This window comes from Ruegeria sp. E1 (assembly GCF_056534225.1).
The window spans coordinates 1-57,671 of sequence record NZ_JBQFPE010000017.1 but is presented as its reverse complement, the minus strand read 5'-3'; the positions used below and the strand labels follow the sequence as shown (position 1 = coordinate 57,671).

Sequence of the window (57,671 nt, the reverse complement as noted above, 5' to 3'; positions counted from 1 at the left end):
TCAATGTCCAGCGCCAGCGCGTGAATGCGCGGAACCACATCGCCAAGTGCGGCATGAACCGCCCGATGACGCGCTATACGCGACTGGCCTTCAAACGCTGCCGATCTGATCCGCACGTTGAAATGGCTCTCTCCGCCTTCGCGAAACCCCGCATGTCCGCGATGGCTTTCGCTGTCGTCGATTACCTCCAACTCACGCGGGTCAAATTCCGCCTGCAGACGGGTCCGGATTTCATTGCTCATGGTCATTTTTTTTGCCCTGCGGCAAATTTTTTGCCGCTTCCCTCTTCTACTCTCAGGCCCTTACGTTAAACTGCTGCCTCCGAGTCGAAAAGACGCGTTCGCAGGAGCAGGCCGATGGTAAAATCAGACCCGTTTGGATTCGATATGTCCGTATCCAGCGCAAAGAAAAAGAAACCGCGCGGGCGCCGGGGCATGTCGGGCGCGTCCGAGACCTCGACCCGAATCTGTGACCATGAAGGGTGCGAAGAAGCGGGCAAATTCCGTGCCCCCAAAGCCCCTGACGTGCTGGATGATTTCTTCTGGTTCTGCCAGCAGCACGTGCGCGAATATAACCAGAAATGGAATTTCTTTGACGGCACCACCGAGGCCGAACTGAACGCGCAGCGATCCAAGGACAAGGTTTGGGAGCGTGAAACCAAACCTATGGGCGACCCCGAGGCACGTGCCTGGGCCCGCCTTGGCATCGAGGACCCGCATCAGGTGCTGGGCGAAAACGCCACCAAGAACCCCGGTCGCGCCAATTCCGGCGGCCGCCGCCTGCCCCCAACTGAACGCCGTGCGATCGAAATCCTCGAAGCGCAGGACAGCTGGTCCAAGGCCGAGATTCGCAAGGCCTACAAGAAGCTGATCAAGGTGCTGCACCCGGACATGAACGGCGGCGACCGGTCGCAGGAAGAGCAACTGCAAGAAGTCGTCTGGGCCTGGGATCAGATCAAGGACAGCCGGAGTTTTAAGTAGCGCTCGGCAAAAGGCGATGCATGCTGCGGACCATTGGCAGTTCCCGCACGAGCGCCGCATATTTGAATTTTGCTGCCAGTCTGGTTAGGCTGAACCGTTATGTTCAAGCTCAGATTTCTGACTCAGGATAGGTGCTCGTCTCTGCTGTACTCGTGCAGGACATTCCGCCGACGACTTGGCGTAGTTTTTCTATCTGCGCTTTTGGACCTTGTGCCCGTCGGCGCAGTCGCGAGTGAATGCCTGACACTGACGCTGGACAGCAATTTCGTGATTGGCGACATTCCCGGAGACGCACCAGCCGAAGGCTATGTCTGTTACGACGTTTTTGTCCCGCAAGGCCAGAATATGAGCATCGAAGTGGCCAGTGGCCGGAATGTAGCGGTCACAGTTCCAGGATATTACGACGCACGCAGTGACCGTATGTTCATTGGCGATTTGCCTGGCCATTTGGAAATCCGCGTCTTTCAGGTGCTGCGCGCCGTTCAGCCGCAACCGTTTAAGATCAGGTTAAGGTTTGAAGCGCCGGGCAATGGCTAATCGCGCAATATTGGGAATTCTCGCACCAGCTATTTAGATGAACCTCTTTCCCTTGCCCTTAGCCGCAATATGTTGCACCACACACGAGGTTCAAACCCGGTGAGCGGGCCAAAGGATAAGGACAAGGCGCATGGCTGACGGATCGATCGACATCAACGCGAAACCCACCGAAGAGATTTCTGTCCGCGAAGTTTTCGGCATTGACAGCGATATGGCGGTCAAGGGCTTTGCCGAGCGCAGCGACCGTGTGCCCGTGATCGACCCGACCTACAAGTTCGACCCTGAAACCACGCTCGCGATTCTAGCGGGCTTTACGCATAACCGACGTGTGATGATCCAGGGCTATCACGGTACGGGTAAGTCGACCCATATCGAACAGGTTGCCGCGCGTCTGAACTGGCCTGCGGTGCGGGTCAATCTGGACAGCCATATCAGCCGGATCGACCTGATCGGCAAGGACGCGATCAAGCTGCGCGACGGCAAGCAGGTGACCGAATTTCACGAAGGCATTCTGCCCTGGGCCCTGCGCAACCCTGTTGCCATCGTGTTCGACGAATATGACGCAGGCCGCGCGGACGTGATGTTCGTGATCCAGCGTGTTTTGGAACATGACGGCAAGCTGACCCTGCTGGACCAGAACGAGATCATCACGCCGAACCCGAATTTCCGCTTGTTCGCGACCGCAAACACTGTTGGCCTAGGCGACACGACCGGGCTCTACCATGGCACGCAACAGATCAACCAGGCTCAGATGGACCGCTGGTCGCTGGTATCGACGCTGAACTACCTCAGCCATGATGCGGAAACGATGATCGTTTTGTCCAAGGCTCCGCTCTACAACACTGCCGAGGGCCGCAAGACCGTCAGCCAGATGGTCACTGTTGCCGACCTGACCCGGACAGCTTTCATGAACGGTGATCTTTCGACCGTCATGAGCCCCCGGACCGTTATCAACTGGGCTCAGAATGCTGAGATCTTCCGTAATGTGGGCTATGCGTTCCGTCTATCCTTCCTGAATAAGTGCGACGAGCTGGAGCGTCAGACCGTCGCCGAGTTCTATCAGCGCTGTTTTGATGAGGAATTGCCCGAAAGCGCGGCGTCTGCGAGCTTGGGTTAAGGCGCTGAACTGCGCCTTTTCCGGGCGCAATGCCTCCGGCAGAGGTGTTTTGGGCCAGATGAAGGGGATCCGGTTTCGCTTTGACTGACCGGATTGCTGTACAACAAAGGGCGTTTGAACATGGTGCAGAAGAACGACAATCCTGCTGATCCGTTCAAGAAGGCCTTGGCCGAGGCCACCAAAGTGATGGCCGACGACCCTGAGTTGAACGTGACCTATACGGTTGATCCGTCGGGCATGACGGGTGAGTCGATGCGTCTGCCTCAGGTTTCGCGGCGGATGACGCGGGAAGAGGTGTTGCTGGCGCGCGGCACGGCAGATGCGTTGGCGCTGCAGCGCAAATACCATGACGACGCGACACATAATCGCTATGCTCCTCCGGGCGATATGGCCCGAGACCTTTATGAGGCCATGGAAGTTGCCCGGTGCGAGGCGATGGGCGCACGTGATATGCCCGGTACCGCATCGAATATCGACGTCAAGATCGGGCATGAGGCGATCCGGCGTGGCTATGATCAATGCAAGCAGCCTGCGGATGCGCCTTTGGCGGTGGCGGCCGGCTATCTGATCCGGCATCTGGCGACGGGTCGGGATATGCCCCCGGCGGCGGAAAACGTCATGAACCTGTGGCGTGGGTTTATCGAGGAACAGGCCGGTGGCGTTCTAGAGAACCTTGATGACGTACTCGCGGATCAGGCTGAGTTTGCCAAGTTCGCGCGGCAAATGATCAAGGATCTGGGCTATGGCGACCAGCTGGGGGACGACCCGGATGAGCTGGACGACGAGCAGGAAGATCAGGCCGAGGAAGACGCCGAGGAGCAGCCCGACCCCGACAGCACTGGACAGGATGATCAGGACGAACAAGACGCAGACGCCAATCCAGAACAGACTCAGGAAGAACAGCAAGATCAGTCTCAGGCCCAGGTCTCGATGGACGAGATGGCCGAGGACGAGATGGGCGATGAGGCAGAGATGCCCGAAGGGGAGGCTCCGCTGGAGCCACCTGCCCCACCGCCCGCGTCCGAGGCGGACCCAGATTATAAGGTCTATCTGAATACCTATGACGAAGAGATTGCCGCCGAGGATCTGGCGGAACCGGCTGAGTTGGAGCGGTTGCGGGCCTATCTGGATCAACAGCTAGAACCGCTGAAAGGCGCGGTGAGCCGACTGGCGAACAAGTTGCAACGCAGGTTGCAGGCACAGCAGAACCGGAGCTGGGAATTCGACCGCGAGGAAGGCATTCTGGATGCCGGTCGTCTGGCACGGGTTGTCGCCAACCCCACCACGCCGCTTAGCTTCAAGGTCGAGAAGGACACCGAGTTTCGCGACACGGTGGTGACGCTGTTGCTGGACAATTCAGGATCGATGCGCGGGCGTCCGATCAGCATTGCCGCGATTTGCGCCGACGTTCTGGCGCGCACGCTGGAGCGCTGCAATGTGAAGGTCGAGATTCTGGGCTTTACCACGCGGGCGTGGAAAGGCGGACAAGCGCGTGAGGCGTGGCTGAATGATGGCCGACCACAGCAACCCGGGCGTCTGAATGACCTGCGCCACATCATCTACAAAGGCGCCGATGCACCCTGGCGGAGGGCGCGTCCCAATCTGGGCCTGATGATGAAAGAAGGGCTGCTGAAGGAAAACATCGACGGTGAGGCGCTGGAATGGGCGCATCGCCGGATGCTCGCCCGGCGCGAGGCGCGCAAGATTCTGATGGTGATTTCCGATGGCGCTCCGGTCGATGATTCAACGCTCAGCGTGAACCCGGCGAATTATCTCGAAAAACACCTGCGCGACGTGATCGAGATGGTGGAAAAGCGCAAAGCAGTTGAACTGTTGGCAATTGGTATCGGCCACGATGTGACCAGATACTATGACCGTGCGGTAACGATTACGGATGTCGAACAGCTGGCCGGAGCAATGACGGAACAGCTTGCCGCCCTGTTCGACAGCGATCCTCGGGCCCGGGCACGGGTGATGGGGATGAAGCGGGCGAGTTAAACCCTCTGCATGGAACGCATAAGGACCTCCGTCAGAGCTTGGAGCATGTGCTTCAGGGGTTGGGGTCGATGTCGCCTATCTGGTTCAGTCGGCCTGTGCCGATCTGCCGGGTGGCGAAGCAAAGCAGTGTCAAAGGGCGGCATCATCGGGTTCTCCTGTCTGTTGCCATCAATGTGGCAACCGCACCGCCAGCGCGCTTGAAGATGATCCTGAGAATTGCCCGAGAAACCCTTGGGACAGCCATTGAACCTTGTGGCCTTGATCGAAACGGAGTGTATTCGGCCCATGCGCTATGAGTTTGCAGAATGTGTTCTGGACGTTGACCGCCACGTATTGTTGCGCGGCGGCGAGCATGTGCCGGTCGAGCCCCAAGTCTTTGACCTGTTGGAGCTGTTGGTAGAAAATCCCGGCAGACTGGTTGCGCGGGAAGAGATTATTGAGCGGGTCTGGAATGGCCGTTTCGTCTCGGACTCGACAATCAGCGCCCGGATTGCAGCCGCTCGTAAGGCGGTGGGGGACGACGGCAAGGCACAAAGGATCATCCGCACCATCGTTCGGCGCGGGTTGCAATTGGCGGCCGAGGTGAATCGCGACAACCCATCAACGATAGATGAAACTGGCCATACGCAGCAATTGCGGTATGCGCATGGCCCTGACGGACGGGCTGTACCCTATACGCTTACTGGCAAAGGCCAGCCGGTTCTCCGTATCGGCTCGGTCATCCACGATCTCGAGGCGGAATGGCGTCTGGCGTCGGAACATACCCGGCTTTCACATATGTCGGACCGTTTTCGACTGTTGCGGTATAACAAAGACCACAACATCAGTTCGAACCAAGATCATCAGGCCGCATTCGATCAGAGAATTACCGAAATTCTAACCGTCACTCAGGCCGCAGGTTTTGAACGTTTTTCCATCATAGGCGAGTTTGGCGGTGCCTTTCCCGCCATGCATTTTGCAGCCCGACACCCCGAAAAGGTCGACAAACTGGTGATAGCCGGTGGCTGGGCCGAAGGGCGCGACCACCGATCGGATGCCGAGCTGCCGGATTCGATCCGGACCCTGATTGCTGAAGGCTGGCAAACGCCGGGCGGCGGGTACGCGATCGGTTCAACCCTCAGCTATTTCCCGGACGGACCATTGGAGGATGTTCGCGACATGGTCGCCGAAATGCAAATGCTCTATTCGCGTGAGCAAAAACTGCAATACCGCGATATCGGTAACAGCATGACGGCTCTGCATCTTTTGCCCCGGATCAAATGCCCCACCCTGGTTCTGCATGGCCGAAACACGACGGTTCACCCGCTGTCCGAGGGTCGAAAACTGGCAGCTGGTATTCCCGATGCATCACTGGTGATACTCGAAACGGCAAACCAGATTCCCCTGCCCGGAAACGCCGCATATGCAACTTACATTCGGGCGATTGAGGACTTTCTGACGGCAAAAGAATAACATCCCGCGGCGCTGGACATTTTGCGCCACAGCCCCCAGATTTCGGCGCATCCTGATCAAAGTGAGGCCGCCATGTTCCAGTCATTCAAAGTTACCGCGCGCCCGGAACAAGGACCTCCGCGCCTTGCCGCGCTGCGACAGGAACTGGCGCGCGAGACGCTGGATGGATTTCTGATCCCACGCGCAGATGCCCATCAGGGTGAATACGTTGCCCCGCGCGACGAGCGTCTGGCATGGTTGACCGGCTTTACCGGTTCTGCGGGTTTTTGCGTCGCTCTGACGGATGTGGCGGGCGTTTTCATCGACGGGCGCTATCGCACGCAGGTCAAAGAGCAGGTGGCGGCGGACTTTACGCCGGTTCCGTGGCCCGACATCAGCCTGAGCGCCTGGTTGAAAGACCAGTTGCCGAATGGTGGTCGAGTGGGCTTTGATCCATGGCTCCATGCAGCTGATCAAATCTCAAGCACCCGGAAAGAGCTCAACGGCAGCGGTATCGAACTGGTTCAGTGTGACAATCTGATCGATCGTATCTGGCAGGATCAGCCTGCCGCGCCGATGAACCCGGTCAAGACGCACCCACTCGAATTTGCGGGCGAAAGCGCCGAATGCAAGATCGACAGGTTGGCCAAGACGCTGCAACAAGCCTCATGCTCAGCGGCCATCATCACGCTGCCAGACTCGATCATGTGGCTGTTGAACATCCGGGGGTCAGACATCGCATACAATCCGGTGGCGCACGGATTTGCTATTCTGCACGCAACCGGGCAGGTCGATCTATTCATGGCCTCAGAAAAGCTGAAAGACCTTGCAGAAGCCCTGCCCGGGAATGTGCGCCAGCACGAACCACAGGGGTTTCTGGACGCGGTCGATGCTCTGGACGGCGTTGTGCAGGTTGATCCATCGACCGTTCCACAAATCGTCGCCGACGCCTTGGGTGACCGGATGGTTGACGGGGGTGATCCCTGCGCCCTGCCCAAAGCCTGCAAGAACGCGGCCGAGATAGACGGAACCGTTCAGGCGCATCTGCGTGACGCCGCCGCCGTGGTCGAGTTGCTCTGCTGGCTGGATACGCAGGCGCCCGGCACCCTGACAGAAACGCAGGTTGTCACTCGGTTGGAAGAAAACCGCCGCCGCGACAATGCCCTGCAGGATATCTCGTTCGACACCATCGCCGGGACCGGTCCGAACGGTGCAATCATGCATTACCGCGTCACCGAGGAAACCGACAGTCGCCTGCTAGACGGTCATCTGCTGGTTCTGGACAGCGGCGGGCAATATCTGGACGGGACAACCGATATCACCCGGACAATCGCGATTGGCAATGTCGGGGACGAAGAACGCGCTTGTTTCACCCGCGTGCTGAAAGGCATGATCGCTATGTCGATGCTGCGTTGGCCTGTTGGTCTGGCCGGACGCGATATCGAATGTATCGCACGAATGCCACTGTGGCTGGCGGGGCAGGATTTCAACCATGGCGTCGGCCATGGGGTTGGCACCTATCTGAGTGTGCATGAGGGACCGCAACGCCTGTCACGGGTCAGTCATGTCCCGCTGAAGCCCGGCATGATCCTGTCCAACGAACCGGGATATTATCGCGAAGGTGCCTTTGGCATTCGGCTGGAAAATCTTGTGGTGGTCGAGGACGCCCCGGCTTTACCAGACGGCGACGATGAACGCGCAATGCTGTGCTGGCGCACCCTGACCTGGGTACCGATCGACCGCCGCTTGATTGTCGTGGATATGCTGTCGGCCGAGGAACGCGCTTGGCTGAACGCCTATCATCGCGATGTTGCGGAAAAAATCCGCCCAAGACTAGGCGAGGCCGCTCAACTGTGGTTGGATGCCGCAACCGCACCGCTCTGACACCAGAGCGTTACATATACCGGGCAAAGGAGAGGCCCTGAAACACCTTGGGGAAGGAGCAGCAATGACAGATCACATCACCATCCGCAAAGCACCCGGCAAATGGAGCGTCCGCTCGGGCGGTGCCATTCTGGGTGAAACCACAAGCGCATTGGAATTGGTGGAAGGTGATAAAGACCCTGTGATCTATTTCCCGCGTAGCGATGTCGCAATGGCGTTTCTGGACCAGACCGACAAAGTCACGCACTGCCCAGGCAAAGGTGACGCCACCCATTTCTCGATCGTTAACAAATCCTCAGTGACCGAGAACGCCGTCTGGAGCTACGAGGATCCGGTACCTGACGTCTCGGAGATCAAGAACTATCTTGCGTTTTATGCAAAAGATTCCGTCAAAGTCGAACAGCTTTGACAACCCCAGAGGCTTGGAAGCCCTTGTCATGGGCGTGCAAATATACCCTGACGCAATGCAAAACCACAAACCACAAATGAGGGGCGCATGAGGGTTGGGCTGTTCTCATCTGCCCAAACGAAGTTCCCTTTCTGTTGGAATGGGTCGTCTATCATTTACTGTCGGGCTTCACGGATATTGTCATCTACAGCAATGACTCGACTGATGGGACAACGGAATTGCTGGATGCGCTGGACGAAAGCGGTGTGATCTCGCATGCGTTGCAGGATCTGGTCTCTGGCCAGGTTCCACAGCACGAAGCGGCAGATTCAGGTTTTTACCATCCATCATTCGAACATGCTGACTGGCTGATGTGGCTGGATTCGGACGAATTCCTGTACTGCTCAAACGACGAAAACAATCTGATCGAACTCATCAGGAAAGTCGAGCCGCAGGCGGCTGGGGTTGCGATAAACTGGCTGAACTTCGGCGATGGTGGCCACAAAGAATGGGCCGAAGAATTCGTCACTCAGAAGTTCCTTTGTCGTGGCAATCCACAGAGCAGCAAGACTTTTCGCTTTTATAAAACGCTGTTCAAGAAATCAGACAAAATCCGAGGGTTCGGTCTTCATCGTCCTTTCTTCAAATGGGCTTATGAAGAAAAGGACGGCAAGTTCGTCAATGCATCGGGTGAAGGAATGCACGAACTGTACTATCGCGCTGGCGGGCGCAGAAGACACAGGTTAGGCGACGCACCGCCAGAACTGGTCGCGCATGAATGGGCATCGATTTTTCACTATGCCGTGAAAACTGAGGATAGCTTTGAACTCAAGAAACAACGCGGCCAAGGAACCAAATTCATCGGAGCCGAGAACCGCTCATCCAGATTTCGGAACAAGTATTGGGAAATCTTCAACCGAAATGAGGTTTATGATCCGCGCATGTTAAAATTCGCGGACCGCTTGCAAGAAAAAGTAGACGAGCTTTTGGCCGTTGAGGCCATTGCGAGAGCGCATCAAAACTGCATCGAACGCTACAAGGCTGCCTTGCAACAAGTGAAGGTAGAACGCGCTGAAACCGATACGCGCAGTGGTGATCAGCACACAGCCTGACAGATCAACCCGCTTCCTCGATCACTTTGCGCGCAACGCGAAAGCATTCCAGCGCCTGCGGTACACCGCAATAGATGCCGATGACATGAATGATGGCGCGGATTTCCTCGGTGGTGACACCGTTGTTGATCGCGCCACGGCAGTGGATCTCCCACTCGTGCATCTTGCCCAGCGCACCGATCATCGACAGGTTCATCATCGACCGCGTCTTGGCGTCGATCACGTCATCTCCCCAGCCGAAACCCCAACACCAGGCCGTCATCGCCTCTTGAAACGGGCGCGTGAAATCGTCGGCGGCGGCCAGGTTCTTTTCGACATATTCTGCGCCCAGCGTCGCCTTGCGCTGCTCCAGACCTTTCAGGAACAGGTCTTCGTCAAATGTGCTCATGATTTGGTTCCTTAAGGTTGTCCATCTACCGCTTCGCGCATCCATTTTTGCAGATGCATGACGGGGTGTTCCGAGTTTACGCCGCCCTTGGGATCAATCACCAGCGGTCCGGGACGATAGCCGCGCGAATGCAGGCCACGCTGTACGGATTCGACCAGCCGGATATCCTCTTCCACCGTCGTCGCCCGATCCTGCGCCGCCAGTTGCCGTATCTTGGGATCGTCCACGCCGCCCACCGAATACCAACCGCGCCAGACCACCACGTGATCAGCATCCACGGCGCGCCAATGGTAAGTGTTCAGCACATTCCCCGGATAGACCTGAAAGGAAAACATCGGCCAGAGGAACCAACTGGAGTATTCATCGAAATGCTTGAAACCCGACTGAATGTCGTAGGTCATATTCTCAAGGCTTTGGCATTCGGTCGTGTGCCGCAGGCACATGCCCTGAGGTTGAATATCATAGGTTTCCGGCTTCACCACTCCGTTCGCAAAGGTCGGGTGGTTGAGCGAGCAGTGGTAGCATTCCGAGTAGTTCTCGACCGAAACTTTCCAGTTGCACAGTTCCGGTATCTCGACCCATTCCAGCGGTTTCAGATCGGCCCAGTTGGGGACCCATTCCTCAAGCTCGGCGCGCGCGTTCGGGAACCAGTCGTCCATGGGTACGGCGTCGGGATCGAGGTTGACGAAGACAAAGCCCAGAAACTCTTCGCTGTGCACCTCGTTCAGGCAGACGGATGATTTGTCGAAGCCTTCAACCGCCTTGAGGTTCGGCCCCGCCCGCAGTTCTCCGGTCAGTTCGTAGGTCCAGGCGTGGTAGGGGCAGACGACGACGCGCGTCGTTCCTGTGCCCTCGACCAGTTGGTGCGCGCGGTGCTGACAGACATTGTAAAACACGCGGATCTTGTCATCGCGGCCCCGGATGGCGAACAAGTCCTGTCCCGCAACTTCAAACGCGACGTACGCGCCCGGTTCGGCCAGTTCCGAGGCGTGGCAGCCAAACTGCCATGTGCGCGCCAGCAGGCCATCTGTTTCCATGCGAAAGATGGCTGGGTCTGTGTAGTACCGGGCTGCAAGGGATTGGATGGGTGCTGTCACGTGTCCTCCGAATGGTAAAGGCCAAGCTGATGGCGGCGTTTGTGAAAGGTCTCGACCCGTTCGACGATCTCATCGCTGGCAACGGCGATCACGAAGGACAGCAATGTTTCCAATAGGGCAACCGTACTAACCGAGGATGGGAAGAACTGGGGCGTGTCTGCCGAGATGACAAAGCCATGGTCAGCCGCGCGCAGGATCGGGCTGGCTGGGCTGTCGGATAGACCCACGACCTTCAAACCCTGCTCGCGCGCAACCTGTACCGCCTCGACCACCTCATTGCGATAAGGCTTGCAGGTCATGGCAATCAGAACGTCGCGCTGGTCCGCCCATGCCAGATCATCGATCGGGTTTGATCCGGGGCGCGGGATGGCGTGGAACTGCACCATCCCGGTCGATGCCAGATAGACAAAGTTCCGCGCGTTCGAGTTGTTCACACCCACGCCCAGCACAAACACATTTCGCGAGCTCCAGATGTCTTCGGCGGCGGCTTTCAACTGCTCGGAGGAGATATTGGCAAAGGTTTCCTCGACATTGCGCAGGGCGTCCTGAACCATATCGGCGTAAAGCCCGCCCATATTGCCAGACTTGCGAATGTCCTGCAGCCAGCGGGCGCGGTCGGGAAAATCAGCCTGCCCGCGCCGGATCGCCTCACGGAATGGCACGCGGAAATCCTCGTAGCCTTCGAACCCCACCTGCCGCGCCATGCGGACGATGGTGTTGGGCTTCACGTTTGCCGCCTCGGCGATCTCGCGCACGGTTGAAACCCCCACGTCACGGGGGTTTTCCAGCACATAAGTCGCGGCTTTGCGCGCCTCGGGCGTCAGCTCGGACAGTTCATCCGCCAGCCGTTCGAGAATCGAACTTGATACATTTGTCCCATTCATGATTGACGATGGTACTTTTGTTTGCTTACGCTGTCGAGACAAAATCGACTCAGAGGAATGATCCGATGGCATCTGATTTCCCGACCCACGCACGCGTGGTTATTGTGGGTGGCGGAGTGATGGGCGTGGGCCTTGCCTACCACCTTGGGCACGAGGGCTGGGGCGCAGAGACCGTGCTGCTGGAAAAGGCCGAACTGACCAGCGGCAGCACCTGGCACGCGGCTGGGCAGATCACCCATTCAACCTCCAGCTTCGGCTTGGGCAAATGCGTCGATTACAATATTGGCCTATATTCCGGCGCCTTGGAGGCCGAAACCGGGCAGGCCGTGACATGGCATGGCTGCGGCTCCTTCCGGCTGGCCTATACCAAGGATGAGATGGACTGGCTGCGCCACACGCTGTCGGTGGGCCGCTCTCTGGGCTTCAACATAGACCTAGTTGGCCCGGATCGCGTCGCCGAGTTGCATCCGTTTTACAATCTGGATGGTGTGCTGGGCGCATTGCACACGCCTGACGACGGCCATGTGGACCCGACAAATGTGACCATGGCTATGGCTGCAGGCGCGCGTCAGAAAGGCGTTCGGATCATCCGGCAGTGTCAGGCGACGAACATTACGCAGGCCGAAAACGGCGAATGGGTGGTCGAGACGCCCAAAGGCACGATCACCTGCGAGCATGTGGTCAACGCGGGCGGCACCTATGCGCGACAGATGGGCGAGTGGTCGGGCCTTCAACTGCCGATGACCTCGATGACGCATCATTACTTCGTGACCGAACCCGTGCCGGAGTTCGAAGCGCTCGAACAGGAACTGCCGGTGATCCGGGACGACAAGAAGGTGTCGGGCTATATCCGGATGGAGCAAAAGCGCGGCCTGATCGGGATCTACGAGAAAGAGAACCCAAACTCGGTCTGGCACGATCATTGTCCATGGGACTACGAGAACTGGCTGTTCGATGCCGATTACGACCGGGTAATGCCGTGGCTCGAGGAAAGCCTGAACCGGATGCCGATCTTTGCCAAGCTTGGCATTCAGCGCGAGGTACACGGCGCGATCAGCCATCCGCCGGATGGCAACCCGCTGATCGGGCCTGCGCCGGGCGTGCGGAACTACTGGTGCTGCTGCGGTACGCAGATCGGGATCGGCTGGGGGCCCGGTCTGACGCGCGAGCTGGCGCGCTGGATGGTACATGGCGCGGCCGATATCTCGATGCGCGAGTATGATCCGCGCCGGTTTGGCAGCTACGCCACGAAAGACTGGCAGGTGATCAAGGCCGAGGAAGATTATTGCCTGCGCCACGAAATCCCCTTCCCGCATTTCAACCGGCTTGCCGGGCGTCCGATCAAACCATCGCCGCTGCATGAGGTACTGAAATCGAAAGGCGCGGTGCATGAAGAGGTTTATGGGTTCGAACGCCCCCGCTGGTTCGCCCGCGATGGCGTGGCGCAGCAGGATCATTATTCGTTCCGCCGAACGCCAGCCGACGACATGGTCGCGCAAGAGGTCAAGGCGGTGCGCGATCAGGTCGGCATCATGGACGTCACCGCCTTCACCAAGGTCGAGGTTTCGGGCCCCGACGCCTATGCCTTGCTGGACCGCCTGACCGCGAACCGGATGCCGCAGAAGGACGGCTCGATCACCCTGACCCATATGTTGAACCGCCGGGGTCGGATTGAGTTGGAAACCACCATCGTGCGCATGGCACAGGATCGCTATTATCTCGTTTGCGCCGCATTCTTCGAGCAACGCCTGCTGGATCATCTGGCGCAACAGCGTAGCAAAGAAGAAGTCACGATCACCGCGCTTTCCGCCGATTGGTCGGCCTTGTCCCTGAACGGGCCAAGGTCGCGCGACGTGTTGGGCGCTTGCACAGATGCTGACCTTAGCAATGCCGGTTTTCGCTGGCTATCGGCCCAGCAGATCAGGATAGCGGGTCACGACGTCTGGGCCTTCCGCATGTCCTATGCCGGAGAACTGGGCTGGGAACTGCACATGCCTAACGACGCCTGTCTGGACGTCTACAATGCGCTCTGGTCCGCAGGTGAGGCGCATGGGATCGCCGACTATGGCAGCTTCGCGATGAATGTGATGCGGATGGAGAAGGGCTTCAAAGGGGCCGGTGAACTGACCAACGAGGTGACACTCGCCGAGGCAGACGTGCTGCGTTTTGCCCGAACCGACAAGGGCTATCTGGGCAAGGACAAGACCCTGAACACCGACCTGCCGTGGATCTGCGCTTATCTCGAAATCGAACCGGACGGAGAGATCGACGGGCACGGAGGTGAGGCGGTCCTGCTGGACGGCCGCGTTGTGGGCTCGGCCGCGTCCGTGGCTTATGGGCATACGGTTGGCAGAATCCTTGCCTTTGCTTACGTCAAACCCGAAGCTGCTGCGGTAGGCACCGAACTGCAGGTCATCATCCACGGCACTCCCCGCGCCGCGCGCGTCTTGTCCGAACCAGCGTATGACCCGCAAAGCCTGCTTCCCCGCACCGATGCCGCACTGGAGGCCGCGCAATGACTCAACCCAAAACAATGCAGGCCATGGTCACGATGGGTCACGGCGATCTGGATCAGATGGTCTGGCACGAGGACTGGCCTTGCCCCACCCCCGCCCCAGACGAAGTGCTGATCAAAGTCGGGGCCTGTGGCCTGAACAATACCGACGTGAACACGCGGTCCGGCTGGTATTCAAAAACTGTCAGCGATGCCACAACGGGCGGCGCATTCAAGGAGGTCGGAGAAGAGGATCCGACATGGGGCGGTGCACCCTTGGTCTTTCCGCGCATTCAGGGTGCGGATGTGTGCGGCCAGATCGTCGCCGTGGGCGCGGGCGTGGACCCGCGCCGCATCGGCGAGCGGGTGATCACCGATGGCTGGCTGCGCGACGCTGCTGATCCGCTGAACAAGGACAAGACGGGCTATTTCGGTTCAGAACGCGATGGCGGGTTTGCAGAATTCACCACGACCCCCGCGCGCAACGCAATTGCCGTCAACTCGCCACTGTCGGATGCCGAGCTTGCGACCTTTTCCTGTTCGTACTCCACGGCCGAAGGGATGCTGACCCGCGCAAATGTCTCCGAACGTGACACGGTTCTGGTGCCAGGCGCATCAGGTGGCGTAGGCGGTGCATTGGTGCAACTGGCCAAACGTCGCGGCGCGCGGGTTGTTGCCCTTGCGTCCGAGGCTAAACACGCCGAGGTCGCAGAGCTTGGCCCGAACCGCATCATGTCCCGCGCGCCCGAGAACCTGCGCGCGGCGCTGGGTGACGAAAAGATTACAGTTGTGGCGGATGTGGTGGGTGGACCGTATTGGCCCACGCTCATAGACGTCCTTGAGCGCGGCGGGCGCTATACCTGCTCGGGCGCGATTGCCGGTCCGATGGTCGAGTTCGACCTGCGCACATTTTATCTGCGTGATCTGACGTTCACAGGATCCACCGTTATCGATCCGCAAGTGATGCAAAACCTCGTGCGCTATATCGAGGCTGGTGAGATCAAGCCCGCCCTTGCCGCGACTTATCCGCTAAGCGAATTGCACGCGGCACAGACCGCCTTCATCGCGAAGAAGCACACCGGCAATATCGTGGTGATCCCGTGAAAATAACCCGCATCCGCATATTCCAGACTGGGCTGCCCTATGTCGGCGGCGCCTATCGCTGGGGTGCGGGAAACGCGATTGAAACGGCCATCGCATCAGTTGTCGTCGTTGATACGGACGCAGGTCTTCAGGGGTGTGGGGAATTCACGCCTTGTGGCGAGAACTATATGGTTGCCCATTCCGAAGGCGTCGCCGCACTGGCCCGACTGGTTGCACCCACGTTACTGGGCGAAGATCCCCGACAGGTTGGCCGCATTGAACAGATAATGGACCAAATTGTTCAGGGTCATGGCTATGCAAAGGCACCGTTCGACGTTGCGTGCTGGGACATTCTCGGTCAAGCCTGTAATCAGCCAATCTGGATGTTGTTGGGCGGTAAGTTGATCGACGGCGCTCCGATGTACCGAGTTGCTCCGCAAAAGGATACGGAACAGACCATCGCCGAGATGAACCGCTATCGCGCGCAAGGGTACCGCCAGTTTCAGATCAAGGTCGGTGGTGATTGGTCCGGTGACATTGATCGCATCCGCGACACGGTTCCCCTGCTTAACGCAGGCGAAAAGGCCATGGCCGATGCCAATCAGGGCTGGCGCGTGGACAACGCGATCCGGGTGGCGCGGGCCACCCGCGATCTGGATTTCATCCTTGAACAACCCTGCCGCACTTATGAGGAATGCCAACAGGTCCGTCGCGTTGCGGAACAACCGATGAAGCTGGACGAATGTCTGACCGGAATGCACATGGCGCAAAGGATCGTCGCGGATCGCGGAGCCGAAATTTGCTGCCTGAAAGTCTCGAACCTCGGGGGGCTTAGCAAAGCCCGGCGCGTGCGGGATTATCTGATCGAAAACCGCATTCCCGTCGTCAGCGAGGATACCTGGGGCGGTGAGATTGCAACAGCGGCCGTGGCGCATTTTGCAGCCTCAACTCCCGAAGAGTATCTACAAAACACGACGGATCTGATGAACTACAACACGCGCTCGACCGGAATAGGCGGGCCTGTGTCGCACAATGGCAAGCTCTACGCGACAGATACGCCAGGGTTAGGGGTAACGCCCGATTTCGACAGCCTGGGCGCGCCGATCGAGGAGTTTGCGCTATGAGACCACAAGCAATCGCAACGCAGATGATTGATGACGCGCGCGTTCGGGTGACCCGTTTTGATTTTACCCCTGGTGCGGAAACCGGGTGGCATCGCCACGCGATGGATTACGTCATTACCGCCGTCACCGACTGTAACATGCGACTGGAATTGCCCGATGGTGAAGTCAACGAAGCGACGGTGCCTGCGGGAACTGCATACCGCAGGGATGCGGGCGTCGAACACAACGTGATCAATGCCGGGGACACGCCCATGTCCTTTGTAGAGGTGGAGCTGAAATGAAAATCACCCGGATCTCAGTCTATCAGGTCGATCTACCGCTCGAACACCCCTATTGGCTGTCCGGTGGGCGGCTGAAGTTTGAAATCCTGGATGCAACGCTGGTCAAGCTGGAAACAGATACGGGATTGGTCGGCTGGGGCGAAGGTACACCTTGGGGTCACACATACGTACCAGCGCATGGACCGGGCATTCGCGCCGGGATCGAGACGATGGCCCCCTTTGTTCTTGGGCTTGATCCGCGCCGTCTGCTGGATGTTGAACGCGCTATGGATCTTGCCTTTCCCGGCCATCTTTATGCCAAAAGCCCGATTGACATGGCATGTTGGGACATCGCCGGACAAGCAGCTGGTCTGCCGATCGCAGATCTGATGGGTGGCGGATCCCGCACACCTCGCCCCATCGCCTCCTCGGTGGGGGCGAAAACGGTCGAAGAGACCCGCGAAGTTATGGATCGCTATCGCCAACGCGGCTACATCGCACATTCCGTGAAAATCGGCGGCGATGTCGAACGTGACATTGCCCGCGTGCGCGATGTTGAAAGCATACGAAAACCCGGCGAGATCGTCCTTTACGACGTGAACCGCGGTTGGACACGACAACAAGCCCTGCAAGTCATGAGCGCCTGCGCCGAACTGAACGTGATGTTCGAACAACCTTGTGAGTCGCTTGATGACATTGCCGCGATCTCAGGTCGTCATTGCTCACCCGTGTCGGTGGATGAAAGCCTTGTGACCCTTCAGGATGCCGCCCGCATCGCTCGCGACGGGCTGGCCGAGGTATTCGGGATCAAGCTGAACCGCGTTGGCGGGCTGACCAAGGCTGCACGGTTGCGGGATATCGCGCTGGTGCATGGTATCGATATGTTTGTGATGGCCACCGGCGGGTCGGTTCTGGCAGATACCGAGGCCCTGCACCTTGCGGCGACCGTACCGGACGACAACTGCCACGCCGTCTGGGCCTGTCAGGACATGATCACAGTCGATATTGCGGGCGGCCGAGGGCCACGCAACATCAATGGGCATCTGCATTTGCCTGAAACACCGGGTCTTGGCGTTCACCCGGATGAGGACGCGCTTGGCAATCCGGTCGGAGTTTACGAATGAAAATCACCAAAATATCGCTCTGGCCCGTCGATCTGACCAGTCACGAAACCTATCACATGGCCGACGGCAAGACCTGTGCGACCGTCAAGTCTCATGTCCTGTGCCTTGAAACGGATACAGGTCTCAGGGGCTGGGGTGAGGTGTGCCCGATCCCGCACTACCTGCCTGCCTTTGCCGATGGTGTGCCGGGCGCAGTCGCCGAGATGACCCCCGAGATACTGGGAATGTCACCATTTGGTGTCGATGCACCGATGCGCAAGCTTGATGGGTTCCTGCAGGGCCATCTATACGCAAAATCTCTTGTTGATATCGCGCTTTGGGACTTGTTCGGACAAGCCACGGGACAACCTGTTTATGCTTTGCTGGGTGGGCGGACGCGGGCGGTTATGCCGCTTTATCATTCGATCACCTGTATCGCACCGGATGACATGGCGCGGATCGCCAAAACCGCTTTTCAGACCGGCATTCGGCAGTTTCAGGTCAAGTTGGGTGTCGAAGGTGATTGGCAGGCGGATGCCGAACGTCTGGCCAAGGTGAGGGAAGCCGTTGGCCCCGGGCCACTGGTCTATGGGGATTGGAATTGCGGCGCATCCCGCTTGCAGGCCACCAGAACGGGCCGTGCCGTCGCGCATCTCGACGTGATGCTGGAACAACCTTGCAAAACGCTCGAAGATTGCGCCGCCGTACGGCAGGCGACGGGATTGCCGATGAAGATCGACGAAAACGCCTATGATCTGACCTCTCTCATGCACGCACACGCGCTTGGTTGCATGGATGCGGTGGCGCTAAAGCTGTCGAAATTCGGCGGGTTGTCCGCGATGCGCCGAGCGCGGGATCTGACCGTGCATCTGGGGGCAGAGATCTGCGCCGAATGCACCTGGGGCTCGGACATAGTGACCGCTGCGTCGCTGCATTTTGCAGCATCGACGCCGCATGGATCGCTACTGAACACCTGTGATCTGTCGTCTTATGTGTCGCCGCGTATCTGCCCGACTGCACCAAACCGTGAAAACGGCAGGATTGCCCCACCCGAAGGGCCGGGACTAGGTGTTGTGCCTAACATGGACGTTCTTGGTTCCCCGATATTGGAGATCGCCTGAGATGCTGAAAATTCGTACTCAATCCGAATGGGTGGACCGAGCGAACGACGTTTTACCCGCCGGAGGTTTTGGGAACTTTGATCCCGGTATCATCATCGCGCGTGGCGAAGGCAGCCGCGTCTGGGACGAAGACGGCAACGAATATATCGACTACCTGATTGGCTCGGGCCCGATGCTACTGGGCCACGGCCACGCTGAAGTGATGGAAGCCGTTCTGGAACAATTGCCCAAGGGCATGACCTTTTTTGCCAATAACAGCAAAGGCATCGAATTGGCCGAAGCCATCGTTCAGGCCGTTCCATGTTGCGAACAGGTGCGTTTTGTCGCTTCGGGCGGTGAGGCTGATATGTACGCAATCCGGTTGGCCCGCGCTTTTACTGGACGTGACAAGATCCTGAAATTCGAAGGCGGCTATCACGGGATGAGCGCCGAGGCGCAGATGAGCCTTGCACCCGCCAAACGGGTCAACTTTCCGCAGGCCGTGCCTGACAGCGCAGGCATTCCGCAAGGCGTGGCTGATCAGATGTTGATCGCCCCATTCAACGATCTTGAAGCCGTTGCGGCGCTTTTGTCGGAACACGCAGATATTGCCGCAATCATTGTCGAGCCGTTGCAGCGGATCATCCCGCCCGAGCCCGGTTATCTGCAGGGGCTGCGCGACTTGTGCGATCAACACGATGTTCTGCTGATCTTCGACGAAATCGTAACGGGTTTCCGGCTTGCCTATGGTGGCGCGCAAGAACGGTATGGCGTGACCCCCGACATCTGCACATTGGGAAAGATTATCGGAGGGGGGTTCCCTCTGGCCGCGTTGGGTGCAAGCGCCGAGATCATGCAACATTTCGACAAGGCCAAGGTCGGCGGAGAAAACTGGCTGATGCAATTGGGCACCCTGTCCGGCAATCCGATCGCAGCAACAGCTGGATTGAAAACGATGGAAATTCTTTCCCGTGAAGGGGCCTATGACCAGCTGCGCGCCACAGGCCGCGCGTTGCAGGATATGCAATCAGAGGCCCTGAACGAGGCCGGAATAGCGCATCGAATCTGCGGTGACGAGACGCTGTTTGATATCTATTTCACCGACAAGCCGTGCCGCGATTATCGCACTGCTGCGCACGATGACCCTGCCAGGAACACTCGCTATAACGAGGTGCTACGCGCTAACGGAATCTTCAAATCGCCGGGCAAGCTGTATCCCTCTCTGGCGATTTCGGATCAGGATTTGGAACAGACCCGAAGGGCCGTCAAAGCAGCGGTCACCGCATTGGCGTCAGACTAAGCCAGCGCTTATCGCCGCATCGACACTCCGTTGTGGTAAAGGTGCACCTTGTCAGGTGCGGCGCCGACGGCGACGGTTTGCCCGCGCATATTGCGCTGCACGCCGGGCAGCTTGGCGATCACCTGATCCTTGCCCTCTTCGGCTGCGAAATACAGCAAAGTGACCTCGCCCAGCGCCTCGGTAAAATCCACAACGCCCGAGAAGATAGGTGTGCCGTCGGCAACAACCAAATCTTCGGGACGAACCCCGACATTGACCTGTTTGCCCGCATCTGCAGCCTCGGTTGGAATCGTAGAAACTGCAACACCCCCGCCATCTAGCGACACGGTGGTTTTTTGGCCGGTTTCCGCAATCGTCCCCGAAAGCAGGTTCATCGAAGGCGAGCCGATAAACTGCGCGACAAATTCATTGTCCGGTGTTTCGTACAGCTCAAGCGGTGTACCCACCTGCGCGATCCCTTTATTGGCCAGAACCACGATCCGGCTGGCCAGCGTCATCGCCTCGACCTGATCATGGGTCACGTAGATCATCGTGCTGTCGGGCATAGCCTCTTTCAGGCGCGCGATCTCGATCCGGGTGGCGACGCGCAGGGCGGCATCCAGATTTGAGAGAGGTTCATCGAACAGATAGACCTTGGGATCCCGCACAATTGCCCGCCCGATCGCAACCCTCTGACGCTGTCCACCGGAGAGAGCCTTGGGTAAACGATCCAAAAGCGGTTCGAGTTGCAGGATCTTTGCGGCGCGCTCAACAGCCTGATCTACTTCGGCCTTGGGCAGTTTGGCAATTTTCAAGGCAAAGGACATGTTCTCGCGTACGGTTAAATGCGGATACAGCGCATAACTTTGAAAGACCATCGCAATGCCCCGTTGCGCAGGCGGAACATCGTTCATGACCTGCCCTTCGATCTCAAGCGTTCCGCCGGTGATCTTTTCCAACCCTGCAATCATCCGCAGCAAGGTGGATTTGCCGCACCCCGAAGGGCCAACAAAAACAACCAATTCACCCTGTTCGATATCCAGATCAATGTGTTTCAGAACATCGACCGGCCCATAGGATTTGGCGACATCCGTGAGTTTGAGTTCCGACATGGTTTACCTCTTTTCCCGGGCCAGCAAACAGAATTGAGCGGCGTTCAGCGTTACCGTGCCTGCCCCATGAACGCCGCCCAATTCCTCCCCGATTACGTGCCAGTCGCCACCGGGCAGGCCGACTTCGGCGGGTTCCGAACCAAGATTAAATGCGCAGAACACCTGTTCGGCATTGTCCTCACGGGTGAAGCTCAGGACCGATCCGTCCTGTGCCATGCCGGTTTGCAAGCCCGACATCAGCGCCGAATGCGCATGGCGCAACGCAATCGCGCGGCGATAGTGATGCAGCATGGATTGCGGGTCGTGTTCCAGACGATCCACAGCCTGCTCTGCCTGCGCCGAACTCACCGGTAGCCAGGGATTGCCCGAACTGAAACCCGACTGTTCATCCTGCGCCGTCCAGACCATCGGTGTCCGGCACCCGTCGCGGCCCTTGAACTCGGGCCAGAATTCGATGCCATAGGGATCTTGCAGATCTTCAAACGCAACATCCGCTTCGGGCAGGCCCAGCTCTTCGCCCTGATAGAGGCAGGCCGAGCCACGCAGGCACATCATCAGAACCGCGTGCTGACGGATCGCCGCATAGTCGAGCCCCCAGCGCGAGGCATGGCGCTGCACGTCATGATTCGAGAAGGCCCAGCAAGGCCACGCGTCACCGGCCTTGTCCTCAAGTTGGTCGAACACCTGCTTGGCATAGGCTGCAGTAAGCGCTCGTTTTTCAAGAAACTCGAATGCATAACACATGTGCATCCGCTTATCGCCGGTGGTGTATTCGCCCATGATTTCCAGCCCGCGCTGAGCGTCACCAACCTCCCCCAGACAGGCCCGGCCTTCATATTCGTCGGTCAGGGCGCGCAGGCGTTCGAGGAAGGCAATATTCTCAGGCTGGCTTTTGGAATACAGATGATCCTGATGGTTGTACGGGTTCACCATCGGCGCGATCGAGGCGTTGCGCTGGTCCATCGGCAGGCCGGGGTTGTCGCGCAACTGAGCGTCGTGGAAATAGAAGTTGATCGTGTCCAGTCGGAACCCGTCCACCCCCAGATCCAGCCAGAACCGTGCAACGTCAAGCAGAGCATCCTGAACTTCGGTGCAATGGAAATTCAGATCAGGCTGCGAGGTCAGGAAGTTGTGCAGGTAATACTGCAATCTGCGGGGATCCCATTGCCAGGCTGAGCCGCCAAAGATCGACAGCCAGTTATTGGGTGGCGTGCCATCCGGCTTTGGGTCGGCCCAGACATACCAGTCGGATTTGGCGTTTTCGCGATCTGCGCGGCTTTCGATGAACCACGGATGCTGATCCGACGTATGGGACAGCACAAGGTCGATCATCACCTTCAGACCAAGGCCATGCGCCTGATCCAGAAGATCTTTGAAATCCGCCATCGTGCCGAACATCGGATCGACATCACGATAGTCGCTGACATCGTAGCCAAAATCCTTCATCGGAGATTTGAAGAAAGGCGAAATCCAGATCGCGTCGACACCAAGCGAGGCGATATAGCCAAGGCGCTGCGTGATGCCCTTCAGGTCGCCGATCCCGTCTCCATTGCTGTCCTGAAAGCTGCGCGGATAGATCTGATAGATCACCCCGCCGCGCCACCAGTCACCGGGCGCTTTGGTTGCTTTGCTTTGGTTCAGATTGTTTTGCACGTTCATGACACGCCTTTACTTGACTGATCCGGCCAGCAGGCCGCGCACCAGATATTTCTGCATTGCGAAGAAAACGACCAATGGCACAGCGATCGACACAAATGCCGCTGTCGCCAGAATTTCCCAGTTGCCGCCACGGGTGCCCAAAAGCTCGACAATTCGGTTGGTCATCACCGTAGTCTCGCCCGAGGCGTCGATCAGGAACACCTTAGCGACCAGCAGGTCATTCCATGTCCACAGGAACTGGAAGATCGCAAAGGACGCCAACGCCGGAAAGCTGAGCGGCAGGATCAGTTTGGTGAATATCTGAAACTCGGTCGCCCCATCGACGCGCGCGTTTTCGATCAGATCACGCGGCAGCCCGGCCATGTAGTTGCGCAACAGGTAGATCGCCAGTGGCATCCCGAACCCGGTATGCGCCATCCAGACGCCCAGATATCCTTTGCCAATCCCGATATTGAGGTGGAATTTCAGCAGCGGGATCAGGGCCAGTTGCAGGGGCACAACCAACAGCCCAACCACCGCTGCGATCAGCAGGGCGCGGCCCGGAAAGTCCATCCATGCCAATGCATAGGCTGCAAAGGCTGCGACAAGGATCGGGATGATCGTTGCCGGGATCGTAACCGTGAGCGTATTGAAAAAGGCCTTGCCCATGCTGTCGGTACTGTCTTCGGCCAACAGCACCTTATGGTAGTTGTCCAACGTAAATTCCGGTGGCAGTTCCGCCGTCACAAAGACGCGCGCGCCCCGGCTGCCGGTGAATTCTTCGGTGTTTTCCATCCGATAGTTGCCTTGGGCGTCCACCGTGATCGTGCCACCACGACGTAACTCGGCGGTCTCGCCCGGATCGAACGCATCCACCGCACGAGAGCTAACACCCCATTTCGAGATCGTAACCGTGGTTCCTGCCTCGAACAGGTTCCCCTCGATGACGTAGACGCCGTTTTCGTCCACCTGCGTGTCCGGCGCTGCACTCCGCAGAGTCAGGTTTTGCTCGGACGGGAACAGAGATTTCCACCATCCATTTGTCGCAATCTGATCTGCGGTCCGGAAAGACGAAATCAGCAAACCAAGCGTCGGCATTACCCAGAGAACCACCAGAAAGATCACCGATGCATGGACAACCCATCTGAGGGCCGGTCGGGTTCCTGCTATGTCATTCATCGCCTGTCCCCCTACTGCATTTCTTTGCGCGCATTGCGCACGTTCCAGATCAGAATTGGTGCAACCAGCAACATGATGACCATGGCCGAAGCCGAACCCACGCCCCAGTCATTGGCGCGGAACAGTTTGTCGTACATGTAGTTGGCAAGAACCTGTGTCTCCCACTGTCCGTTTGTCATCGCAAATACGATGTCAAAGACCTTGAGAACGGTGATCGTGATCGTGGTCCAGACAACAAGGATTGTTGTCATGATTTGCGGAACCTTGATCTTGAAGAAGATCTGAAACGGATTGGCACCATCCAGAATGGCAGCTTCGATGGTTTCTTCGGGAATACCGCGCAAGGCGGCCGATAGGATCACCATGGCAAAGCCCGTTTGAATCCAGATCAGAACCACCATCAGGAAGAAACTGTTCCAGAACGGTATGGTCAGCCAGGTTTGCGGCTCGGTTCCGCCGAAAAAGATATAAAGCGCATTCAGGATGCCAATCTGATCCTGTTCGGCCGGTCGAGTGTCATAAACCAGTTTCCAAATCACCGAAGCGCCAACGAACGAGATCGCCATGGGCATGAAGATCAACGCTTTGGCCAGATTTCCCCAACGAATTCGGTCGGTCAGCTGCGCAACCAACAGCCCAAAAGCCGTTGACATGGCCGGCACAACAATCAGCCAGAACATATTGTTGCGCATCGCCTCCCAGAACTTGGGCTCGGCCACCATCTGTGCATAATTGTCCAGCCCAACCCACCGATAGCCGCCGCCGGGCACCCGTTCGGTCAAAGACAGGCGCAAGGTCTCAACAACCGGATAGGCCAGATAGAGGCCCAGCGCGACGAGTGCCGGGAACAAAAACAGCCATGGTCGGATCATGTTCGCGCGGTTGATGTTTCGGCCCGCATTGGGACCGCGCGGCGGGAACAGGACTTTGTCCAGAAACTGATTGGACAGGAAGAAGTAGCCTACGCACCCCGACACGCCGATGGCGATGGTCAGCAGGCCCTGAAATGCCGGATGCATGACGCTCTCCGTAGCAAAAGGGGATTGGGGCGATCCGACAGCTCAGATCGCCCGCTTTCAGACGCGTTTAGTCAAGCGCGTCCCAGGAGGATTGGATTTCATCAGCAACCTCTTGCGCCGATGTTCCACCGGTATAGTCAACCATACCTGTCCAGAAGGTTCCGGCACCCACGCCGCCGGGCATCAGGTCGGATCCGTCAAACCGGAAGGTGGTCGCGCCCAGAAGAATGTCGTTCATCTTCTTCAACGTCGGGTCCGAGAACAGTGAGGTATCGACACCCTTGTGCGGTGTCAGAAAGCCAGTCAGTTGCATCCAGGTCTCATGCGCCTCGGGGGTCTGCAGATACTCGATCAGCGCATGTGCGCCGGGGCTGTCGTTGGTGATCGCCCACAAGGTACCCGCGCCCAGAACCGGGCTGCCGAGATCCTTGCTTTCATACGCGGGGAAGTAGAAGAAATCCGCATCTTCACCCACAACCGTTCCTTCCGGGAAGAAGGCGGGAATGAACGACGCCTGACGGTGCAGATAACACTGCGGAGGTGAGCTGAACATGCCTTTCGGGCTATCGCGGAAATCGGTTGTTGCAACTGCCCCTGCGCCACCAGCGACATAGTCATCATTCCGGGCGAATGCTCCGAATTCTTCGATCGCCGCAATCACCTTGGGGTCATTGAATTTCATCTCGTTTGCGACCCAAGCGTCGTAATCTTCAGGCGACTGGGTGCGCAGCATCATGTCCTCGACCCAATCCGTCGCGGGCCAGCCCGTCGCGCCACCGGACCCCAGACCGATGCACCACGGCGTTTCGCCGTCTGCCACGATCTGATCGGTCAGCGCCTTCAGCTCTTCCATCGTGGTGGGAACTTCATAGCCTGCATCTTCAAAGTTCTCTGGAACATACCAGACCAGCGATTTCACATCGACCTTGTAGAAGAACCCGTAGAGATGATCCTGCCCATCCGGACCCGGATAGGTGCCCAGATCAACCCAGGACTGACCCGCAGCATAGTTGTCGCGGATCCAGTCCGCGGTGCCATCGCCCAATGGCGTCAGGAAACCGGATTTGGCCATGTCTGCAGCCAATCCCGGCTGCGGGAACACGGCCACGTTGGGGGCGGATCCCGCCTCGGCGTCGATCCGGATTTGCTGCTCGAAACTGTCCGAGCCGACATAGGCGTACTCATGCCCGGTTGCGGCGGCAAAACCGTCCAGAACCTTTTCAACATTTTCCTGATCCGGGCCAAGCCATGGCCCAAATACGGTGACCTTGTCGGCATACGCCGCGCCCGCCATCAGGGCGAACGTTGCCGCGCCTGCGTAAAGCGAGTGTTTCATGAGCTTTCCTCCCAACTCTATCTCTTCTCGCGCTATCGAGACTCACTTTCAAAGCGCTTTGAATGCTGAATGTTATCCGCTAACATTCATGACCTGTCAATAACCAGTTTCGAATACCCTTATTTTAATGCTTCAAGGATATTCCGGTAAAATATATTGACGGAACTCAAATTTCCCCACAAAACAGAGGGAGCCACAATTTGAAGGCGCTTTGAAAGCTATGAACCTCAAACAACTCTCGGAAATCCTCGGGCTTTCACAAACGACGGTCAGTCGTGCCCTGAACGGATACCCTGAGGTGAACGAGAAAACGCGCCAGCGGATTCAAGCCGCTGCAGACGAACACGGATACCGCCCAAACAGCCGTGCCAAAGGGCTGGCCACCGGTCGTTCGATGGTCATCGGGCACGTGATCCCCCGATCGTCGCGGCACGAAATGGTAAACCCGATCTTTGGCGATTTCGTCGCCGGGGCCGCAAAGAAATACGCCGAAAACAGTTACGACATGATGTTCACCTACGCGCCGGACACCACAATCGAAGAAGCGTATCGCGGCCTTTTCTCGCGCGGTGCCGTGGATGGGATTGTTCTGCAAGGCCCAAAGGTGGACGAGCCCCGAATATCGGTCCTGTCGCGCATGGGCGTGCCATTCATTGTCCATGGGCGATCAACCGGGGCAAGCGAACCTTACGACTGGATCGACGTGAACAATCAGCGTTCATTCGAACGAGCGACCCAGTTCCTGATCGATCTCGGACATCGCCGCATTGCCTTGATCAATGGGTTGGAAGACATGGATTTTGCGCAGCGTCGGCGGCAGGGATATCTGGCCGCGCACAAGCAATCCGGCCTGACCCCCGACCCGATCCTGTCCCGCAGCGCCGAAATGACCGAGATTTACGGCCATCAAACCACAAGCGAGATGCTGGATCTGGATGACCCGCCCACGGCCATTCTGGCCTCGTCGATCATTTCCGCCGTTGGCGTCCGGCGCGCCATCGAAGAACGCGGATTGGTGATGGGCCGAGATGTCTCAGTCATCGCCCATGACGACGAGCTTTCGTATATGCAAAACGGCCTTGATGTGCCGATCTTCACCGCCACACGCTCGTCCGTCAGACATGCCGGTGAGCTTGCTGCCGAGATGCTGATCGAACGCATCAACGCCCCCAACGACCCGCCGAAATCGCTGCTGCTTGAGGCCGAACTGGTTGTCGGCAGCTCGACCGGCCCTGCCCCTCAAAGGTCTTGATATGAAACACAAACGCAGCGACTTCCCCGAAGGTTTTCAGTTCGGTGTTGCAACCTCGGCCTATCAGATCGAAGGGCACGCCCAAGGGGGTGCAGGCAAGACCCACTGGGACAGCTTCGCCGCGACGCCGGGAAACGTGGTTCGTGCTGAGAATGGCGATCTGGCTTGCGATCACTATCGTCGCTTTGAACAGGATCTGGATCTGATCAAGAATGCCGGTTTCGATTGCTATCGCTTTTCGACCAGCTGGGCCCGCGTCTTGCCCGAAGGTCGGGGTCAGGTCAATCAAGAGGGACTGGACTTTTATGATCGCCTGACCGACGGCTTGCTGGAACGCGGCATCAAACCCTGTGCCACTTTGTATCACTGGGAACTGCCCTCACCCCTTGCCGATCTGGGCGGGTGGAGGAACCCTGAGATCGCAAACTGGTTTGCTGAGTTCACCGAAACCATCATGGCCCGCATCGGGGACCGGATGTTCAGTGTGGCCCCGATCAACGAACCCTGGTGTGTCAGTTGGCTCAGCCATTTCGACGGCCACCACGCCCCCGGCTTGCGTGACATCCGTGCCACTGCGCGGGCCATGCATCACGTATTGCTGGCCCATGGTCGCGCCATTCAGGTGATGCGCGGATTGGGGATGCAGAACCTCGGCGCTGTGTTCAATCTGGAATGGGCAGAACCCGCAGATGACAGCGACGCGGCGCACAAAGCGGCCGCTCTTTATGACGGGATATACAACCGATTCTTTCTGGGCGGCGTATTCAACAAAGCCTATCCCCAAAACGTGCTGGAGGGGCTGGAGCCGTATTTGCCGACTGGATGGCAGGATGACTTTGACACCATAAGCACGCCGGTCGACTGGTGCGGGCTGAATTACTATACGCGGAAATTGATTGCGCCGACCGACGGTCCTTGGCCGCACTTGCAAGAGGTACCAGGCCCCTTACCCAAGACCCAGATGGGATGGGAAATTGAACCGGATGCCCTGTCGCGTTTTCTGATGCGCACAGCCCGGGATCATACCGGCGATCTGCCTATTTTTGTGACCGAAAACGGCATGGCCAGCCCCGAACGCATGGAGGATTCCGACCGTATCGATTACCTGAACAAACATCTGGCAGCAGTACGCCATGCGATCGATCACGGCGTCCCCGTAAACGGCTATTTTGTGTGGTCCTTGCTCGACAATTATGAATGGGCTTTGGGGTATGAAAAGCGGTTCGGGTTGGTCGATGTGGATTTCGACACCCTGGAACGGACGCCGAAAGCGTCATTTCATGCACTGAAATCTGCCCTTGCAGGCTAAGGCGGCCGGTCTGCGCACCGGCCGCCTGTACATCACTCGATAAAGGTTCGCGCCAGACGGTCGCGCAGAGGTTGGGCGAGATAGCTTAGCGCCGTCCGCTCACCTGTGTTTACGAACAAATCCGCAGGCATTCCGGGCAGAAGTTCCAGCGCCGTAACCTGATCCGGCTGTTCCCGATCCAGCCGGACCTGCGCCAGATAATAGGGCTCTCCGGTTCTGTCATCCTCTAGACTGTCGGCGGACAGATCCGAGATCGTGCCGGTCGCTTCGGGAATGTCACCCTGATCGAAAGCTGACAGCCGAACTCGGGTCGACTGACCAACATACAGCTTTTCAATGTCAGCCGTGTTCACACGCGCCTCGATCACAAGGGGCTGATCTGCTGGCACAATATCCAGAATGGCCTCTCCTGGTCGCACGACGCCGCCTGCGGTAAAGACCGTCAAACCAACGACTCGCCCGCTGACCGGGGCCGTAACGGCCACGCGCTTGCGCCGCTCGACCGCACCGGCATATTGCGGCTCAAGCGTGGCCAACAGCGCCTCGACTTGCGCAAGTTCTGCCGAGGCCGCTCCGATCCGCTGCGATTGCGCACCTATGCTGGCCAGTTGCAATTCGCTGATCTGATTGCGCGCCTGCGCCTCTTGCGTCGTTAGAGAAGCATCGACGCCAATCAAGCGTTCAACCTCGACGCGGCGGCTGTTGACCCTGTTTGCGGCAACAAGACCTTTTGCCAGCAAGGTTTCCAGATTGCCCAGTTCTTCTCGGGTGATGTCCATCTGCCGACCATTGGCCTGTCGCTGCGCCTGCAACCCGCTTATCTGGTCGCGCAGATTGGCGATCTGCTGATCCAGCAGGTTCTGCTCAGCCTTGCGCGTCTGAATATCGGCGTCGAACAATTGCTTTTGCGTTACAAAGGCGTGATCCAAGTCCACACTGCGCATGGCCACGCGTTGCAAGGTCACGACGTCCGCCAGATCAAAGGACTCCTGACCCTTAATCTGCGCGATCAACCGTGCACGCCGCACTGTCAACTCGCCCAACTGGCTTGAGATCACGTCCAGATTGACGTCCAGATCAGTGCTGTCCAGCTCGACCAGAGTTTGTCCGGCCTCGACCAAATCACCATCGGCAACAAGGATGGAACGCACAATGCCGCCATCCAGATGTTCAACAGTTTTCCGGTTGCCTTCGACCACAAAAGATGCAGGAGCCACCACCGCGCCGTCCAGCTTCGAAGCAGCCGCCCAATAGGCGGCACCGCCTACGAAACCAGCCACGACCAGCAATCCCAAGGCCACAAAACCTTTGATGCCCGAGCCCGGTACTTTCTGTTCAACACGGTTGAAATCTTCCAGACGCAGTACGCCCTGCGCCGGTTGGTTATAAACTACAGGTGTCATTGCGATGCTCCTTTCCGGATCTGTTTTTGCCCCTCTTGCCCGCCAAGTTGCGGCTGTTGCTGAGTGGCAAGCCCCGTCTGCTGCCGGGGGCGCAGAATGTCTTCCTTGTCGCCAAAGCCAGTCTGGTTTCCCTTGTTCATCGTCAGAACCTTGTTGACTGCCTCCAGCGTGCTGGGGCGATGGGTCATGACAAAGGTGATGGCACCGCGGGCGCTGGCGCCACGAATGGCATTGCGCAAGGCAAGCTCTCCTTGTGCATCCAGATCCGAGTTCGGCTCGTCCAGCACCAGAATGAACGGGTCGTTATACAGCGCCCGCGCCAACGCAATGCGCTGACGTTGACCGCCGGAGAGGTGAAATCCGTTACCCAGATGCGTCTCGTACCCGTCTGGCAGACTGCTGATCAGGTCGTGGACATCGGCAGCAACGGCGGCTTCAAAGACTTTGGCATCGTCCACCGAAGTCGAAAACCGCGCGATGTTGTCCCGGATGGTGCCATCAAACAGCTGCACATCCTGCGGCAGATATCCGATCATATGACCCAGCGCCTGCGGATCCCATTTTGCCATGGGTGTACCATCCAGACGAATGGCGCCTCGCTGAGGTGTCCAGATACCTGCCAGCATCTTGGCGAGCGTTGTCTTACCGGAACCGCTATGGCCGATGACAGCCACGACATCCCCGGCGGTGACGGCAAACTCGATCCCGTAAATCGTCGCGTTCCGCGCCAGGGGAGGGCCCGCCTGAACGATCACGGTGTTGATCGCCAATTGGGGCCGAGGCAATGGTAGACGGCTGGGCTGCTCGGGGAATGCCTCATCCAATGCGCGAAGGGTCTTGTATGATCCCCGCGCTGCAAGAAACCCGCGCCATTGGCCGATCAACTGATCGATAGGTGCAAGGGCCCGCGCCAGAACAATCGTGGCTGCGATCATCACGCCCGCGGTCGTCTGCCCGGTGATGGCAAGCGCCGCCCCCAGACCCAGCATTCCCGACTGCAGCGCCATTCGGATTGTCTTGGACAGTACCGAAAAACTGGAGATGCGATCAGAAACGCGCGTTTTCAGACTGTGCGCATCAAGTTGCAGAGCCGTCCAGCGACGGGCGAGATCACCATTCATGCCCATCGACTGGACAAGCTCTGCGTTTTGCTCACCGGTGGTGAACATGGCGTCGGACCTGCCACGCGCACGGGACGCTTCCAGCATCACATCCGCCGCGCGTGAATTGTTGATCAGGGCCAGAATTGTAAGGGTCAGTGCACCGGCAAGACCCAGCGCACCCAGATAAGGGTGCAGCATGTACAGCACCGCCAGATAGATCGGGATCCACGGCGCGTCGAAAAATGCGGTCAGCGTTGGACCGGAAATGAAATCGCGCAGCCCGGTAATATCTGCGGCCGGGTTATCTCCGTCCGCGGTTTTGCCCTGTACGCGACGACGGATCGCGGCCTGCAGCAGCGGCGCTCCGATCTTGAGTTCGAACCGCGCGCCAAGGCGGTTCAGGATGCGGACCCGCATCAGGTCCAGCAGGCCGGTGACGATGAACACGCCGCCCAACAGCAAGGTCAGGGCAATCAACGTATCCATGTTCTGGCTGGTGAGCACACGATCATAGACCTGCAACATATAAAGCGGACCGGCGAGCATAAGAAGGTTAAGGACAAGGCTGAAGAAGCCGACTGCAAAAAAGCCGCCCCGTAGCGAGGACCAGGCTGATTTTACGGATGATTTTTTCTGAAACATGACGGTGATCTCTTTTCAGGGTGAAAGGGTGGCGACCTGCGCCGCCACCCCGTTGGTCTTTTGATCAGGCGACGAAATCGTCGTCGGTCAGGTCGCTGGCATTGACGCCCGCCAGACGGACCGAGTTGTCCGAGGCGAAGGACAGGACCACGTCGGCACCGTCCTGTGCGACATTCAGCGGACCCTCGAAGTCGCCGAATGCCAACTGATCGAGCCCGGCCTGGAAGTCCTGAATGACGTCGTTGCCGAAATCGCCTTCGAACACGAAGGTGTCGTTGCCCGCGCCACCGATCAGGATGTCATCGCCACCCTCACCGTTCAGCACGTCATCCCCGGCCTGACCGTTCAGCGTGTTCGAACCCGAGTTGCCGGACAGAACGTCATCGCCGCCATTCGGGCTGCCTGCGTTGTTCGAACCGTTGATGTTCTCGAACCCGAACACCTGATCCAGGATCGCCCCATCCGGCGCGTTGACCTGTGCAACACCGTTGCCGTCCTCATCGAGGTCCAGAACAACTCCCGGCCCTGCGGTGAACAGCGCGGTATCGATTCCTTCGCCACCGATGATGACGTCTGCACCACCGAACGAGTGGATCGAGTCGTTACCGGCACCACCGTCGAGCACGTTGAACTCGTTGTTGCCCAGGATCAGATCATCGCCGTCCGAGCCGATGACATTCTCGAAGTCATCGACCTCGATCTCGACACCGTCGCCCGCCCGGATCACACCATTTTGCGAGGCCGGTCCGGGTTGCGGCGTGTTGATGTCCAGATCGACGACAACGCCATCAAAGCTGGACAGATCAACCGTGTCACTGTCATCCGAGCCCACAACCCGCTCGATCGAGCTGAGGATGTCGGTCTCAACCTGATTGTCGATCACGTCCAGACCCACAACGCCGGTACCGCCCGTGGCATTCACGTCCAGCGTCGCACCTGCGTCAACCAGCGTGTCCTGAACAACCGGGCCGTTCTGACCGGCTGGTGCGTTATGCAGGTGGATGGCTGAAACAACGCCCGGGATCGGGGTGTTCAGGTCCGCCTCGTTCAGGCCGGTGACACTGAGTTCACTCGAATATGTGACCTCGCCGGTGTGCAGGCTCTGCACCACAACCGCTGTCGCAAAACCCGTGGCGTCGCTGTCGGACAATGGGCCCGGCTCCTGCGCCGCATCCAACGGGCCGCTGAGGGTGATGGTACGGATACCATCCACGGTTTCGTCGCTTTGAACCAGCAACTGACCGCGAATTTCACCACCGGGGAAGTCGGCTGTGTGAATGTTGTAGTACAGGTTGTTTGCTGCAGCCTGTTCCACAAACGCAGCCCCATCCGCAATCGCCGACCCGAACTGACCGGGTGCTGTGACCGCCTGATTGACAACACTGACGTTAAAGCCCGTGTCGCGGGTTGCGGTGCCGTTGCCATTGGCATCCAGATTGACGGTCACGGCCACATCCAAATCCGAGAAATCGGCTGTGTCGAACCCGTCTCCACCTTCGATGAAGTCATTCCCAAGGCCGCCGACGATCACGTTGTCACCGTCCCCGGTGATCAGAACGTCATCCCCCGCGCCACCGTCGACGACACCGTTGATCTGACCCAGGTCTACAACGATGTCGTCTCCGGCGCCCAGCAACACGTTACCATTTACGATCCCATCGTCATCGTTAACAAAGGTTACTGAGCCTGCGTCGGTGGCGTCGATTGCGTTGACTTGTCCGGTGATTTCACCCTCGTTGATGATGGCGCCTAGAATGTTCAGCCCCCCATCAACCCGGATACCTGCCGCCGCGTCGCTGTCTTCCGACCCGGCGATGACACCGCTGTTCTGCACCAGACCGGCAAAGCTGGCATCCTCGACATTGCTGAACAGGCGCAGACCATCACCGACCTGATTTCCTTCAGCAGCATCGCCGCGGCCTTGCAGGGTGCCTTCGTTGAAGATCGCGGCCGAGACCACATCTCCGTTCACGTCGCCGGTTTGCAGGGATACCGCCGAGCCGTTGTTGCCTTCACCCGCATCCACCAGTCCGGTGTTGGTGAAGGTGTAGTTGTCGGCAGTTCCATCGGCATAGACGGTTCCGTTGCGCTGGTTCCCGGTGCCGAGGATTTCGCCCTCGTTGCGGACGTCCAGACCAAAGCCGTCGATGTTCAGCGCGCGGCTATCAGACGTCACCGTACCAGTGTTCAGGAACGAACCACCCGAGTGATCGCCGGTTCCAAAGTACACGCCATTCTGTACGCCCGAGATCAGGCCCGAGTTGGTCAGTGTGCCCTGGAAGTTCACGCCGTTAACGACGCGCAGACCCGCAACCGTGCCATTGGCGCCTTCGGACGAAATGGTGCCCGAGTTGGTGATCGTGGCATCAGTCGTGCCCGAGTTGCCAACATTGCCAACACGCACACCGTCACCGGCCAGACCTAGCGCTGCACCCGCGTTGCCGCGACCCGCGATGGTGCCGTCATTGTCCAGCGTAAAGGTGTTTGCGCCGTCCTCGGCCCCGCCGATTTCAACACCAAAGCCCGAGCCCTGATTGTGCTCTCCCGCGTCGATGGTGCCATTGGCAAGGTTACGGACCGAGAAATCGTCAGCCGTGCCATCCGCATAGACAGTTCCGTTGCGCTGATCGCCAGTGCCCAGAATGTAGCCGCCGTTAACCAGATCAACGCCTGTGCCGTCGATGTTGACCGCGCGGCTGCCGGACTGGATGGTGCCAAAGTTCAGCACGTCCAGATCATGCTCGGCCTCGCCGATATACAGACCGTTGCGGACCCCTTCGATCACACCGGTCGAGGTGTTCAGGATACGACCCTCAGCCGCCACACCGTCCGCAATGCGGATACCGCCTGCGGTGCCCTGATTGCTCTCGGATGAGATCAGGCCGCTGTTGACGATGTCGGTTTCCGAGATCGTGCCCTCGGCACCATTGTTGATGCGGATACCGTCACCTGCGCCGGGCGTGTTCGAGGCCTCTTGACCGCGCCCCTGAATGGTCGCGCCAAAGCCGTTGAACAGGGTGTTGGCAACGCGATCACCAACCTCGTCACCCACTTGGAGCGAGATACCGGCACCATTGTTGCCTTCGCCCGCGTCGATTGTACCGCCCGAGAAGTTGCTGATGCTAACGTCTTCAGCGGTCGAGTTGGTGTAGATCGTACCGTTGCGCTGATCCCCGGTGCCGATGATGTCACCAAAGTTGCGAACGCTGACGCCTTCACCCTGAATGTCCACCGCACGGCTGTCGGACGAGATGACACCACCCCGGAAGTTATCCAACCGGCCCGAGCTGCCCGCTCCGACAAATTGAACGCCGTTGAACTCACCCGCGATTTCACCAAAGTTGCGGATATCTGCGCTGCCTGCGACCTTGATGCCGGTGGCCAGCGCATCAGGGCCTGAGTTGGCCTGAATACTGCCCGAGCGGAAATTGAAAATCTGGGCATTCTCGCCTTCAACCGCGACGGCAGCCGCAGCATTGTTTGTAGTGATCTGCCCAAAGTTCAGCAGGCGGGCAAAGTCGTTATCCAGCACAAAGGCCGGGGTATTATCGACAAGGGTGGATTGGAAAAAGCCGTTGGTCAGCGTTTGCCCGTCACGGACGGTTTCCTGCGCCAGTGACGATGTCGTCAGCAATCTGGCGCGCAAAGATGCAAGAAATTCGGAAAGCATTGGGTTCTCCTGGGTTGCGTTGTTGTCTCTCAGAGGACCAACCGTGGGTCGGCTGTCCGCTGTCTCAACAAGGGCGCGAGACCGGGAAACTTGGAAATTCTTCCTTTGAATGGAGCATATAACCTGCGCAAATATTCACAGAACTCGCGAGGGCGCAGGTAATATTTATTGTTATTTTTCTGATAGTTAAAATTCTTCGATCAACGCGGGAAAACTATTCGCTCCCATAGCTTCACGAAAATGTTGGCGCACTTGATGCAAAGTAGAGCCGCGAGTTGACAACATATCGGTGTTTTTCGAAAGAACTGATCCAGCGACGCCGCCACACCGGGATATGCCGACTCGGTCAGGTGTCGGTCACCACCGCCTGTTTCACCAGATGCGCATTGCGCGACGCCACGGTGCCTTGCGGCGGCGAGAGATATATCTGCCGGCTCATCGCATCGATGATCTCGGGGTGTGGATATTGCGGCCGGGTCAGCGCCCCAAGCTCTCGCATATTCCCCTTGTCATCGAACGGCACGAAGGACAGGCCAAAGCCGTCGCGTTTGAATTGTTCTGCGGCGATGGCGTTGACCATCGTGCAGGCTTCGCTTTGCGCCACATATCGGCAAACCGTTTCGAACCGGGCGGTCGTCACATCGATGCCGGTCTTTTCGGCGATCGTATCCGAAGCCTCTGGCAAATCGCTTTCCAGATCATAGCCAAACGAGATCGGAAACCGGATGAGTTGATCCGCAGGGACGTCATGCGCCCAGATACTGTTTTTGCGACTTAAGGGGTGCCCGGACCGGACACCCAGATACAGCGGCTCAAGCCAGAGTGAGGTAAAATCCATCGGGCGCTTAGAGCCGTGGTAGATCTGATCAAAACTTTTGCGCGCAATAAAGCCGACATCGACGGATCGATCCTCGACCATCTTAGCGAGAGCAACTGGATATTCCTCGACAATCACAATCTTGCGGTCGGGAACCGCCTGTTCAAACAGATCGCGGAAATAGAACGACAAATAGGCGGCCAGGGTCGGTGTCATGCCTAGCCGGATCGGCGGCAGCTCGGTAGTCTGATACCGCCGCGCCAGATCGCCAATCGCATCCACAGTTTCGACCACCTGCGCGGCATGTGCGGCCAGTTCCCGCCCGAACTCGGTCAACGATACACCATCCTTCCCGCGCTCGAAGATGGGAACGCCCAGCTCCGCCTCAAGTTTCTTGATCTGGTTCGACAGGGCAGGTTGGCTCACGGCAGCGGCTTGCGAAGCGCGCGTAAAGTTCTGATGCTCGGCAACGGCAAGAACATATTGAAGATCGCGCAGGTTCATAAGTTACGGCCAAATTCGTCAGAAAGTTACATGAGTGAATAAGCCGAACCTGCCCAGACCTGCCGGCACTGGCAATATCAGCGGGCGCAAATCTCGGGAACGTGAAAACCCGTGTGGGTCGGGTTCGGTGAATTCAATCTCGTCTGTGCAGCAACAGCCCCCATATCCCGCCCTAAGTCATTCGGCGCCCTTCAGGGCAGATCAGGAAGCGTCAGCATCGGCGCGGTACGTTCAACTTCGTAATCGTACTCACCTGTCGCTGAGGTCAGGTGGACTTGCAGCTTAAACGCCCCTTCAAACCGCTCGAAATATGCAAAATCAATAGCATTGGCGGCGCTGATGTCTTCGCATTGCACAAGATAATCCGCATGAAACTCGGTATGGGCCTCTGGGGTGCTGTTATCCTGCGGACGGAACGCATCCCCAACCAACGCGACATTTGCGGACAGCGTGGCGCAGCTGGCCTCGGGCGGAATAACAAAAAGGTCCATAGGCTTCGAGAGGTCCGAAATCGCGGAAGCTATGCGCGCACGTTCTTCTTCACTCTCCGCCGTTTGCTCGAATCCGACGACGTCTGTGCCAGGCACCTGCAGCACCAGTCTGAACGCTGTGTCCGTGACTTCAACCGACAGCCGCCCGATTCCATGGGTATGGGTCTCGAACGACCATGCGTTCTGCGCCGTCAACGCGACCGACAAAAGGGACAAGGCAATGGCGGCACTCTTCATTCATTCACCAACACTCGAACTCACAGAGCTTATTTTAAAAGATTTGTGCTATCACGCAACGTGCAACGCCTCGCGCAATCCCGCTATTTATGAGGGGTAATTTTCCGACAATAAAACTCAGGTTGACATTCTTTATAATTTTTATCAGGAATCATGCCGACCAAGCCTGCGGTGATGCAGGTGCAAACCCCGTTGAACAGGAAAGCGCATTTCACATGACCCGATCTTTCGCCGCGACCAGTGCACTGGCCTTGTGCCTCGCAAACGCAGCCGCTGCCGATGCCCCATCCAAGGCAGATGTCATCGAGAACTATGCCAACATCGCCGAGGCCAAGTATGGTGACAGCCTGATCGCCGCCAAAACACTGCAGGTTGCAGTGAATGCGCTGATCGAAACCCCGTCTGACGCGACCCTGAACGCGGCCCGCGCCGCATGGATCGCCGCGCGCGTGCCCTATCAGCAGACCGAGGTTTATCGCTTTGGCAACGCCATCGTCGATGACTGGGAAGGCAGGGTTAATGCCTGGCCTCTGGACGAGGGCCTGATTGACTATGTGGACGCGTCCTATGGCGGACCAACCGACGAAAACGAGTTTGCCGCGCTTAATGTGGTCGCCAACCCCAGCTTTGACCTGTCGGGTCAGACCATCGACGCAAGCGAGATCACCCCCGAACTGCTCTCGGAGACCCTGCACGAGGCCGATGGGGTCGAGGCCAACGTTGCCACCGGCTATCACGCCATCGAATTTCTGCTGTGGGGTCAGGACCTGAACGGGCATGGCTCTGGCGCAGGCAACCGTCCCTGGACCGATTATGCCCAAGGTGAAAATTGCACCAACGACAACTGTGATCGCCGCGCCCAGTATCTGAGTGCCGCAACCGATCTATTGGTCAGCGATCTGGAGTGGATGGCCGCGCAATGGGCTGAAGGTGGTGACGCCCGCGTAGCCCTGACCGTAAATGAGGTCGCCGGCGTCAGCGCCATGCTGACCGGCATGGGCTCTCTGTCCTATGGTGAACAGGCAGGGGAACGGATGCGCCTTGGCCTGATGCTGAACGACCCCGAGGAAGAGCATGACTGCTTTGCCGACAACACGCACAACAGCCATTACTATGATGGTCTCGGCATCCAGAATGTCTATCTGGGCAGCTACACCCGCATCGACGGCACACCGGTCTCGGGCGCATCGCTGTCTGATCTGGTGGTCGCAACTGACCCGGCACTGGACACCGAGATGAAGGCCAAATTGGCGGTCACGATGCAGGCTTTGGGTCTGCTAAAGTCGACCGCCGAGGCAGGATTCGCTTATGACCAAATGCTCGAACGAGGCAACAAAGGTGGCGAAGCCCTGATCATGGGCGGAGTCAATAGCCTGATCGATCAGACCAGGACCATCGAGCGTATCGTGGCCGCGCTGGAACTGGATCAGATCGAGTTCGAAGGTTCGGATAGTCTGGATAACCCCAACGCGGTTTTCCACTAGCGCAGTTGGCTGAGGGCGTACCGCGCTCTCAGCCTATCGCATCACAAACCGTTGCACCTGCCGACTGGACGATAGCCTAATAACCAACTATTTAACTAGGAATAATCTAAGCAGGCTGAGTCGCTATGATCGTATGTCACTGCACCAACATATCTGACCATGATATCCGCGCCGCGATCGACTGGATGCGCACTGCGGATCCGCAGACCATCATCACCCCTGGCAAGATTTACCATGCCCTTGGAAAATCAGCGGATTGTGGCGGATGTATGCCGCTCTTTCTGGACACGATGCGGTCAAGCGATAATCTGAAAGTTCCCATGCAGCTTCGAACACTACGGTCCGAAGCATCACAGGAGAAAGCACATGAAGGGCGATCCCAAGGTCATCGAATATCTCAACAAATCACTGCGGCATGAGTTGACCGCAGTCAGCCAGTACTGGCTGCACTACCGGCTGCAGGAGGATTGGGGCCTTGGCCACATGGCCAAGAAAAGCCGCGAAGAATCCATCGAAGAAATGGAACATGCAGACAAGCTGATCGAACGCATCATCTTTCTAGAGGGCCATCCCAACCTGCAAAAACTCGACCCGCTGAGGATCGGCCAGAACCCGAAGGAAACTCTGGAATGCGATTTGGCCGCCGAGATTGATGCGCGCGCACTTTACAAGGAAGCGCGCGAATACTGCCGCGAAGCCGGCGACTATGTGTCGATGGCCCTGTTCGAAAAGCTGATGTCAGATGAAGAAAGCCATATCGATTTCCTCGAAACACAGCTCGACCTGTATGATAGAATTGGCGAAGCCAACTATGCTCAGCTTAACGCGTCGAAAATGGACGAAGGCGAATAACGTCTGTTCCATTGTGGTGGCCGCATTGGTGGCTACCGCATCCCAAGCTCAAACGCTTGCGGACCCTCATCTGAACACCCTTCCCCGCACCAAAGACGAACGCACCCGCATCGATGCGGTCACTGCCGCGCCCGCTGACTTCTCGGCGGCGCAAAAATTCGAGAATCTCAGCGCAGGTGCTGCGACGGTAAGGGTGCGCAATGACGCAGATGCCTTCTCGCAACCATCGGCCAATATCAGTTTCGAACAAGAACTGGATTTCAAGGTTGGCAATGGTTTGTTCCGGAAAGTCTGGGTGTCGTCACCCTCTTCGACCTTGGCGTCGGACGGGCTAGGTCCGTTGTATAACGCACGATCTTGCCAACGTTGCCACATCAAGGACGGGCGCGGACATACGCCCGCCAATGCAGATGACAATGCGATATCGATGTTCCTGCGGGTCTCTGTGCCGGGTCTGCCTGAAGATGCGCCGACAGAAATAGAAGACTATATCGCAACCCGGCCTGACCCGAATTATGGCGGTCAGATGCAGGACTTCGCCTTGCCCGGCCATCCTGCGGAATACCGTCTGGACATAACTTACGAAGAAATCCCGGTCGAACTGTCGGGGGGCGAAACAGCATTGCTGCGCAGTCCAACTTACCGTGCGGCCGACTTGGGGTATGGACCTTTGCACCCTGAAGCGATGCTAAGCCCTCGGGTCGCACCGCAGATGATTGGTCTAGGTCTGCTGGAATCCATTCCCGTGGCTGATCTGCTTGCCAATGCTGACCCGGAAGATCTGGATGGCGACGGCATCTCGGGGCGACCCAATATCGTCTGGTCGACCGAGTTCGATCAGCCAATGATGGGCCGATTTGGTCACAAAGCGGGAATGCCCACGATCATGGAGCAATCCGCTGCTGCCTTTGCCGGTGACATTGGTATATCCACCCCTCTTTTCCCTGCCCCGCACGGAGATTGCACCGAGGCGCAAACCGAATGCATCGATGCCCCGCATGGCGACGACGACGCCCGCATCTTTGAGATCGATCAGGTCGGCATGGATCTTGTCGCCTTTTACAGCCGCAACCTTGGCGTGCCCGCGCGTCGCGACGTCGATGATCCGCAGGTTCTGCGCGGCAAGCAGGTGTTTCACACCACCGGCTGCACCGCGTGCCACACACCCGCTTATGTCACGCATCGAATGCCCGACCGGCCCGAGCACAGTTTTCAACTGATCTGGCCCTATACCGACCTTTTGTTGCACGACATGGGCGACGGGTTGGCCGACAACCGCCCCGAAGCACGCGCCACGGGTCGGGAATGGCGCACGCCACCACTGTGGGGGATTGGCCTGACACGCCGCGTTTCGGGCCACACGCAGTTCCTGCATGACGGGCGGGCGCGATCGCTGCTTGAGGCGATCCTCTGGCACGGGGGTGAGGCGCAGACAGCGCGCGATGCCGTCGTGACGATGCCGAAACCGGACCGCGACGCGCTCTTACGATTTCTGGATAGCCTCTGAACATGCGCCTTCCGACTCTGCTTGCAGCTTTGGTGTTTCCAGTCGCGGCTTTCGCGCAAGACCAAAGGGCAATCCTGACGGATGTCACGCAGTCCCACATCCTGCCCGGCTTTGCACAGCTTTCCGAGACAGCGCAGGTGCTGAGCGATACCGCACAGGCCGACTGCGTACCTGACTCCGCTGCTTTGCGGGACGCCTATGCAAAGGCATTCGACGATTGGATTTCCGTCAGTCATCTCCGCTTTGGCCCATCCGAGGTTGATGACCGTGCTTTTTCATTGGCGTTTTGGCCCGATACCAAAGGATTCACCCCGAAAACCCTGTCGCGCCTGATCGCGGATGAGGACAGCGTGGTTCAGACCCCTTCTGACTTTGCCGAGACATCGGTCGCGGGCCGGGGATTCTTTGCATTGGAAAGAATGCTGTTTGATCCGGCCTTTGCTGAACAGGGAAACGCCGCTTACCGTTGCAATCTGATCCGCGCCATCGCATTGGATATCAACGCAAATGCCGCCGCGATTTCAACGGACTGGCAAAGCTATGCCCCAAACTTGACCCACCCCGGAGGTAACAGCCGCTATCGCGATGATGCTGAAGCCATGCAGGAGCTATTCAAGGCTCTGTCTACCGGGCTTGAGTTCACCGCAGATACGCGCATCGGGCGACCGCTTGGCACGTTCGCGCGACCGCGCCCGAACCGCGCTGAAGCCCGGCGATCAGGGCGATCCCTGCACCATGTCGAATTGTCGTTGGTCGCGCTACGCGATCTGGCGCTGAGGCTGTCCGCCGATCACCCCGAGATTGCCGCCATTCTAAAGGCCGCTTTCGATCACGCCATCGCGCGGGCAGAATCGTTGGAAGATCCCGATTTCTCTGGCGTCGCCTCATCGCAGGGTCGCATTCGGATCGAAGCGTTGCAGCAATCCATCTCGGATATCCGCGCGACCGTCACGACCCAGCTTGGACCAACGCTCGGCATCAGCGCAGGTTTCAACTCGCTGGACGGGGATTGATATGTTGACCAACCGACGCCGATTTCTGACGGGCCTTGCTGCGGCCAGCCTTACACCGGTTCCGGGTTGGTCCGCAGTGGGAACGCCCGATTTTCTGGCTGCGGCCTTGTTTCCGGACAGCTCATACCGTCTTGTCGGGCTCACCGCCTCGGGCGAGATTAAATTCACACTGCCCCTACCCGATCGCGGTCATGCAGCGGCTGCGCATCCTCACCAAGCACAAGCGGTCGCCTTTGCTCGTCGGCCCGGAACATATGCGATGGTGATCGATTGCGAGACCGGCACGGAAATCGCACGGTTGTCTGCGCCGGAAAATCATCACTTTTACGGCCACGGCGCGTTCTCGCACGATGGCGCATTTCTTTTCACCACAGAAAACAGTTTTGAAAAGGGAGAAGGGATGATCGGCGTCTGGGACGCCGCCAATGGTTATGCCCGGATCGGTGCGTTTGGCTCTGGCGGAATAGGCCCGCATGACATGGTGCTGATGCCCGACGGCAATAGCCTGGCCATTGCAAATGGTGGGATCGAAACCCACCCCGACACAGGCCGGACCAAGCTGAACCTGCCCACAATGCAGCCCAACCTCACCTATTGCGATCTGAACGGAACCGTTCTGGATCAGGTCGAGCTGCCAGCCGCACTGCACAAGAACTCGATCCGTCATCTCGCTGTCCGAGAGGATGGTCTGGTCGCCTTCGCCGCGCAATGGCAGGGGGATCTGTCCGAACACCCACCGCTGCTGGGCTTACACAAACGCGGCAACAGCCTGCAATTGCTGTCTGCACCCCCTGCCCAACAAGCATCTACCCAAGGCTATGCTGGAAGCGTTTCGTTTTCCCCGGATGGCACTGAGGTGGCCATCACATGCCCAAGGGGAAACACGCTGCACGTATTCGATACCGGAACCGGAGCGTTTTCCGGCGCTTTCGATTTGGACGATGTCTGCGGCCTGGGCACCAGTGATGCGGGGCTGGTCTATACTACTGGCACGGGCCAGGTCGGGCAGTTGGCCGGATCAACGGTGCAGGCCACCTTGCAGGTCAATTGCAAATGGGACAACCATCTGGTCCGCATAAGCGCCCGGAAATAATTCCTGTTTTCGACACCAGATAGATTACACTTGGAAGAATCAAGCGCCTGCCGTATGGCGGGCGCAATCGCGACCACCTGTTGCCAAGGACTGACTTGATTGAAACATTCGCCTGATGCACCGCATTCCATCTACGGGGTTGAAAAATGGGGCAAAGGCCTCATCGAGGTGACAGAGCAGGGCGAGATCGGTCTGCGTAATCCCCTGCATCCCCATGCCGACGCAATCAGCCTGCCCGGGATCCTAAGCGATCTGGACGACCGCGGAATCAAGGCACCGATGCTGCTACGCATCACCTCCTACCTGGAGCACGAGATCGCGCATCTGAACGAAAGCTTCCATGACGCCATCGCGCGCACCGGATACAAGGGCCAGTATCGCGGTGTCTTTCCGATCAAGGTCAATCAACAGGCGCAGGTCGTGGACCGCATCGTCGAGGTCGGCAAAAAGTACAACTACGGGCTCGAGGCCGGATCGAAACCCGAACTGGTCATCGCTCTGGCCCACCGGCTGGCGCGCGAGGCGCTGATTGTCTGCAACGGCGTCAAGGATACCGAGTTCATCCAGCTTGCGATCCTCAGCCGCAAGATCGGCTTCAACACAGTGATCGTTCTGGAAAGCCCGAAAGAGGCGGACACGGTCATCGAGGTCTACAAGGAACTCGGCATCGAACCCCTGATCGGTGTGCGGGTCAAGCTGACCAACCAGATCAGCGGCAAGTGGGAGGAAAGCTCGGGCGACCGGTCTGCCTTTGGCATGAACACCGACCAGTTGGTTGCTGCGGTGGACAAGCTGAAAGAGGCGGGCCTGCTGCATTGCCTCAAACTGCAACACTCGCATCTGGGATCGCAGGTGCAGGACGTCAACGATGTACGCCGCGCCGTGGGTGAGGCGTGCCGCTATTACACGGAACTGACGCGTGAAGGCGTGCCGCTGACCCATCTGGACCTCGGCGGAGGCATGGGCGTGGATTATACGGGCGAAAAGAAAGCTGCTGAAAATTCAATCAACTACACGGTCGAGGAATACTGCGCCAACGTGGTTGAAACCGTGGCCTATGCAATGGATGAGGCCGAGCTAGACCATCCGACTTTGGTGACGGAAAGCGGGCGCGCGGTGGTGGCGACATCGTCGATGCTGGTGTTCAACGTGCTGGAAACCACGCTTTACGATGCGCCCACAGCGCCGGATGTTGAACCCGATGATAACCATCTGGTCTCGGATCTAGCCGCGATCAATGGCTATCTCAGCACCGAGCGGTTGCAGGAATGCTGGAACGACGCCAATTTTTATCGCAACGAACTGCGGGCGCTTTTCCGACGCGGCTATGTCGATCTGCGCCAGATGGCCCGAGCCGAGCGTATCTACCTGTCTCTGATGGCCCGTCTCAAAGCACTGGCGGCCAGCGATGATCTGGACACCGATGTGGACGATCAGCTTGAAAAAGTGGCCGATATCTACCACTGCAACTTCTCGCTGTTCCAATCCCTGCCCGATGTCTGGGCCATCGATCAGCTACACCCGATCGTGCCCTTGCAAGGGTTGAACGAAGCCCCGGACCGCCGCGCCGTCCTGTCCGATATCACCTGCGACAGCGACGGCAAGATCGACCGGTTCATTCTGGCCGATGGCGTCTCGCCCAGCTTGCCGGTGCATTCTCTGCCCGAGGATGACGAATATTTCATGGGCGTCTTCTTTGTCGGGGCCTATCAGGAAACACTCGGCGATCTGCACAACCTGTTCGGTGACACCAACGTCGTCACCATCGACCTACGCGCCGATGGCGGCTTTGATCTGCTGCATGAACAAGAGGGCGACACGATCAGCCAGGTCCTGTCCTACGTGGAATTCGACCCGCAGGATTGTGTCGCCGCCTTCCGCAAAATGGTGGACGAGGCGATCTCGACCGGTACTCTGCAAGCCAAGGACCGCAAAACCCTGATGAGCGCTTATCGCGACTCCATCAACGGCTACACCTACTACGAATAAGAAGGAGACACACCATGGGCAAAACACTGGTTGTCGGCGCAGGCGGCGTATCCCACGCAGCCGTGCACAAGATGGCGATGAACTCGGATATCTTCACCGAGATCACCCTGGCCAGCCGCACGAAATCGAAATGCGACGCTATCGCTGCGGCGGTCAAGGACCGCGTCGGTGTGGACATCAAGACCGCGGAACTGGACGCCTACAAGGTTGAAGACACGGTCAAGCTGATCAAGGAAACCGGCGCTGAAATCCTTGTGAACCTCGCCCTGCCCTATCAGGACTTGGTGCTGATGGACGCCTGCCTCGAGGCCGGCATCCACTACCTCGACACCGCGAACTATGAGCCCGAAGATGAGGCCAAGTTCGAATATCATTGGCAATGGGCCTATCAGGAACGCTTCAAAGAGGCGGGCCTGACCGCCATTCTCGGCTCGGGCTTTGATCCGGGCGTGACCAGCGTGTTTGCCACATGGCTCAAGAAACACAAGCTGGACACGATCCGCCAGATCGACGTGCTGGACGCCAATGGCGGCAGCAACGATCAGGAATTCGCCACCAACTTCAACCCGGAAATCAACCTGCGTGAAGTACTGGCCGAAGTCCGCCACTGGGAAGGCGGCGAATGGAAAACCAGCCCTGCCATGACCCACAAGGTCGAGTTCGACTTCCCCGCCATCGGCCCCAAGAACATGTACCTGATGTATCACGAGGAACTGGAGAGCCTCAGCACCCACTTCCCCGAAATCGAGCGCGCCCGTTTCTGGATGACCTTCGGCGATGCCTATATCACCCACGCCAAAGTGCTCGAAAACGTCGGCATGACCCGCATCGACCCTGTGATGCATGACGGCAAGGAAATCATCCCGATCCAGTTCCTGAAAACCCTGCTGCCCGACCCCGGCGATCTGGGTGCGGAAACCAAGGGCAAAGCCTGCATCGGCGACATCGCCACGGGTCAGGCCAAGGACGGCTCGGGCGAGAAAACCTACTACATCTACAACATCTGCGACCACGAGGAATGCTACGCCGAGGTCGGCAGCCAGGCGGTCAGCTACACCACCGGCGTTCCCGCCATGATCGGCGCGGCACAGGTGCTGAAAGGCAACTGGACCCAGCCGGGCGTGTGGAACATGGAACAGCTTGACCCGGACGATTTCATGGACATGCTGAACAATCACGGACTGCCATGGCAAGTCCACGAACTCGACGGCCCCGTCGACTTCTGACTTCATCTTTTTCCAAATACTCCGGGGGTCCGGGGGCAGCGCCCCCGGCCTCTCCACCACTCGGAGACGCCGGACATGTCCGACATGATGACCACCCAAGCCGGTGACGCCGGTGCCTTCCGCAAGTTCGATCTTGCCCGCGTCCCCACCCCGTGCTTCGTGGTCGACGAAAAAGCAATCGAACGAAACCTCACCATCCTCGCCGATATCGGCACGCGGTCCGGCGCCCATGTCCTCAGCGCGCTCAAAGCGTTTTCAATGTTCTCGCTGGCTCCGCTGGTGCGCCAGCACCTGGGCGGAACCTGTGCCAGTGGCATCTACGAGGCGCGTCTTGGCCGCGAGGAATACGGCGGCGAGGTCGCCACCTTTTGCGCCGGTTACAAAGACGCGGATATCGACGAAATCCTATCCTTGTCGGACCACATCATCTTCAACTCGCCCGCGCAAAAGGACCGGTTTCTTGACAAGGCGAAGGCCGCAAACGTTCAGGTCGGCCTGCGCATCAACCCAGAACACTCCGAGGGCGAGATTCCAAAATACGATCCCTGCGCCCCATGCTCACGCCTTGGCACCCCTATCAGCCAACTGACCACCAAAACTCTGACCGGAGTCGACGGTCTGCACATGCATACGCTCTGCGAACAAGGGTTCGAACCGCTGCAACGCACATGGGAGGCGGTTCAACCCAAGCTTGCCCCCTATCTCAAAGACCTGAAATGGCTGAACTTCGGCGGAGGCCATCATATTACCCGCGATGACTACGACCGCGACGGGTTGGTAGCCTTCATCAAGACCATCCGTGCCGAACACGACGTCGAGATCTACCTCGAACCCGGCGAGGCCGTCGCGCTGGACGCGGGCATTCTTATCGGCGAAATCCTCGACCTGCCCACCAATGGTATGGCCCTCGCTATCACCGATATCTCGGCCACCTGCCACATGCCCGACGTGATCGAAGCCCCCTATCGCCCAGCCCTGATGGACGAGGTCGAAGCAGGCCACACCTACCGCCTCGGCGGGCCGTCCTGCCTCGCAGGCGATGTGATCGGAGACTATACGTGGGACAAGCCGCTGGAGATCGGCCAGCGTTTTGCCTTCCTCGATCAGGCGCATTATTCGATGGTCAAGACCAACACGTTCAACGGCGTCCCGCTGCCCACCATAGCGCTGTGGAACAGCGAGACGGATGATCTGAAAATCATCAAACAGTTCGGCTATGACGACTTCAAGGACCGCCTCTCATGAGCATTTTCCTCAACAGCGAACTCACCGCCTTTGAACGCACCGAAAACGCCCGCTTTCGCGTGATTCCGGTGCCGCTGGAACGCACCGTGTCCTATGGCTCGGGTACCGCCAAAGGCCCCGAGGCGATCATCGAAGCCAGCAACGAGCTTGAGCGCATCATCGGCCATGCCGAACCCTGCGTCGAAGGTATTCATACCGAGCCCCCGCTGGATTGTGATGCCGCCCTGCCCGAGATCATGGAACGCCTCGCCCAGCGCACCGAGGCCGCAGTGCGCGCGGGCAAGGTGCCGGTGACGCTTGGGGGCGAACATTCTCTCAGCTACGGCGCGGTGATGGGCGTGGCGCGGGCACTGAACCAACCCGTCGGAATTGTCCAGATCGACGCCCACGCCGACCTGCGTAATGCCTATCAGGGTGAAAAACATTCCCACGCCTCGGTCATGCACCTGCTGGCCCAGGAAGGCATCCGTCTGGCTCAATTCGGTGTCCGCGCCTTTTCCACCGAAGAGGCAAAGAGCCGCCTGAAAAACCATGTCTTTCACGTGGATGCCGAGGAACTGGTAACAGGCAACATTCATGCTGTAGACCTGCCCGAGGATTTCCCCAAACTGATCTATGTCAGCTTTGATGTTGACGGTCTGGACCCGTCACTCATGCCCGCCACCGGCACGCCAGTGCCGGGTGGATTGGGCTATTATCAGGCGCTGCGGCTGGTCGAACATGCTCTGAAAGGACGCAGATGCGTGGGCTTTGATGTGGTCGAACTGGCCCCTGACGGCAACGCGGCCTGGGATTTTACAGCGGCTCAGATCGTCTATCGCCTGATGGCCGCCTGTTAGCGTAGTCCGTTTCTTGCACATGCAAGAATTGGAACAACGCGGATCCGGATACGACAGACTATGCTGCCGCGCTTTCACGCACAGGACGGCGACTTCGGATCAGCGGTCGCCCTGCGATCAGCAAAAACAGAATGGACAGCGCAACACCAACCGCCGTCGGCAAGTACATCAGCGGCCAAAGCATCGGGTCATTGATAACAATGGGCGAAATCATCCCGCGAAACCCTTCAAGCAGCACCAAAATGGTAAACGCCGTCAGGATCTGCGGCCACAATCCGAACCGCGAAAAGCTGCCCAGCATCAGGGTCGAATACCCGACCAAAGCCACCGCGACATTGATGAATATCCACGAAAACCGCAGATGCAGTTCTTCGACCAATTGCCCTTCAGAATGCCGTTCGACCTCAGTCAGAGAGGCCTGATTCTGCAATAGCTCGATCGTGGGAATGGCTTCCAGACTGCGCCGCCCGATCTCGGTGCTGTTGGTCATTGAAGTGATGTCATAGGTCGCGTCCTGAAAGACCGTTGATGACAATCTGTTGCCCAGCTTGTCAAAGCGAAGGGCGATCCCGTCCACCATAACCAGATTGACGTTGCCACCCGAGTTCACCAGATAGGCCGTGGCACTGGAATAGCTGACCGGAGAGCTTTCATCCCGCGCGTCCGATACAAACACCTCGTGCAGTGTGCCGTCCAGATCGACGCGCCCGATATAGACAGTCACTCCGGATGAGGGGTGCATGAACTCTCCCTCGTTCAGCAATTGCGCGGTTACGTCACCGGCAACCTCGGCCTGCCGCCGTTCCAGTTGATCCAGTGAGGCAGGGCGCAGAAACACGCTGATTACCGCCATCATCAGGCCCGCACACAGACCAAAGGCAAAAATCGCACGCGCCAGTCGCCACGGGCTGGACCCGGTCGCCAGCATGACCGTCATCTCGCTTTCGCGGCTTAGCCGATTAGTGGCATAGACCGCGGCGGCAAACACCGCCATGGGCATGACCGTCCGGATAAGCGTGGGCAAGGTCAGCGCGGTAAATTCAAGAAACACAAGCGCCGACTGGCCGCCGCTTATCACCCTGTCAAACAGGCTGACCGACCGGGTGATCCAGAAAACACCGACCAGAACCAATGTGAAAAATCCAAACAGGACCAACAATTGCCGCAGGAAATACCCATCGAATCGCGACATATGACCTCTTTGCTGGCTGCTTCGGATGTGCCAGGACACTATGTCATTCGGCGCGCGGTGAAAACCGCATAAACTGCAGCCTAGCAGTTCAGGGTCAACGTCATTGCGCGGTTCTCAAGATGGTTTTCTCCGTGCTCCGGCACCTCGATTGCAACCACGCCGCTGGCATTCGAAAAATCGCCCGTTCCACCAATGACCGCCCAGTCGATGACCTCGTGCGCATTGCCCGAACTCAATGTATCCGCCGCGTCGCCAAGGGTGGTGCTGGTTGCCACAAAGATGTTCCCGTTGGGCAGATTGAACGCGCCATCCACCCGCACATAGTGGCCCATCTCGGACGTTCCACCCAGAACAGTTGTGACAACATCAAACGAACCGACATAAAGCCCGCTCAGATCTTCGACAAACCAGTGCAAGACCCGCCGGTCGCCAACCTGCGCCTCGGCAGGATTGGCCCCGACAAACCTGATTGAGGTATTGCTGTGCAACAGCTCGGTGGTGCCACAGCCGATATGGGCTTCTTCGGCTTGTGCGATCGAAGTTGTCGCAAGCACCATTCCAACAACCAGTACAAGGTTCTGGGCGTTCCCCATGGTTCTACTCCTGTTTTCCGGTGCGCTGGCCTTGGCCGATAATTGTTTTCGCGATGCACAAGGCAAAGCGATATCGCGCGCACCTTAATCCGGGTCCAATTTTCGATTAAGTTTCATTTACTTGATTGAATACCGCTTTGCTGCCCACCGAAGTGTCGCGAAATGACGGCACAGGCATCTAGAACCCGGGCAAGCAACCCGCCCTGATCCCTACTGACCAAACACCCGGAAGCCTCCGCTTGCATCTTTGGCATTCTGGCCGGCGTCCTCAAACTTGCAACTGCTTCCGCCATCGGCATTGAGGCGGCAGACCTGATAGAAATAGCGATCAATGGGCTCACCCGGGGTGCCGTCACGCGCGACGGGTTGAATCACAACCTTCAGGCCGATTGCATATTCCGCAGGGGTCAGGCTGGATCCTCCGTAAGCACAACTGAAAGACAGATAGGCGGTGCCAAGCACCGCCAGATTGCCTTGCCCTTCCGGCTCTACATTCGTCCAGTTCAACCCGCTGATAAAAGCATCTTGGGAAAGAGGATGAGATTGAACCGCCCCCAATGCGTTTTCGGCAAAGATTGCCGGGACACTTTCGGACGCGACGTGTGGAACTCCCGGCAGGATTTCAACAAGCAGAAAGTCGGTGATCTCGACCCGTACAGGAATTGGGGCATTGCTTTTGAGTTCAAGAAGAATTTTCGCCGGGAACCCCAGTTGAACCGAGCTCACATCGCCCGCTGCACAGGTATCGGAAAAGTAATCGCCGCTGGCGGTTGTGGGCGCCTCGCCGCTGGGCAGTTGACTGAAGTTCACGGATAGCTGACCAATCGTGCGCGCGCGCAAGTCGGCGGTGCTGATGGTGACCTCGGCGTCGGTTTTGGGAAACAGGGTATTCCATTCATACAGAACCCAGCCGCCGCCGATAATGATCGACGCTGTCGTAACCCAGTTCTTAACTGTTCCGCTTAAATCCCCCACTGCGCCCAAACTCCGGTTTGCGAGACCAAGTATGCCTTAACTCGGACGACAAAACAAAACGAACTGGCAGATTGTTAACTGAACGTTAACGACGCGTTTCCACTGCATTCAACTCTGTTGGCGCATAGTTAGAGATGTTACCCAAGCGGCACCGCCGCCGTGAATGCCCGACAGACCAGAATGGAATATCCGAATGCTGAATTTTTCACTCACATTTGCGGTTGCCTCGATCGGAATCGTTTCCGGCTTTCTGGCAAGCTTTGCCTTTGTGTGATGGCCTCGGATCCGATGCACCAGCCGTCAACGCCCGAAAGCGCCGTTGCGAATGCGTACGGGCTTAGACGATCCAATTCGGACTATGACACCGCGATGTGGGCGGCTTGTGCGCTGATGGCGTTGCACGAGGGTCAAACTGACACGCTGCAGGAATATGCGCATCTTTGGATCGGGAAAGTGAAGTCAGGCAGATCAAACAGGAGCTGCTCTGACCAGACATGAAATGGGCGGCCAGAGCCGCCCATCAGAACCTTGGTATTCAACAGACCTTAGCGGCCGTCAAACTTATCAAGCGCCGAAGGATAATTTCTGTCGTTCCGCGAGTCACCATTTGTGCTTTTCGAAGATCTTGTACCGCCAGAGAAACTACCGGCGTTGGTCGTATCCGCTCCGTTGCCCCAGCCGTTGTCACCCTTTTTGGTGTCCGCTGGCGGTTCGGGGTCTTCGAGATCGGCGAACGCAGGCGCAGAAAGCATCATGGTCGCGGCGATTATACCCGAGATGGCGAGTTTCGATTTTTTCATAATATTTACCCCACAATAGATGAAATTGACGTGGCCAGAAACTTGCGGCCACCCAAACAGCCTATCAAAACCGGCCTGAACACAGAGAAAACGCGCCGTTCACACAGCGTTAATTATCGCCTCGCCTGTAGGTTGCGGCCCTGCCAACTGGTCTGAGCCGTTTCGCCGATAGAAAATTCAGCTCTGGGAGGAGAAGTGACAATCACCCTCGGCACTTTGATGAACCCACCAAGGTCAGAGCTCACGCTTTATCTTGGATAAATTGAGTTCATCAACTCAATGCGCAAGCGTTCCGTCGAGCATTGATCTGACTGGCAGGGGCAGCAGGGTTCGAACCCGCGACCTACGGTTTTGGAGACCGTCGCTCTACCAACTGAGCTATACCCCTGCAGTGGGCTTCCAAATATGCCAGCCGCGCAGCGGACTCAAGAGGCTTTTTCAGATTTGCTGCAGTTTGGTGACTGACAAAAAAGTTGCGCCTGTCGTCAAGTTCAGTAAGACATGCCCCGGCCAGCCAAAAGGACCGACGCAGTGAGCATTCGCAGGAAAATCGCAGACAGCGAAACCGTTCTGAACTGGGTGGCCCGGCGTATTGCGTCCTATATCCGCATGGTGCACCGCAACACACGCTGGCAACGGATCGGATACGAGGAACTGGACCAACTGGCCGAACAGGGTGAGCCTGTTATCGTGGTGCTTTGGCATCAAAGACTGGCTCAGTCGCCTTATTTCTATCCGCTGGACAAGGGGCGCATTTGCTCCATCACCTCTTCGGCCCGCGCAGGCAGCATGGTTGGACGTGTGCAGGAACTGTTCGGCATGGACACCATCGCCATGGCCAGCAAAAAGCGGCATGTGGCCCTGTCGCGCGAAGTGCTGGGCAAGATGAAACGGGGCATATCGATCGGCATCGCGGCGGATGGGCCGCGCGGGCCGGAACGGGTTTCCTCGACCGTGCCGCTGATCTGGGCCCGCACCTCGGGCAAGCGTGTGTTCGGCATCACCTTTTCAGCCAGACATGGCCGCGAGGCCGGAACCTGGGATCGCCTGCTGATGCCCCGCCCCTGGCGCAACGAGGGTGTCTTTCTGTGTCGCGAATGGACCGAGCAGGTGCCCCGCAAAGCCTCTGAAGATCAGATTGAGGCACTGCGTCAAAGTCTTGAGCAACACATGAATGATATCACGGCAGAGGCCGATGAAATGGTTGGGCGCAAACCGTGGGTGCCGAGAGGTCTGGACGCGGACTGACAAAGAAAAAACCCTGCCGCAAGGACGGCAGGGCTTGAATTTCCAAACAGCTCTAGCCCAGCGTCAATCGGCGCCGAAAGACCCGATATGAGCTACGCCACCCGCACCAGTGGCCTGGAACGTGCCACCAACTTCCTCGGCATTTCGGCCGTAAAAAATGCCATCTGCGGTACCGCTGGTGCCAGTGCCTGAAATGTTGGCACGGAAAGTATTGCCCGAAACATCACCTGAACCCGAAAAATCCAACGATGATGCGTTGACGTCGGTTCCATCGGACAGTCGGGTCGCCACCGTTCCGGAACTGGTGATCGATGCGCTCCGAAAGTTGGTCGTTACCTCGATTTCGGACGCCGTGATATAGCCGTTCCCGTCTGCAAGAATGGCAACACCCGTGCTTACACCGTCATAGCTGGCGTTTTGGCCCGTCGGGATATCGCTGGAATCTGTACGGATACCATAAGAACCCGCGCCCGCAGTGGCGACAGCCTGGTTGCGGTCTTCCAACCAGATGCCAAAGGTCTGGTGTTCAAACCGGGTGGCCGAAGGATCGACTAGGACCAATGCATCATTTGCGTCAGCACTCTCCATCGCGACCAGCACACCACTGGACGTTCTGGTCAGCGTGTCGCCAGCGCGCGAGTCCAACGCCACGCGCGATCCCGTCGCGGCGAAACCTGCTGCAACAATTTCACCGTTTTCGGTTGTCATGGTTAGTGTTGACGATCCTGGCCCATCGATACTTGTCACGTTTGGGCCTGTGACCTCAGCTGTAACAGCACTACCATCCAGTTCAAGCGTGCCGTTTTGCGGTAAAATGATCTCGTCATTCGTAGGGGTGCCGCCACCTCCAGACGAACCACTACTACTACTTGAACTACATGCGCTTAGTGAAAATCCAGCAACCAATGCAACTGCTATAAAACCTACTTTTGTCGACATAATCCCCTCCGACCGGTTATAATTCCGGCTCAGATTAGTCACAGGTTAATGGGGTGCAAGTTAATTTCTAAATACACTCTTAACGTGCTCAATTTGCCACAATTGGTAGACTAACCAGCGGCTGTCTGTTCGAATCCGGAAAGGCGACATAAGAAAAGCAGCCATCGTATTATCAATTCTGGTGTATGTGAGTTGCCCCGAAACCTCTTGCTCATCATCTGTATTGTCTTGGCCGCGCTAACCGCAGACAAAGCACAAGCGCAGCCAGCCGCTGAGTCCCAGTCCAAGACCGTCTCAGATGACGCGAAAATTGAAACCTTGTTCCTGACAGGGCTTCAGGACCTGCAAGCGGGCAACACCGATGCGGCCATCGAAAAGTTCTCTTCCATTCTGGCCGAGAATCCGAATCTGGTCCGGGTCCGGCTTGAACTAGGTCTCGCCTATTATCTGGCCCGGCAATGGGGACGGGCGCGGAACGAGTTTTTTACTGCTCTCTCAGGCGATCTGCCTGAACCCGTCCGCGCCAAGGTTCTGGGCCTGATCCGCGACATTGACGCACGGCGCGGGTTTGAATGGGATCTCAGCATCGGGCTGACCAATGTCGGTAACCAGCGGGACTATGACACCGACAATATTGTCCTGAATTTCTCGGGCCTTGACCTGCCATTTATTCTGAACCGCGAAAAATCGTCTGAGATTGGCGTGCGCGTTACCGGATCTGCCAATTTCCGCAAACCGGTCGATTGGAAAGTGTTCGGAGCAGACGCCGTCGCCTTTGCCGCGCTCACGTTCGACGTGACCGAGGCCCGGACCTCGCAATATGACGACTACATCTTTGGTGCCCGCTTTGGGTTGCGGGCGCTGACGCAAAACTCTACGGCGTCGTTCGGCCCGCTTGCGACGACGCGTCTGCTGGGTGGCAACGTATTCGAGAACCGGATCGGCCTTCAGGCCGCATACGAACGGCGCAACCAGACCGGCGTTTCGTTCTTTACGTTGTTAAGCGCATCCAAGCTGCACAATCCAACAACAAGCCAGCTGGACGGTCACGAAGTGGATGCGGAAATCGGCCTGCGCCGGTCATTTGGCGGTAAGGGCTTGATTGGAGTGAGCTATTTCTACGAGGACAAGTCCGTGGAAGATAACCTGGAGAATTTCATTCGCCAGCGTTTTACAATCTTTGGGCAAGTCGACACGCGCGGCGGATTCACCCTAAGGCCGGCGGTATTTGCACAGCATAAAAGATTCAAAACACCAAGCGTTTTGTTTACCGGGAACCCGAATGAAAACACTTGGGGGGCCAGCCTTCGGATCGAGAAAAACGATGTGTTTTTTGGAAATGGGTTTTCGCCGTTTCTTTTATTGTCTTATGAGCGGACAAAATCAGGAATAGATGCATTCAGTTTTACTGAATCAGGGTTCGAATTAGGAATTGAACGGCGATTTTGAGCGCGAGCTCCCAGATTTTTCGACGAATAATCTCATTTCAGTTTCAGATTGTGAAAGGCGCATCGGGTATTTTTGAAGAACGGCAGATACAAAAGATAAAAATGACCGCCCTATTGGAGTGGTATTCTATCGTCTCACCGATGTCCCGGCCAAGGCCCGTCCTGCTCGTAACCGTTCGTCGGGTTACTCCGTTCTGTATCCGGCGTCTTCCAAAGATATTGGCGTTTTACCCAGACCCAGCAGCGCTTTGTTGATTTGTTCGATATTCTGTCGCGCAAGCCGTTTTCTTGGTTTTGTCGCGTTTTGATGGGGCAGCGTCAGGCTACCCACCGGCTTGTTTATCGCGGCGGCAATCGCTGTCATAAGCTCGGGGCTACCGATTTCAGCGTCGATGAGTTGCCCGACAGCACCCTGCGTCTGAAAATGGGTTCTGACCTCATCAAGATGCGTCTTGTATCTCGACAGGTAATGTTCTTCGAATCCATGTGGAAACTGAGTACCATAGATTTTCTGGCGGATCGTCTGGGTTCGCGAGTTGAGGGAATAACGCTTGATCGAAGCCAGCCACGCCTCGGGCGAGCGTCTGCGCGTCAGGATAAAGATCGCGTCGCGCCCAAACATCTCAAGCAACTCGCGATATAGGAAAGGCCAAGGCCAATCGTCAAATGCATCGTGATCCCTTATCGCGCGTTCAATCTTTGGGCCGATCCCGCCGGTTGTCAGGTATTCATCCAAAAGCTTTCCTGAAAACCCTTGCGTTTCATACCCAAGGCTTGCCATCAGGCCATTTATCGAGGTCGTGCCCGTCTTGGTTAACCCGATGCAGAAGAACTTCATGCTCGCCTCATCATTATAAGGTGTCTTTGGCAATCCAGATGCGCGCAAAGTTGCTGATACTTTGCTGGAAATACTTCATGCAAAGCAACTTGGAATCTGTGCGTTTGCCTCAAAAAATTCGCCTCAAATCAGCAGTCTTTTTTGCGGGTCAATGTGCCGGGCTGAAGCCCGGCCCACAGACTTACTGGATAACCTTCGACACCGTAACTATAGGCGTCTGGGGAGTGTTGAATTCAAACAAAAAAAGGGCGCCCCGAGGGACGCCCTTTCTGTTCGATCAATCGCTTGCGCGACTTATTCGATGATCTTCGACACAACGCCGGCGCCAACGGTGCGGCCGCCTTCGCGGATGGCGAAGCGCAGGCCGTCTTCCATCGCGATGGGCGCGATCAGCTCGACGGTGAAGCCGACGTTGTCGC

At 57.8% G+C, this 57,671-nt stretch carries 50 protein-coding genes and 1 tRNA gene (1 of these 51 running past the window's edge); 29 read left to right on the top strand and 22 right to left on the bottom strand.

Translation table 11 applies throughout. The features are described from left to right. Positions 1-248, bottom strand: partial view of a BolA family protein gene (locus ACR0FG_RS18720; RefSeq protein ID WP_170716332.1) — the 5' portion only. It extends 7 nt beyond the left edge of the window; only the first 248 of its 255 coding nucleotides appear in the window; its start codon is at positions 246-248; the stop codon falls past the left edge of the window. Between the two features lie 108 nt (positions 249-356). On the opposite strand from ACR0FG_RS18720, the gene ACR0FG_RS18715 reads away from it, so the two are divergent. The 8 genes from ACR0FG_RS18715 (at position 357) to ACR0FG_RS18680 (ending at position 9,447) form a co-directional block, all read left to right on the top strand. Next, the gene (locus tag ACR0FG_RS18715) at positions 357-980 is read left to right on the top strand and encodes a DnaJ domain-containing protein (RefSeq protein WP_170716335.1); all 624 of its coding nucleotides are present in this window, start codon (positions 357-359) and stop codon (positions 978-980) included. Positions 981-1,190: 210 nt separating this feature from the next. Then, a complete protein-coding gene (locus ACR0FG_RS18710) occupies positions 1,191-1,517 on the top strand; it encodes a hypothetical protein (RefSeq protein WP_480894679.1) in 327 nt (108 codons plus the stop codon). 130 nt (positions 1,518-1,647) lie between these two features. Continuing rightward, on the top strand, positions 1,648-2,634 hold the full coding sequence (gene cobS / locus ACR0FG_RS18705; RefSeq protein WP_480894677.1) for a cobaltochelatase subunit CobS: 987 nt from the start codon (positions 1,648-1,650) through the stop codon (positions 2,632-2,634). A gap of 120 nt (positions 2,635-2,754) precedes the next feature. Continuing rightward, on the top strand, positions 2,755-4,632 hold the full coding sequence (gene cobT / locus ACR0FG_RS18700) for a cobaltochelatase subunit CobT (RefSeq protein ID WP_170716341.1): 1,878 nt from the start codon (positions 2,755-2,757) through the stop codon (positions 4,630-4,632). A 285-nt stretch (positions 4,633-4,917) separates the two neighbouring features. Further along, complete coding sequence (locus tag ACR0FG_RS18695; RefSeq protein WP_480894675.1) at positions 4,918-6,084, top strand: alpha/beta hydrolase; 1,167 nt, start codon at positions 4,918-4,920, stop codon at positions 6,082-6,084. Positions 6,085-6,156: 72 nt separating this feature from the next. Next, positions 6,157-7,947, top strand: a complete 1,791-nt coding sequence (locus ACR0FG_RS18690; protein WP_480894674.1) for an aminopeptidase P family protein — start codon at positions 6,157-6,159, stop codon at positions 7,945-7,947. A 64-nt stretch (positions 7,948-8,011) separates the two neighbouring features. Then, positions 8,012-8,356, top strand: coding sequence for a DUF427 domain-containing protein (locus ACR0FG_RS18685; RefSeq protein WP_170716348.1), 345 nt, complete (start codon positions 8,012-8,014; stop codon positions 8,354-8,356). A gap of 134 nt (positions 8,357-8,490) precedes the next feature. Beyond that, positions 8,491-9,447: a glycosyltransferase family 2 protein gene (locus ACR0FG_RS18680; protein WP_480894672.1), complete on the top strand. Its 957-nt coding sequence runs from the start codon at positions 8,491-8,493 to the stop codon at positions 9,445-9,447. 4 nt (positions 9,448-9,451) lie between these two features. Here the strand turns inward: ACR0FG_RS18680 and ACR0FG_RS18675 are convergent, their stop codons facing one another. The 3 genes from ACR0FG_RS18675 to ACR0FG_RS18665 are packed head-to-tail and all read right to left on the bottom strand — an operon-like array spanning position 9,452 to position 11,816. Beyond that, the gene (locus ACR0FG_RS18675; protein WP_480894670.1) at positions 9,452-9,835 is read right to left on the bottom strand and encodes a carboxymuconolactone decarboxylase family protein; all 384 of its coding nucleotides are present in this window, start codon (positions 9,833-9,835) and stop codon (positions 9,452-9,454) included. A gap of 11 nt (positions 9,836-9,846) precedes the next feature. Then, entirely contained in the window at positions 9,847-10,932 is a 1,086-nt protein-coding gene (locus ACR0FG_RS18670; RefSeq protein ID WP_480894668.1) for an aromatic ring-hydroxylating oxygenase subunit alpha, read from the bottom strand. Beyond that, the gene (locus ACR0FG_RS18665; RefSeq protein ID WP_480894667.1) at positions 10,929-11,816 is read right to left on the bottom strand and encodes a MurR/RpiR family transcriptional regulator; all 888 of its coding nucleotides are present in this window, start codon (positions 11,814-11,816) and stop codon (positions 10,929-10,931) included. Before ACR0FG_RS18665 ends, ACR0FG_RS18670 begins: the two co-directional genes overlap by 4 nt. 65 nt (positions 11,817-11,881) lie before the next feature. On the opposite strand from ACR0FG_RS18665, the gene ACR0FG_RS18660 reads away from it, so the two are divergent. The 7 genes from ACR0FG_RS18660 to ACR0FG_RS18630 are packed head-to-tail and all read left to right on the top strand — an operon-like array spanning position 11,882 to position 20,280. Beyond that, positions 11,882-14,335: an FAD-dependent oxidoreductase gene (locus ACR0FG_RS18660; RefSeq protein ID WP_480894665.1), complete on the top strand. Its 2,454-nt coding sequence runs from the start codon at positions 11,882-11,884 to the stop codon at positions 14,333-14,335. Further along, the gene (locus ACR0FG_RS18655) at positions 14,332-15,414 is read left to right on the top strand and encodes an alcohol dehydrogenase family protein (RefSeq protein WP_480894662.1); all 1,083 of its coding nucleotides are present in this window, start codon (positions 14,332-14,334) and stop codon (positions 15,412-15,414) included. The genes ACR0FG_RS18660 and ACR0FG_RS18655 overlap by 4 nt, the downstream gene beginning before the upstream one ends. Next, positions 15,411-16,517: a mandelate racemase/muconate lactonizing enzyme family protein gene (locus ACR0FG_RS18650; RefSeq protein ID WP_480894660.1), complete on the top strand. Its 1,107-nt coding sequence runs from the start codon at positions 15,411-15,413 to the stop codon at positions 16,515-16,517. Before ACR0FG_RS18655 ends, ACR0FG_RS18650 begins: the two co-directional genes overlap by 4 nt. After that, positions 16,514-16,798: a cupin domain-containing protein gene (locus ACR0FG_RS18645; protein WP_480894657.1), complete on the top strand. Its 285-nt coding sequence runs from the start codon at positions 16,514-16,516 to the stop codon at positions 16,796-16,798. The genes ACR0FG_RS18650 and ACR0FG_RS18645 overlap by 4 nt, the downstream gene beginning before the upstream one ends. Then, entirely contained in the window at positions 16,795-17,901 is a 1,107-nt protein-coding gene (locus tag ACR0FG_RS18640; protein ID WP_480894656.1) for a mandelate racemase/muconate lactonizing enzyme family protein, read from the top strand. Before ACR0FG_RS18645 ends, ACR0FG_RS18640 begins: the two co-directional genes overlap by 4 nt. Beyond that, a complete protein-coding gene (locus ACR0FG_RS18635) occupies positions 17,898-19,001 on the top strand; it encodes a mandelate racemase/muconate lactonizing enzyme family protein (RefSeq protein WP_480894654.1) in 1,104 nt (367 codons plus the stop codon). The genes ACR0FG_RS18640 and ACR0FG_RS18635 overlap by 4 nt, the downstream gene beginning before the upstream one ends. A gap of 1 nt (position 19,002) precedes the next feature. Then, complete coding sequence (locus ACR0FG_RS18630) at positions 19,003-20,280, top strand: aspartate aminotransferase family protein (protein WP_480894652.1); 1,278 nt, start codon at positions 19,003-19,005, stop codon at positions 20,278-20,280. 8 nt (positions 20,281-20,288) lie between these two features. On the opposite strand, the gene ACR0FG_RS18625 is transcribed toward ACR0FG_RS18630, so the two are convergent. The 5 genes from ACR0FG_RS18625 to ACR0FG_RS18605 all read right to left on the bottom strand — a co-directional run bounded on the left by ACR0FG_RS18625 (position 20,289) and on the right by ACR0FG_RS18605 (position 26,543). Continuing rightward, a complete protein-coding gene (locus ACR0FG_RS18625; protein WP_480894650.1) occupies positions 20,289-21,371 on the bottom strand; it encodes an ABC transporter ATP-binding protein in 1,083 nt (360 codons plus the stop codon). Positions 21,372-21,374: 3 nt separating this feature from the next. Next, a complete protein-coding gene (locus tag ACR0FG_RS18620; RefSeq protein WP_480894648.1) occupies positions 21,375-23,030 on the bottom strand; it encodes an alpha-glucosidase in 1,656 nt (551 codons plus the stop codon). A gap of 9 nt (positions 23,031-23,039) precedes the next feature. Next, the gene (locus ACR0FG_RS18615) at positions 23,040-24,188 is read right to left on the bottom strand and encodes a carbohydrate ABC transporter permease (RefSeq protein ID WP_480894647.1); all 1,149 of its coding nucleotides are present in this window, start codon (positions 24,186-24,188) and stop codon (positions 23,040-23,042) included. Positions 24,189-24,199: 11 nt separating this feature from the next. Continuing rightward, the gene (locus tag ACR0FG_RS18610) at positions 24,200-25,207 is read right to left on the bottom strand and encodes a carbohydrate ABC transporter permease (protein WP_480894645.1); all 1,008 of its coding nucleotides are present in this window, start codon (positions 25,205-25,207) and stop codon (positions 24,200-24,202) included. 67 nt (positions 25,208-25,274) lie between these two features. Next, positions 25,275-26,543, bottom strand: coding sequence for an ABC transporter substrate-binding protein (locus ACR0FG_RS18605; protein ID WP_170716380.1), 1,269 nt, complete (start codon positions 26,541-26,543; stop codon positions 25,275-25,277). A gap of 220 nt (positions 26,544-26,763) precedes the next feature. Between ACR0FG_RS18605 and ACR0FG_RS18600 the strand changes: the two genes are divergently transcribed. After that, positions 26,764-27,795: a LacI family DNA-binding transcriptional regulator gene (locus tag ACR0FG_RS18600; protein ID WP_480894643.1), complete on the top strand. Its 1,032-nt coding sequence runs from the start codon at positions 26,764-26,766 to the stop codon at positions 27,793-27,795. Position 27,796: 1 nt separating this feature from the next. Continuing rightward, the gene (locus ACR0FG_RS18595) at positions 27,797-29,104 is read left to right on the top strand and encodes a GH1 family beta-glucosidase (RefSeq protein ID WP_480894641.1); all 1,308 of its coding nucleotides are present in this window, start codon (positions 27,797-27,799) and stop codon (positions 29,102-29,104) included. A 32-nt stretch (positions 29,105-29,136) separates the two neighbouring features. Here the strand turns inward: ACR0FG_RS18595 and ACR0FG_RS18590 are convergent, their stop codons facing one another. The 5 genes from ACR0FG_RS18590 to ACR0FG_RS18570 form a co-directional block, all read right to left on the bottom strand. Continuing rightward, complete coding sequence (locus tag ACR0FG_RS18590) at positions 29,137-30,507, bottom strand: HlyD family type I secretion periplasmic adaptor subunit (protein WP_480894639.1); 1,371 nt, start codon at positions 30,505-30,507, stop codon at positions 29,137-29,139. Then, complete coding sequence (locus tag ACR0FG_RS18585; RefSeq protein ID WP_480894637.1) at positions 30,504-32,252, bottom strand: type I secretion system permease/ATPase; 1,749 nt, start codon at positions 32,250-32,252, stop codon at positions 30,504-30,506. The genes ACR0FG_RS18590 and ACR0FG_RS18585 overlap by 4 nt, the downstream gene beginning before the upstream one ends. A gap of 64 nt (positions 32,253-32,316) precedes the next feature. Next, entirely contained in the window at positions 32,317-35,922 is a 3,606-nt protein-coding gene (locus ACR0FG_RS18580) for a beta strand repeat-containing protein (RefSeq protein ID WP_480894635.1), read from the bottom strand. Positions 35,923-36,268: 346 nt separating this feature from the next. After that, positions 36,269-37,243 carry a LysR family transcriptional regulator gene (locus tag ACR0FG_RS18575; protein WP_480894633.1) on the bottom strand — a complete coding sequence of 325 codons (975 nt, stop codon included), beginning with the start codon at positions 37,241-37,243 and terminating at the stop codon, positions 36,269-36,271. A 191-nt stretch (positions 37,244-37,434) separates the two neighbouring features. Then, the gene (locus ACR0FG_RS18570; protein ID WP_480894631.1) at positions 37,435-37,971 is read right to left on the bottom strand and encodes a ZrgA family zinc uptake protein; all 537 of its coding nucleotides are present in this window, start codon (positions 37,969-37,971) and stop codon (positions 37,435-37,437) included. 215 nt (positions 37,972-38,186) lie between these two features. On the opposite strand from ACR0FG_RS18570, the gene ACR0FG_RS18565 reads away from it, so the two are divergent. The 10 genes from ACR0FG_RS18565 (at position 38,187) to speB (ending at position 49,219) form a co-directional block, all read left to right on the top strand. After that, positions 38,187-39,455 carry an imelysin family protein gene (locus tag ACR0FG_RS18565; RefSeq protein WP_480894629.1) on the top strand — a complete coding sequence of 423 codons (1,269 nt, stop codon included), beginning with the start codon at positions 38,187-38,189 and terminating at the stop codon, positions 39,453-39,455. A 125-nt stretch (positions 39,456-39,580) separates the two neighbouring features. Beyond that, the gene (locus tag ACR0FG_RS18560; RefSeq protein ID WP_480894627.1) at positions 39,581-39,874 is read left to right on the top strand and encodes a (2Fe-2S)-binding protein; all 294 of its coding nucleotides are present in this window, start codon (positions 39,581-39,583) and stop codon (positions 39,872-39,874) included. Further along, positions 39,822-40,307, top strand: coding sequence for a bacterioferritin (bfr, locus tag ACR0FG_RS18555; protein WP_480894625.1), 486 nt, complete (start codon positions 39,822-39,824; stop codon positions 40,305-40,307). The genes ACR0FG_RS18560 and bfr overlap by 53 nt, the downstream gene beginning before the upstream one ends. Next, positions 40,267-41,814, top strand: coding sequence for a di-heme oxidoreductase family protein (locus ACR0FG_RS18550; RefSeq protein ID WP_480894623.1), 1,548 nt, complete (start codon positions 40,267-40,269; stop codon positions 41,812-41,814). The genes bfr and ACR0FG_RS18550 overlap by 41 nt, the downstream gene beginning before the upstream one ends. 2 nt (positions 41,815-41,816) lie before the next feature. Beyond that, entirely contained in the window at positions 41,817-42,827 is a 1,011-nt protein-coding gene (locus ACR0FG_RS18545) for an imelysin family protein (protein ID WP_480894621.1), read from the top strand. A 1-nt stretch (position 42,828) separates the two neighbouring features. Further along, entirely contained in the window at positions 42,829-43,920 is a 1,092-nt protein-coding gene (locus ACR0FG_RS18540; RefSeq protein WP_480894619.1) for a DUF1513 domain-containing protein, read from the top strand. Between the two features lie 99 nt (positions 43,921-44,019). Next, positions 44,020-45,909: a biosynthetic arginine decarboxylase gene (speA, locus tag ACR0FG_RS18535; RefSeq protein ID WP_480894617.1), complete on the top strand. Its 1,890-nt coding sequence runs from the start codon at positions 44,020-44,022 to the stop codon at positions 45,907-45,909. A 14-nt stretch (positions 45,910-45,923) separates the two neighbouring features. Further along, positions 45,924-47,135 (top strand): saccharopine dehydrogenase family protein, encoded by a 1,212-nt coding sequence (locus tag ACR0FG_RS18530; protein ID WP_480894614.1) that lies wholly within the window; start codon positions 45,924-45,926, stop codon positions 47,133-47,135. A 75-nt stretch (positions 47,136-47,210) separates the two neighbouring features. Continuing rightward, positions 47,211-48,380, top strand: coding sequence for a carboxynorspermidine decarboxylase (gene nspC / locus ACR0FG_RS18525; RefSeq protein WP_480894613.1), 1,170 nt, complete (start codon positions 47,211-47,213; stop codon positions 48,378-48,380). Further along, positions 48,377-49,219, top strand: coding sequence for an agmatinase (speB, locus tag ACR0FG_RS18520; RefSeq protein WP_480894611.1), 843 nt, complete (start codon positions 48,377-48,379; stop codon positions 49,217-49,219). Before nspC ends, speB begins: the two co-directional genes overlap by 4 nt. Before the next feature lie 58 nt (positions 49,220-49,277). Here speB and lptF read toward each other — a convergent pair whose 3' ends face one another. The 5 genes from lptF to ACR0FG_RS18495 all read right to left on the bottom strand — a co-directional run bounded on the left by lptF (position 49,278) and on the right by ACR0FG_RS18495 (position 53,167). Then, entirely contained in the window at positions 49,278-50,411 is a 1,134-nt protein-coding gene (gene lptF / locus ACR0FG_RS18515) for an LPS export ABC transporter permease LptF (protein ID WP_480894609.1), read from the bottom strand. An 80-nt stretch (positions 50,412-50,491) separates the two neighbouring features. After that, the gene (locus tag ACR0FG_RS18510) at positions 50,492-51,004 is read right to left on the bottom strand and encodes a hypothetical protein (RefSeq protein ID WP_480894607.1); all 513 of its coding nucleotides are present in this window, start codon (positions 51,002-51,004) and stop codon (positions 50,492-50,494) included. Between the two features lie 210 nt (positions 51,005-51,214). Next, on the bottom strand, positions 51,215-51,979 hold the full coding sequence (locus ACR0FG_RS18505) for a hypothetical protein (protein ID WP_480894605.1): 765 nt from the start codon (positions 51,977-51,979) through the stop codon (positions 51,215-51,217). Between the two features lie 545 nt (positions 51,980-52,524). Beyond that, entirely contained in the window at positions 52,525-52,779 is a 255-nt protein-coding gene (locus ACR0FG_RS18500) for a hypothetical protein (RefSeq protein WP_480894603.1), read from the bottom strand. Between the two features lie 312 nt (positions 52,780-53,091). After that, positions 53,092-53,167, bottom strand: a tRNA-Trp gene (locus ACR0FG_RS18495). A 143-nt stretch (positions 53,168-53,310) separates the two neighbouring features. Here ACR0FG_RS18495 and ACR0FG_RS18490 point away from each other — a divergent pair. Beyond that, positions 53,311-54,027: a lysophospholipid acyltransferase family protein gene (locus ACR0FG_RS18490; RefSeq protein WP_480894601.1), complete on the top strand. Its 717-nt coding sequence runs from the start codon at positions 53,311-53,313 to the stop codon at positions 54,025-54,027. A gap of 63 nt (positions 54,028-54,090) precedes the next feature. Here the strand turns inward: ACR0FG_RS18490 and ACR0FG_RS18485 are convergent, their stop codons facing one another. Continuing rightward, entirely contained in the window at positions 54,091-54,966 is an 876-nt protein-coding gene (locus tag ACR0FG_RS18485; RefSeq protein WP_170717668.1) for a transferrin-binding protein-like solute binding protein, read from the bottom strand. Between the two features lie 228 nt (positions 54,967-55,194). Between ACR0FG_RS18485 and ACR0FG_RS18480 the strand changes: the two genes are divergently transcribed. Continuing rightward, complete coding sequence (locus tag ACR0FG_RS18480; protein WP_480894599.1) at positions 55,195-56,415, top strand: surface lipoprotein assembly modifier; 1,221 nt, start codon at positions 55,195-55,197, stop codon at positions 56,413-56,415. Between the two features lie 183 nt (positions 56,416-56,598). On the opposite strand, the gene ACR0FG_RS18475 is transcribed toward ACR0FG_RS18480, so the two are convergent. Both ACR0FG_RS18475 and ACR0FG_RS18470 read right to left on the bottom strand, forming a co-directional pair. Beyond that, positions 56,599-57,252, bottom strand: coding sequence for a sulfotransferase (locus ACR0FG_RS18475; protein ID WP_480894597.1), 654 nt, complete (start codon positions 57,250-57,252; stop codon positions 56,599-56,601). A gap of 294 nt (positions 57,253-57,546) precedes the next feature. Further along, positions 57,547-57,671 (bottom strand): EF-Tu C-terminal domain-related protein (locus ACR0FG_RS18470; protein WP_449421237.1); only part of this gene is annotated, 125 nt, incomplete at its 5' end.

What these genes read in the sequence shown, in the direction of transcription:
- ACR0FG_RS18565 (WP_480894629.1), top strand. Translation starts at nt 38,187, where the DNA reads ATGACCCGATCTTTCGCCGCGACCAGTGCACTGGCCTTGTGCCTCGCA.
- ACR0FG_RS18590 (WP_480894639.1), bottom strand. Translation starts at nt 30,507, where the DNA reads ATGACACCTGTAGTTTATAACCAACCGGCGCAGGGCGTACTGCGTCTG.
- ACR0FG_RS18580 (WP_480894635.1), bottom strand. Translation starts at nt 35,922, where the DNA reads ATGCTTTCCGAATTTCTTGCATCTTTGCGCGCCAGATTGCTGACGACA.
- lptF (WP_480894609.1), bottom strand. Translation starts at nt 50,411, where the DNA reads ATGTCGCGATTCGATGGGTATTTCCTGCGGCAATTGTTGGTCCTGTTT.
- ACR0FG_RS18540 (WP_480894619.1), top strand. Translation starts at nt 42,829, where the DNA reads ATGTTGACCAACCGACGCCGATTTCTGACGGGCCTTGCTGCGGCCAGC.
- ACR0FG_RS18550 (WP_480894623.1), top strand. Translation starts at nt 40,267, where the DNA reads ATGCTCAGCTTAACGCGTCGAAAATGGACGAAGGCGAATAACGTCTGT.
- ACR0FG_RS18545 (WP_480894621.1), top strand. Translation starts at nt 41,817, where the DNA reads ATGCGCCTTCCGACTCTGCTTGCAGCTTTGGTGTTTCCAGTCGCGGCT.
- ACR0FG_RS18530 (WP_480894614.1), top strand. Translation starts at nt 45,924, where the DNA reads ATGGGCAAAACACTGGTTGTCGGCGCAGGCGGCGTATCCCACGCAGCC.
- ACR0FG_RS18570 (WP_480894631.1), bottom strand. Translation starts at nt 37,971, where the DNA reads ATGAAGAGTGCCGCCATTGCCTTGTCCCTTTTGTCGGTCGCGTTGACG.
- ACR0FG_RS18695 (WP_480894675.1), top strand. Translation starts at nt 4,918, where the DNA reads ATGCGCTATGAGTTTGCAGAATGTGTTCTGGACGTTGACCGCCACGTA.
- ACR0FG_RS18610 (WP_480894645.1), bottom strand. Translation starts at nt 25,207, where the DNA reads ATGCATCCGGCATTTCAGGGCCTGCTGACCATCGCCATCGGCGTGTCG.
- ACR0FG_RS18575 (WP_480894633.1), bottom strand. Translation starts at nt 37,243, where the DNA reads ATGAACCTGCGCGATCTTCAATATGTTCTTGCCGTTGCCGAGCATCAG.
- ACR0FG_RS18690 (WP_480894674.1), top strand. Translation starts at nt 6,157, where the DNA reads ATGTTCCAGTCATTCAAAGTTACCGCGCGCCCGGAACAAGGACCTCCG.
- ACR0FG_RS18475 (WP_480894597.1), bottom strand. Translation starts at nt 57,252, where the DNA reads ATGAAGTTCTTCTGCATCGGGTTAACCAAGACGGGCACGACCTCGATA.
- nspC (WP_480894613.1), top strand. Translation starts at nt 47,211, where the DNA reads ATGTCCGACATGATGACCACCCAAGCCGGTGACGCCGGTGCCTTCCGC.
- ACR0FG_RS18585 (WP_480894637.1), bottom strand. Translation starts at nt 32,252, where the DNA reads ATGTTTCAGAAAAAATCATCCGTAAAATCAGCCTGGTCCTCGCTACGG.
- ACR0FG_RS18625 (WP_480894650.1), bottom strand. Translation starts at nt 21,371, where the DNA reads ATGTCGGAACTCAAACTCACGGATGTCGCCAAATCCTATGGGCCGGTC.
- ACR0FG_RS18620 (WP_480894648.1), bottom strand. Translation starts at nt 23,030, where the DNA reads ATGAACGTGCAAAACAATCTGAACCAAAGCAAAGCAACCAAAGCGCCC.
- ACR0FG_RS18500 (WP_480894603.1), bottom strand. Translation starts at nt 52,779, where the DNA reads ATGAAAAAATCGAAACTCGCCATCTCGGGTATAATCGCCGCGACCATG.
- speB (WP_480894611.1), top strand. Translation starts at nt 48,377, where the DNA reads ATGAGCATTTTCCTCAACAGCGAACTCACCGCCTTTGAACGCACCGAA.
- ACR0FG_RS18685 (WP_170716348.1), top strand. Translation starts at nt 8,012, where the DNA reads ATGACAGATCACATCACCATCCGCAAAGCACCCGGCAAATGGAGCGTC.
- ACR0FG_RS18510 (WP_480894607.1), bottom strand. Translation starts at nt 51,004, where the DNA reads ATGGGGAACGCCCAGAACCTTGTACTGGTTGTTGGAATGGTGCTTGCG.
- ACR0FG_RS18605 (WP_170716380.1), bottom strand. Translation starts at nt 26,543, where the DNA reads ATGAAACACTCGCTTTACGCAGGCGCGGCAACGTTCGCCCTGATGGCG.
- ACR0FG_RS18635 (WP_480894654.1), top strand. Translation starts at nt 17,898, where the DNA reads ATGAAAATCACCAAAATATCGCTCTGGCCCGTCGATCTGACCAGTCAC.
- ACR0FG_RS18655 (WP_480894662.1), top strand. Translation starts at nt 14,332, where the DNA reads ATGACTCAACCCAAAACAATGCAGGCCATGGTCACGATGGGTCACGGC.
- ACR0FG_RS18665 (WP_480894667.1), bottom strand. Translation starts at nt 11,816, where the DNA reads ATGAATGGGACAAATGTATCAAGTTCGATTCTCGAACGGCTGGCGGAT.
- bfr (WP_480894625.1), top strand. Translation starts at nt 39,822, where the DNA reads ATGAAGGGCGATCCCAAGGTCATCGAATATCTCAACAAATCACTGCGG.
- ACR0FG_RS18595 (WP_480894641.1), top strand. Translation starts at nt 27,797, where the DNA reads ATGAAACACAAACGCAGCGACTTCCCCGAAGGTTTTCAGTTCGGTGTT.
- ACR0FG_RS18645 (WP_480894657.1), top strand. Translation starts at nt 16,514, where the DNA reads ATGAGACCACAAGCAATCGCAACGCAGATGATTGATGACGCGCGCGTT.
- ACR0FG_RS18615 (WP_480894647.1), bottom strand. Translation starts at nt 24,188, where the DNA reads ATGAATGACATAGCAGGAACCCGACCGGCCCTCAGATGGGTTGTCCAT.
- ACR0FG_RS18715 (WP_170716335.1), top strand. Translation starts at nt 357, where the DNA reads ATGGTAAAATCAGACCCGTTTGGATTCGATATGTCCGTATCCAGCGCA.
- cobS (WP_480894677.1), top strand. Translation starts at nt 1,648, where the DNA reads ATGGCTGACGGATCGATCGACATCAACGCGAAACCCACCGAAGAGATT.
- ACR0FG_RS18600 (WP_480894643.1), top strand. Translation starts at nt 26,764, where the DNA reads ATGAACCTCAAACAACTCTCGGAAATCCTCGGGCTTTCACAAACGACG.
- ACR0FG_RS18660 (WP_480894665.1), top strand. Translation starts at nt 11,882, where the DNA reads ATGGCATCTGATTTCCCGACCCACGCACGCGTGGTTATTGTGGGTGGC.
- ACR0FG_RS18560 (WP_480894627.1), top strand. Translation starts at nt 39,581, where the DNA reads ATGATCGTATGTCACTGCACCAACATATCTGACCATGATATCCGCGCC.
- cobT (WP_170716341.1), top strand. Translation starts at nt 2,755, where the DNA reads ATGGTGCAGAAGAACGACAATCCTGCTGATCCGTTCAAGAAGGCCTTG.
- ACR0FG_RS18675 (WP_480894670.1), bottom strand. Translation starts at nt 9,835, where the DNA reads ATGAGCACATTTGACGAAGACCTGTTCCTGAAAGGTCTGGAGCAGCGC.
- ACR0FG_RS18630 (WP_480894652.1), top strand. Translation starts at nt 19,003, where the DNA reads ATGCTGAAAATTCGTACTCAATCCGAATGGGTGGACCGAGCGAACGAC.
- ACR0FG_RS18640 (WP_480894656.1), top strand. Translation starts at nt 16,795, where the DNA reads ATGAAAATCACCCGGATCTCAGTCTATCAGGTCGATCTACCGCTCGAA.
- ACR0FG_RS18485 (WP_170717668.1), bottom strand. Translation starts at nt 54,966, where the DNA reads ATGTCGACAAAAGTAGGTTTTATAGCAGTTGCATTGGTTGCTGGATTT.